Annotated in this window: 49 protein-coding genes and 1 pseudogene (1 of these 50 running past the window's edge); 17 read left to right on the top strand and 33 right to left on the bottom strand. The window is 43.9% G+C overall.

The features are described from left to right. The 7 genes and pseudogenes from ABFW99_RS02470 to ABFW99_RS02440 form a co-directional block, all read right to left on the bottom strand. Positions 1-333 carry the 5' end (the start) of an ABC transporter permease gene (locus ABFW99_RS02470; protein WP_349354257.1) on the bottom strand. 798 nt of this gene lie to the left of the window's left edge, so the window shows 333 of its 1,131 coding nt (coding positions 1-333); its start codon is at positions 331-333; its stop codon lies off the left edge, out of view. Next, a pseudogene (locus ABFW99_RS02465) lies at positions 330-1,345 on the bottom strand (ABC transporter permease). Before ABFW99_RS02465 ends, ABFW99_RS02470 begins: the two are co-directional and overlap by 4 nt. A gap of 89 nt (positions 1,346-1,434) precedes the next feature. Further along, positions 1,435-2,178, bottom strand: coding sequence for an ABC transporter ATP-binding protein (locus ABFW99_RS02460; RefSeq protein WP_349354260.1), 744 nt, complete (start codon positions 2,176-2,178; stop codon positions 1,435-1,437). After that, a complete protein-coding gene (locus ABFW99_RS02455) occupies positions 2,171-3,094 on the bottom strand; it encodes an ABC transporter ATP-binding protein (RefSeq protein WP_349354261.1) in 924 nt (307 codons plus the stop codon). Before ABFW99_RS02455 ends, ABFW99_RS02460 begins: the two co-directional genes overlap by 8 nt. A 22-nt stretch (positions 3,095-3,116) precedes the next feature. Continuing rightward, positions 3,117-4,016, bottom strand: coding sequence for an HlyD family secretion protein (locus ABFW99_RS02450; protein ID WP_349354262.1), 900 nt, complete (start codon positions 4,014-4,016; stop codon positions 3,117-3,119). Between the two features lie 22 nt (positions 4,017-4,038). Then, positions 4,039-5,304: a TolC family protein gene (locus ABFW99_RS02445; protein ID WP_349354263.1), complete on the bottom strand. Its 1,266-nt coding sequence runs from the start codon at positions 5,302-5,304 to the stop codon at positions 4,039-4,041. Continuing rightward, positions 5,301-5,918, bottom strand: a complete 618-nt coding sequence (locus tag ABFW99_RS02440; RefSeq protein WP_349354264.1) for a TetR/AcrR family transcriptional regulator — start codon at positions 5,916-5,918, stop codon at positions 5,301-5,303. Before ABFW99_RS02440 ends, ABFW99_RS02445 begins: the two co-directional genes overlap by 4 nt. Before the next feature lie 396 nt (positions 5,919-6,314). Between ABFW99_RS02440 and azu the strand changes: the two genes are divergently transcribed. Next, entirely contained in the window at positions 6,315-6,755 is a 441-nt protein-coding gene (gene azu, locus ABFW99_RS02435; protein WP_349354265.1) for an azurin, read from the top strand. Positions 6,756-6,844: 89 nt separating this feature from the next. Here the strand turns inward: azu and ABFW99_RS02430 are convergent, their stop codons facing one another. After that, positions 6,845-7,492 carry an SDR family oxidoreductase gene (locus ABFW99_RS02430; protein WP_349354266.1) on the bottom strand — a complete coding sequence of 216 codons (648 nt, stop codon included), beginning with the start codon at positions 7,490-7,492 and terminating at the stop codon, positions 6,845-6,847. A gap of 378 nt (positions 7,493-7,870) precedes the next feature. On the opposite strand from ABFW99_RS02430, the gene ABFW99_RS02425 reads away from it, so the two are divergent. Together ABFW99_RS02425 and ABFW99_RS02420 are read left to right on the top strand one after the other, a co-directional pair. Beyond that, positions 7,871-8,965 carry a 6-phosphofructokinase gene (locus ABFW99_RS02425; protein ID WP_349354267.1) on the top strand — a complete coding sequence of 365 codons (1,095 nt, stop codon included), beginning with the start codon at positions 7,871-7,873 and terminating at the stop codon, positions 8,963-8,965. Between the two features lie 179 nt (positions 8,966-9,144). Beyond that, positions 9,145-9,969 (top strand): class I SAM-dependent methyltransferase, encoded by an 825-nt coding sequence (locus ABFW99_RS02420; RefSeq protein WP_349354268.1) that lies wholly within the window; start codon positions 9,145-9,147, stop codon positions 9,967-9,969. Positions 9,970-10,120: 151 nt separating this feature from the next. Here ABFW99_RS02420 and ABFW99_RS02415 read toward each other — a convergent pair whose 3' ends face one another. The 10 genes from ABFW99_RS02415 to ABFW99_RS02370 all read right to left on the bottom strand — a co-directional run bounded on the left by ABFW99_RS02415 (position 10,121) and on the right by ABFW99_RS02370 (position 22,289). Next, positions 10,121-11,596: an FIMAH domain-containing protein gene (locus tag ABFW99_RS02415; protein ID WP_440707411.1), complete on the bottom strand. Its 1,476-nt coding sequence runs from the start codon at positions 11,594-11,596 to the stop codon at positions 10,121-10,123. Between the two features lie 37 nt (positions 11,597-11,633). Next, positions 11,634-14,066: a hypothetical protein gene (locus ABFW99_RS02410; RefSeq protein WP_349354271.1), complete on the bottom strand. Its 2,433-nt coding sequence runs from the start codon at positions 14,064-14,066 to the stop codon at positions 11,634-11,636. 2 nt (positions 14,067-14,068) lie between these two features. Beyond that, positions 14,069-14,554 carry a hypothetical protein gene (locus tag ABFW99_RS02405; protein ID WP_349354272.1) on the bottom strand — a complete coding sequence of 162 codons (486 nt, stop codon included), beginning with the start codon at positions 14,552-14,554 and terminating at the stop codon, positions 14,069-14,071. Between the two features lie 266 nt (positions 14,555-14,820). Beyond that, positions 14,821-16,533 carry an ATP-binding protein gene (locus ABFW99_RS02400; protein WP_349354273.1) on the bottom strand — a complete coding sequence of 571 codons (1,713 nt, stop codon included), beginning with the start codon at positions 16,531-16,533 and terminating at the stop codon, positions 14,821-14,823. A gap of 73 nt (positions 16,534-16,606) precedes the next feature. Further along, the gene (locus ABFW99_RS02395; protein ID WP_349354274.1) at positions 16,607-17,884 is read right to left on the bottom strand and encodes a hemolysin family protein; all 1,278 of its coding nucleotides are present in this window, start codon (positions 17,882-17,884) and stop codon (positions 16,607-16,609) included. Positions 17,885-17,973: 89 nt separating this feature from the next. Then, entirely contained in the window at positions 17,974-18,753 is a 780-nt protein-coding gene (locus ABFW99_RS02390; protein WP_349354275.1) for an enoyl-CoA hydratase/isomerase family protein, read from the bottom strand. 3 nt (positions 18,754-18,756) lie between these two features. After that, on the bottom strand, positions 18,757-19,641 hold the full coding sequence (locus tag ABFW99_RS02385; RefSeq protein ID WP_255134827.1) for a hypothetical protein: 885 nt from the start codon (positions 19,639-19,641) through the stop codon (positions 18,757-18,759). Further along, the gene (locus tag ABFW99_RS02380; protein WP_349354276.1) at positions 19,638-20,102 is read right to left on the bottom strand and encodes a hypothetical protein; all 465 of its coding nucleotides are present in this window, start codon (positions 20,100-20,102) and stop codon (positions 19,638-19,640) included. Before ABFW99_RS02380 ends, ABFW99_RS02385 begins: the two co-directional genes overlap by 4 nt. A gap of 15 nt (positions 20,103-20,117) precedes the next feature. Further along, a complete protein-coding gene (locus ABFW99_RS02375; protein ID WP_349354277.1) occupies positions 20,118-20,870 on the bottom strand; it encodes a PspA/IM30 family protein in 753 nt (250 codons plus the stop codon). A 75-nt stretch (positions 20,871-20,945) separates the two neighbouring features. Then, complete coding sequence (locus tag ABFW99_RS02370; RefSeq protein ID WP_349354278.1) at positions 20,946-22,289, bottom strand: thymidine phosphorylase; 1,344 nt, start codon at positions 22,287-22,289, stop codon at positions 20,946-20,948. Positions 22,290-22,339: 50 nt separating this feature from the next. On the opposite strand from ABFW99_RS02370, the gene ABFW99_RS02365 reads away from it, so the two are divergent. The 4 genes from ABFW99_RS02365 (at position 22,340) to ABFW99_RS02350 (ending at position 26,165) form a co-directional block, all read left to right on the top strand. Further along, on the top strand, positions 22,340-23,452 hold the full coding sequence (locus tag ABFW99_RS02365; protein ID WP_349354279.1) for a 4-phosphoerythronate dehydrogenase: 1,113 nt from the start codon (positions 22,340-22,342) through the stop codon (positions 23,450-23,452). Further along, positions 23,453-25,189, top strand: coding sequence for a T9SS type A sorting domain-containing protein (locus ABFW99_RS02360; protein ID WP_440707410.1), 1,737 nt, complete (start codon positions 23,453-23,455; stop codon positions 25,187-25,189). A 90-nt stretch (positions 25,190-25,279) separates the two neighbouring features. Beyond that, on the top strand, positions 25,280-25,762 hold the full coding sequence (locus tag ABFW99_RS02355) for a hypothetical protein (protein WP_349354281.1): 483 nt from the start codon (positions 25,280-25,282) through the stop codon (positions 25,760-25,762). Beyond that, on the top strand, positions 25,749-26,165 hold the full coding sequence (locus ABFW99_RS02350) for a hypothetical protein (RefSeq protein ID WP_349354282.1): 417 nt from the start codon (positions 25,749-25,751) through the stop codon (positions 26,163-26,165). The genes ABFW99_RS02355 and ABFW99_RS02350 overlap by 14 nt, the downstream gene beginning before the upstream one ends. A 138-nt stretch (positions 26,166-26,303) precedes the next feature. Here the strand turns inward: ABFW99_RS02350 and ABFW99_RS02345 are convergent, their stop codons facing one another. Further along, positions 26,304-27,128 carry a hypothetical protein gene (locus ABFW99_RS02345; protein WP_349354283.1) on the bottom strand — a complete coding sequence of 275 codons (825 nt, stop codon included), beginning with the start codon at positions 27,126-27,128 and terminating at the stop codon, positions 26,304-26,306. A 139-nt stretch (positions 27,129-27,267) separates the two neighbouring features. Between ABFW99_RS02345 and ABFW99_RS02340 the strand changes: the two genes are divergently transcribed. Continuing rightward, the gene (locus ABFW99_RS02340) at positions 27,268-28,638 is read left to right on the top strand and encodes a glycoside hydrolase family 3 N-terminal domain-containing protein (RefSeq protein WP_349354284.1); all 1,371 of its coding nucleotides are present in this window, start codon (positions 27,268-27,270) and stop codon (positions 28,636-28,638) included. 64 nt (positions 28,639-28,702) lie between these two features. On the opposite strand, the gene ABFW99_RS02335 is transcribed toward ABFW99_RS02340, so the two are convergent. Both ABFW99_RS02335 and ABFW99_RS02330 read right to left on the bottom strand, forming a co-directional pair. Next, complete coding sequence (locus tag ABFW99_RS02335; RefSeq protein ID WP_349354285.1) at positions 28,703-29,116, bottom strand: DUF6567 family protein; 414 nt, start codon at positions 29,114-29,116, stop codon at positions 28,703-28,705. A gap of 178 nt (positions 29,117-29,294) precedes the next feature. After that, a complete protein-coding gene (locus ABFW99_RS02330) occupies positions 29,295-29,789 on the bottom strand; it encodes an anthrone oxygenase family protein (RefSeq protein ID WP_349354286.1) in 495 nt (164 codons plus the stop codon). 234 nt (positions 29,790-30,023) lie between these two features. On the opposite strand from ABFW99_RS02330, the gene ABFW99_RS02325 reads away from it, so the two are divergent. Beyond that, positions 30,024-30,491 (top strand): aminoacyl-tRNA deacylase, encoded by a 468-nt coding sequence (locus ABFW99_RS02325; RefSeq protein WP_349354287.1) that lies wholly within the window; start codon positions 30,024-30,026, stop codon positions 30,489-30,491. Positions 30,492-30,538: 47 nt separating this feature from the next. Here the strand turns inward: ABFW99_RS02325 and ABFW99_RS02320 are convergent, their stop codons facing one another. Continuing rightward, positions 30,539-30,985 (bottom strand): hypothetical protein, encoded by a 447-nt coding sequence (locus ABFW99_RS02320; RefSeq protein ID WP_349354288.1) that lies wholly within the window; start codon positions 30,983-30,985, stop codon positions 30,539-30,541. Positions 30,986-31,126: 141 nt separating this feature from the next. Next, positions 31,127-32,398 carry an alpha/beta hydrolase gene (locus tag ABFW99_RS02315; protein WP_349354289.1) on the bottom strand — a complete coding sequence of 424 codons (1,272 nt, stop codon included), beginning with the start codon at positions 32,396-32,398 and terminating at the stop codon, positions 31,127-31,129. 339 nt (positions 32,399-32,737) lie between these two features. Between ABFW99_RS02315 and ABFW99_RS02310 the strand changes: the two genes are divergently transcribed. Then, on the top strand, positions 32,738-33,469 hold the full coding sequence (locus tag ABFW99_RS02310) for a hypothetical protein (protein WP_349354290.1): 732 nt from the start codon (positions 32,738-32,740) through the stop codon (positions 33,467-33,469). A 77-nt stretch (positions 33,470-33,546) separates the two neighbouring features. Here the strand turns inward: ABFW99_RS02310 and ABFW99_RS02305 are convergent, their stop codons facing one another. From ABFW99_RS02305 to ABFW99_RS02295, 3 genes are all read right to left on the bottom strand, one after another. Further along, positions 33,547-35,718, bottom strand: coding sequence for a TonB-dependent receptor (locus tag ABFW99_RS02305; RefSeq protein WP_349354291.1), 2,172 nt, complete (start codon positions 35,716-35,718; stop codon positions 33,547-33,549). Between the two features lie 98 nt (positions 35,719-35,816). Next, on the bottom strand, positions 35,817-36,209 hold the full coding sequence (locus tag ABFW99_RS02300; protein ID WP_440707409.1) for a DUF3592 domain-containing protein: 393 nt from the start codon (positions 36,207-36,209) through the stop codon (positions 35,817-35,819). A gap of 623 nt (positions 36,210-36,832) precedes the next feature. Next, entirely contained in the window at positions 36,833-37,591 is a 759-nt protein-coding gene (locus ABFW99_RS02295; RefSeq protein ID WP_349354293.1) for a TatD family hydrolase, read from the bottom strand. 305 nt (positions 37,592-37,896) lie between these two features. Between ABFW99_RS02295 and nagB the strand changes: the two genes are divergently transcribed. The 5 genes from nagB (at position 37,897) to ABFW99_RS02270 (ending at position 46,157) form a co-directional block, all read left to right on the top strand. Then, entirely contained in the window at positions 37,897-39,825 is a 1,929-nt protein-coding gene (nagB, locus tag ABFW99_RS02290) for a glucosamine-6-phosphate deaminase (protein ID WP_349354294.1), read from the top strand. A gap of 106 nt (positions 39,826-39,931) precedes the next feature. Next, on the top strand, positions 39,932-41,236 hold the full coding sequence (locus tag ABFW99_RS02285) for an MFS transporter (RefSeq protein ID WP_349354295.1): 1,305 nt from the start codon (positions 39,932-39,934) through the stop codon (positions 41,234-41,236). A gap of 136 nt (positions 41,237-41,372) precedes the next feature. Then, the gene (locus ABFW99_RS02280) at positions 41,373-42,332 is read left to right on the top strand and encodes a hypothetical protein (RefSeq protein ID WP_349354296.1); all 960 of its coding nucleotides are present in this window, start codon (positions 41,373-41,375) and stop codon (positions 42,330-42,332) included. A 42-nt stretch (positions 42,333-42,374) separates the two neighbouring features. Beyond that, positions 42,375-44,879 carry an N-acetylmuramoyl-L-alanine amidase gene (locus tag ABFW99_RS02275; protein ID WP_349354297.1) on the top strand — a complete coding sequence of 835 codons (2,505 nt, stop codon included), beginning with the start codon at positions 42,375-42,377 and terminating at the stop codon, positions 44,877-44,879. Between the two features lie 45 nt (positions 44,880-44,924). Continuing rightward, positions 44,925-46,157: a hypothetical protein gene (locus ABFW99_RS02270; RefSeq protein ID WP_349354298.1), complete on the top strand. Its 1,233-nt coding sequence runs from the start codon at positions 44,925-44,927 to the stop codon at positions 46,155-46,157. 6 nt (positions 46,158-46,163) lie between these two features. On the opposite strand, the gene ABFW99_RS02265 is transcribed toward ABFW99_RS02270, so the two are convergent. Both ABFW99_RS02265 and ABFW99_RS02260 read right to left on the bottom strand, forming a co-directional pair. Next, positions 46,164-48,023, bottom strand: coding sequence for an N-acetylmuramoyl-L-alanine amidase (locus tag ABFW99_RS02265; RefSeq protein WP_349354299.1), 1,860 nt, complete (start codon positions 48,021-48,023; stop codon positions 46,164-46,166). A 3-nt stretch (positions 48,024-48,026) separates the two neighbouring features. Further along, positions 48,027-49,268, bottom strand: a complete 1,242-nt coding sequence (locus ABFW99_RS02260; RefSeq protein WP_349354420.1) for an exo-beta-N-acetylmuramidase NamZ family protein — start codon at positions 49,266-49,268, stop codon at positions 48,027-48,029. Positions 49,269-49,381: 113 nt separating this feature from the next. Here ABFW99_RS02260 and ABFW99_RS02255 point away from each other — a divergent pair, with 113 nt between their 5' ends. Further along, complete coding sequence (locus tag ABFW99_RS02255; RefSeq protein WP_349354300.1) at positions 49,382-50,443, top strand: glycoside hydrolase family 3 protein; 1,062 nt, start codon at positions 49,382-49,384, stop codon at positions 50,441-50,443. 563 nt (positions 50,444-51,006) lie between these two features. Here ABFW99_RS02255 and ABFW99_RS02250 read toward each other — a convergent pair. Continuing rightward, entirely contained in the window at positions 51,007-51,861 is an 855-nt protein-coding gene (locus tag ABFW99_RS02250; RefSeq protein ID WP_349354301.1) for a BadF/BadG/BcrA/BcrD ATPase family protein, read from the bottom strand. A gap of 100 nt (positions 51,862-51,961) precedes the next feature. Between ABFW99_RS02250 and ABFW99_RS02245 the strand changes: the two genes are divergently transcribed. After that, the gene (locus ABFW99_RS02245; RefSeq protein ID WP_349354302.1) at positions 51,962-53,122 is read left to right on the top strand and encodes an acyltransferase family protein; all 1,161 of its coding nucleotides are present in this window, start codon (positions 51,962-51,964) and stop codon (positions 53,120-53,122) included. Positions 53,123-53,336: 214 nt separating this feature from the next. Here ABFW99_RS02245 and ABFW99_RS02240 read toward each other — a convergent pair whose 3' ends face one another. The 4 genes from ABFW99_RS02240 to ABFW99_RS02225 all read right to left on the bottom strand — a co-directional run bounded on the left by ABFW99_RS02240 (position 53,337) and on the right by ABFW99_RS02225 (position 57,530). After that, positions 53,337-55,772, bottom strand: a complete 2,436-nt coding sequence (locus tag ABFW99_RS02240; protein WP_349354303.1) for a phosphodiester glycosidase family protein — start codon at positions 55,770-55,772, stop codon at positions 53,337-53,339. Between the two features lie 257 nt (positions 55,773-56,029). Beyond that, the gene (locus tag ABFW99_RS02235; RefSeq protein WP_349354304.1) at positions 56,030-57,046 is read right to left on the bottom strand and encodes a metallophosphoesterase family protein; all 1,017 of its coding nucleotides are present in this window, start codon (positions 57,044-57,046) and stop codon (positions 56,030-56,032) included. Next, entirely contained in the window at positions 57,046-57,342 is a 297-nt protein-coding gene (locus tag ABFW99_RS02230; RefSeq protein WP_440707408.1) for a T9SS type A sorting domain-containing protein, read from the bottom strand. Before ABFW99_RS02230 ends, ABFW99_RS02235 begins: the two co-directional genes overlap by 1 nt. 35 nt (positions 57,343-57,377) lie before the next feature. After that, positions 57,378-57,530: a hypothetical protein gene (locus tag ABFW99_RS02225; RefSeq protein WP_440707407.1), complete on the bottom strand. Its 153-nt coding sequence runs from the start codon at positions 57,528-57,530 to the stop codon at positions 57,378-57,380. Positions 57,531-57,671 lie beyond the last annotated feature (141 nt).

The raw sequence follows: 57,671 nt of genomic DNA, 5'->3' as shown, positions 1-57,671 counted from the left end.
TCCGGTTGAGGCATCCTTTCCGAAATCAGAAGGAATGTGAATGATCATCTTAACCAGTCCGGCATTCATAGCATCAAGCGCTTCTTCCCGGTCAAAGGTTTCCAGCTTAAGGGTGAAGTAGCCCGAAGCCTGAAATTTCGCCGTTAACTCTCTGGAAAGTTCAGATTGATCCCTGTCAATCAGGGCAAAGTCAACCTCTTTCAGTTCATAGGTTGCAGCAAAGGAAAGAACCAGCAACTGAACCACCGGCATCACAAAAAGGATAGGCAACATCGCCTTGTTTCGGAAAATCTGCAGGAACTCTTTGCGAAGTAAAACCCGGATGATACTCATTGCAGCCTCACCTTGAACTTTTTCATACTCAGAGCCATAAAGAATACGGTGATTCCCCCAAGGATAAGCGTCTCTTTCCAGATAAATAAAAACTCGGATCCTTTCAGCATGATGTCTCTTACGATAATCAGAAACCATTTGGCGGGGATGATATGTGAAATCCACTGAAGCGGAAGGGGCATACTTGAAACGGGAAAAATGAAGCCCGACAGTAACACCGTTGGAAGCAGTAAGCCTGCCAGAGAAACCATCATCGCCGTTTGCTGATTATTGGCGGCCGATGAAATGAATACCCCCAGCGCCAGAGCTGTTAAAATGAATAAGATCGACTCCATAAAGAACAGGAAATACGAACCCTGAAACGGAACCTGAAAAACAAACCGGGCCAGCACCAAAATGGTGATTACATTCACCACCGAAAGCACCAGGTAGGGTAATACTTTACCAATAATTATGTGTCGGGGCTTAAGCGGAGAGACCAGCAATATTTCCATATTCCCCATCTCCTTTTCTCGGGTGATGGAGATGGAGGTCATGAGGGCGGAAATAAGCATCAGTATTACGGCTATCAACCCGGGCACGAACAGATTTACACTTCTCAGTTCGGGATTGTACATCATCCGGACCTGGGGGTTTAGTCCGGCTTTTCGTATATCTCCGTTATCATTTAACTCCCCCACATAATCCCGAATGATATTGGCCGTGTAAGATTGCACCAGGTTTGCAAGATTTGGGTCGGTGGCATCGGTAATCACCTGCACCTGAGCTTTTTGTTCCCCGACTAACTTCTCTTTGAAGTTCGGTTCAAAACTACTACTTCTTTAATATTACCCTCTCTGAACAGCCCTTCCACTTCCTCATAGCTTTGCAGATAGGCCCGAACTTCAAACGATGCCGAGGCTTCCAGTTTTTGGGTGAGGGTTCGGGTCACTTCATCTTTCGATAGATCCAGAATCCCGATCTCAGCGTTGGTTACTTCATTTCGGATTGCAAAACCAAACAGGATCAGCATGATGACAGGCATCCCGAACAGCACAGTTAGCGTACGCTTATCACGGTATATTTGCTTAAACTCCTTAATCACAAAGCCGGAAAATGCATTCATCCTTCCCCCCTCTTGGCACCGCGAGCCAGCTTTATAAACACATCCTCAATAGAACCTGATTCGAAATTAGCTTTTAGTTCGCGGGGTGAACCGATGGCATCCATCCGCCCGTCCACCATAATAGAGATACGATCGCAATACTCCGCCTCGTCCATATAATGGGTTGTCACAAAAACCGTAATTCCCTGATCCGAAACCTCGTATATCTTTTCCCAGAACTGTCGCCTCGTTACCGGATCCACTCCGCCGGTAGGCTCATCCAGAAACACAATACTGGGATTGTGGAGTATGGCTATGGAAAAAGCCAGTTTCTGCTTCCAGCCTAAGGGCAAGGAGCGGACCAGCTTATTCCGTACATCTTTCAGTCCAAGTGAGTTGATTACCGCATCAATTTTGCTGTTTAGTTCTTTATCAGGGATCCCGTAAATGCCCCCGTAAAACCGGATGTTTTCTTCGGAAGTTAGATCATCATACAGCGAAAACTTTTGGCTCATGTACCCGATGTTTTTCTTGATGGCTTCTGCCTGTCGGTAAACATCCTTGCCCGACACCCATGCATTGCCCGAAGTTGGAATAAGCAGTCCGGTAAGCATAAGCATGGCTGTCGTTTTTCCTGCTCCGTTGGCTCCCAAAAACCCGAATATCTCTCCCTGTTCCACTTCAAAAGTGATGTTATCAACCGCTGTGAAATCACCGAATTTCCGGGTCAGGTTTTTGGTTTGGATGGCCGGATCAGGCATGGGCTTCCTCACCTTTGGCTTGCATCAGCTCCATAAAGCTGTCCTCAATATTTGGCTTGATGGGCTTGATCTCAACCTGTTCTAATCCCCGGTCAAACAAATAGGTTTTTAGTGCCACCAAATTGGGTGAACCGGTTTTTTCGGTATAATGGACGTACTCACCAAAGGGCTGTACCGAATGTGCCTGAGAATATGATTTAAGAGCATTGAGTAACGCATAGGTGTTGGCTGCTTTGATTCCCAGCAACGTGCGTTCAAATGAATCTACGATAGCTTGTGGAGTATCAATTTGCAGAATCTCCCCCTCCTGAATCAGCGCCACTCTTTCGCACAAGTCCGCCTCGTCCATATAGGGTGTGGATACGATAATGGTGATTCCCTCTTTTTTCAGCATCTGCAGCATTTCCCAGAATTCTTTTCGGGAAACGGCATCCACTCCGGTAGTCGGCTCATCCAAAAGCAATAACTCCGGCTTATGAATGAGCGCACAACTCAATGCCAGTTTTTGCTTCATCCCGCCGGACAAATCTCCTGCCAACCGGGTTTTAAATTTTTCGAGCTGACTGTAAATAGGCTTTACCAGTTCATAATTCTCATCAATAGTAGTTCCAAAAACAGAGGCGAAGAATTTCAGATTCTCCTCCACCGTTAAATCCTGATACAGAGAAAACCGGCCGGGCATATACCCTAACTGTGGCCTGATTTGCTTGTAATCCTTCACTGCATTTCTATCCAGTACCATGGCAGATCCTTCATCGGGAACGAGCAAAGTGTTTATAATCCGGAACAGCGTAGTTTTGCCGGCACCATCCGGACCTATCACTCCAAATAACTCTCCTTGTTTCACCTCAAAAGAAACCTCCTTCAAAGCCCGGACTTTCCCAAACCACTTCGAAACCGATGATATGTTAACCACACTATTCAATCCTGACCTTTCTTCATTGAAAGTTGACTTCTCCCGGCATACCAATTTTCAACTTGCCATCCGGGTTTGGAACGGTAACCTCCACCGCATACACCTGCGTCACGCGTTCTTCTTTGGTTTGAATCATTCTTGGCGTGAACTCCGCTTCGGAGGCAATCCACCTTACCACACCCGTAAGCGATTCATTCTCCTCCGCATTTTTGTCAATGAATACCTCTGCCTGCTTACCCAGAATCACATTCGGTAATTGCGCACCCGATACATACACCCTTAAGATCATTTCCTCCAAATTGGCTATTTCATAAAGAGGCTTACCGGTTGTAACTAACTCCCCCCGCTCCGCAAAGCTTGAAAGCACCGTGCCTGATACCGGGTTTATAATCCGCGTCTTATTTATCTGATCTTCTACCTGAGCTATCCGGGCTTTCATTGTTTGCAGCTCTGCGTAAACCGATTGCTTTTGTACTTCCACTGAATTAATCTGTTTTTTCAGCACATTTACCTGTCCCTGTGCCTGATCGATCTGCTGCTGTGTAGCGGCATCGTTTTGTTTCAGGTTGGTGAAGCGTTGCAGATCTTTCTGAGCTGTATTCAGCTGCTCCCGATACACATCGGCTTGTGCCTCCAGTTTTGCAATATTTGTCCGGATGGAAGCCACTGAAGCTAACAGCTCATCTTTTCGAAGAGCCAGCTGAGTTGAATCTACCTGTCCTGCTTTTTGACCTTCTTCGAGTTTCATACCCTCCTGCACAGTGAAACTTTTAAGTATTCCTGTGGTTTCGACCGACACGGTAACTTCCTCCGCTTCAAACTGCCCATAGGCTTCTGACGTTTGCTCCTGACTGCATCCGACCACTAAAAAAAGCAAGGCCGCCATTGGAATAAGGGATGTGTATATTTTCTTCTGTTTCATAACCTTCCTGTCGTTAAAATTTCTATTCGCGATCTAATCCCAAAACGGTTTGGTATTCAGCCCTGGCCTGAACTAATTTGATTTCATTTGTAAGTAAAGAAAGCCGGGCCCGGTTGGCATTGGTTAGCTCGGTGATGTATTCTGTTGCCGTAATCACCCCATTCTCAAACTGATTGGAACTTTCAGCTACCACCTGCTCCCTGATTTCAATGATTTCTTTATCACGGATAATGTTCTCTTTAATGGCTTCGATTCGCTCCTCAATGCTGCTCAATTGGGTCTGAAGCTGAAGGGTAAATGACTCTTCGTTTTGCCTGATGGTTTTCTGCCGGATATTCAGCACTTCTTTCTGCTCATCAGCATTCAGGAAGTCCATCAAATTCCAGTTTAAACGCAGGCCTATCATGTAGTAATCATGGAAGTCATCGTTCAGGAAGTTTAGTCCGGGACGTCCAAAAGCAGCGGTTCCAAATGCCGAAATACGTGGGATTTTTCCGGTTTGAGCCAATTTCTTTTGCTGCTCCAATGCCTTTACAGAATTTTCAAAAAGGGCCATTTCCGGTCTTTCTACATCAGTTATTTCTCCTTCAGAAACCGGATCGGGAAGCGTCAGTTTAGTGGATGCATCCAGCTCTTCCCCTATCAACTCACCCAGCACGTGGTACCCTGATTTTATATTTGCCATGATGTTTGCCGAATCCTGCTTTGCTTTGATAAGTCCCGCTTCCAGGATCAACTGCTGACTTTTCAACAGAACCCCATTTTCTACTTTGGATCGAACACTTTTAAGACGTTCGTCTAATTCCGAGAACATCAATTTCGTAGCTTCCATCTGCTGTTTAGAAAGCAAAATCCCAAAGTACACCTGATCGATTTGAGCCCTTACCTGGTGAAGTTCTACTTTGGTTGAAAGTACCTGGTGCATTCCCCGGGTGCGTTCCAGATCTTTTCGAATGCCAACTGCACCACCGGAATAAATATTCTGGTTCACCTGAATAGCTGCTTCATACTGATCTTTACTAACCGGAGGCGGACCTCCTCCCGGTAATCCGAATTCGGTTACTTCCGATTGATAAGTTGCCTTGCTTTTGAAAGAAACCTGTGGGTAATACCCGGTGTTGGCTATACGGATATTCAGCTCTGCTATCTGTTCCTGAAGTGCCACATTCTTCGCCACGGGATAGTGTGCTTCAGCCTGTTGATAGCAGTAGTTCAGAGAAATAGAATCCTCCGGAGCATTTTGATACACAAAAGTAAATATCAGCAAAGAAGCGAGTAGCGTATTCATGGCTTTCTATAATTAATGGCATTCAGTATAAAATCAGTAAGAAACCATTTCCGGTCTTTAAGAAATTTGATGTACTCCTGTTCTTTCAGGTCAAAAACCGTTTTTACCATCATCTGGGCTATGAAGGGAAACAGAATCAACCCGACCATGCTGATTAGTAATTGCCGCGGCTCAACCGGATCCATATTGCCGGCTTCAACTTCTTTCTTTATCTGATCAGCAAAACTTTCAGGTGGTTGAATATTCCTTTCGCTCATAAATTTTCGAAATTCACCCGGATGATTATTCATTTCCTGTATGATAAACTGCACTACTTTAGGATTGTCTTGCAGGAAGTTGTAATAGGCATCAATCAGCCTGGGCACCTTCTTATCCAGAGTAAGCTCTGAACCTAAAAGTTCGAATATGGTGGGAAAAAAGTGTGCCAGTTGCTGTTGAAAAACCGCCCGAAATAATTTGTCTTTACTGCGATAGTAATAATGAAGCATCGACTTATTGATATTAGCCTCATCCGCAATTTGCTGCATGCGGGCGCCGGCATAGCCATCCTTTTGGAAAACGCGGGATGCAGCTTCAAAAATCAGTTCTTCTGTGTCCTTTTCTCTGTCAGTCATATCTGTATTTGATTGATTCTGCATCAAATCTACACCTGAAAAAGCACTTTATCAACCATGTGGTTAAACTTTACGGTTGAAGTATTTCCCGATTTTGTTATTCAATTAAAAACAGCCGGATAGAATTTTATTTCAGTGTCTAAATCTGATCAGGGGTAGAAATTCTAATCTCTTTTTGATGGGAAAGCCGCGCGAAAATTGCATTCATTTGTATTTCAGAAGTATTGACTGAATAGAACCAAAAAATGCTTCAATTGATTTAAGCAAAATCGGGATTAAACTATTCTCCTCACCTTCACAAAATATTCACAATGCATGGTTAGTTTTTGATCAACAAAATTAAAACAGGTCGGTAACCACACTTTGGTACCGCAACTAATAAAACAGACGAATACCATGAGAACTCTATTTTCTTTATTAGCAATTTTTGCTTTTGCATTTACTACAACGGTACAAGCTCAGGATAAGGTGGAAGTAACCATCGAGAGTAACGACCGAATGCAATTCGATTTAAGTGAAATCAAAGTAGAAGCAGGACAGACTGTTGTATTAACCCTGAAGCATGTTGGAAAACTTCCAAAAGCAGCTATGGGCCACAACTGGGTTCTGCTTAAGCAAGGCGTTGACATTCAGGCATTCGGATCAGCAGCTTCCAAAGCAGCTGGCAACGAGTACATCCCGGAAGGCACCGAAGATGTAATTGTACACACCAAACTGATTGGTGGCGGACAGGAAACTACCATCGAGTTTACAGCTCCGGAAGCCGGAACCTACGATTACATTTGCAGCTTCCCCGGCCACTACGCGCTTATGAAAGGTAAACTAATTGTAGAATAAGTAGTTATTCAGCATTTCTAAAACTACTCGTATTATACCCTAGACCCCGGATTTCTGATCGCTATCCGGGGTTTTTCTATCTGCTAACTTTAGCTCAGGTCGGAAATGGCTTGTTTGATTGACCTCTCACCCTGAAGCAGCTCCAGGCTTTTTCCTGAGCTTTGTTCCTCATCCAGCAATTCCACAATAACCGAGGCCACATCATCACGGGTTATGGTTTTGGTATCTATGTCCTCAATCCGCTCCTTCAATTCTACTTTACCTGTACCAGTCTCATTAGTCAGCCGGCCCGGCATCAGCACCGTGTAGTTGAGATCGGAATTTCTGAGATATTCATCGGCTTTGGCCTTGGCATCGTAGTAATGCTCCATGGTTTCCGACCATGTTTCCGGGTCACGATTGGCCTTGAGCGCACTCACCATAATGAATCGCTTAACACCCGATTCTTCTGCCTCATCAATGGCTTTGATGGCACCATCCCGGTCAATGACCTTAGTCTGAGATTTCGGGGTGTGTCCACCGGAACCGGCTGAAAACACCACCGCATCTATGTTCTCATAAGCATGGCTGAAATCTTCTTCCAGATCTGCCAGAACCGTGTCTATTCCATGCTCTTTAAACTGCTCAACTTGTTCCTCTTTCCGGACCATCGCCACCGGATTATGTCCGGCGTCATTCAATTGATGTACCAACCTGCTTCCTATTTGTCCGTTTGCTCCTATTACTAATACCTTCATTCTCTTTTTTTGAATTGAATGTCAGTAAGGTAAATGACTGTGAATCCCTTTTCGTTTCGGGCACGTTAGTCCGGTCCGCCCACCCCCTTTTTATTGTAGTCCTCATTTGTACTCGTTCCGAACGTCCACGTTCGGAACGCCTTTTGGAAGCTCCTGCTTCACGTATAGAAGACATTTCTGCTTCACCAGTAGCATTTTACGTTGTTCAACAACCTGCTTGTCACTCGTTGTTTTCCCAACAAAACGATGCAGATAAACTCCGCTTGTACAGGGGAAGCATTAGTCTGGCATGCCCCTTTTTTTATAGCTCTTCTACCTATTATTAATTCATCCAGAATCGTTTATTTTATTCGCTGAATCTCATCAAGAAAAATAATTATGAAGAAAGTCCTTGTCACAACCGGTGGCGGTGATTGCCCCGGGCTGAATGCCGTAATCCGGGCCATCGTAAAGCGCGCGGCTCAAACCAATGACTGGGAGGTTTATGGCAGCATTGAAGCCTTCAACGGAGCTCTGCGTACCCCAAAAGAAATCATCCGGCTGACTGATCAGGAAGTGGCCGGTATACACGCCAAAGGCGGAACCATGCTGAAGACCACCAACAAAGGCGGACCTTTTAACTGGCCGGTAAAGCAAGAAGACGGTTCATGGACTACAGAAGACCGCTCCGACGAGATGATCGATTATCTGAAAAGGGAAGGCTTTGAGGTTGTCATAAATATTGGTGGAGATGGTTCGCAGAAAATCAGTCACCAGTTGCAGGAAAAAGGCCTGAATGTAATCGGCGTTCCCAAAACCATCGATAATGACTTATCATCAACCGACTACACCTTCGGGTTCCAAACCGCTGTGGATATTGCCACTGATGCCGTGGATAAACTGGTTACCACCGCTTCAAGTCACCACCGGCTGATGATTCTGGAAGTAATGGGGCGCGGCGCCGGGTGGATTGCCCTGCATTCCGCTATTGCTGGTGGAGCTGAAGTTTGCCTGATCCCGGAAATTCCTTATGACGTCGGCAAGGTGCTGGAGCGAGTCAACAAACGGTATAAAGATGGACGTGGGTTTGCCATTATTGTGATTGCCGAAGGAGCCAAAGCCAAAGAGGGTTCTGTAGTTGCCCGTGAAAGCGATGAAGTTGGCTACCGCAACAAACGCCTTGGCGGAATTGCTTATCAATTGTCCGATCAGTTGAAATCGGCCGGATTTGAGCATGACATTCGTGAAATGGTACTCGGACATCTGCAGCGCGGAGGCAAACCCGAGGCCTTCGACCGCATCCTTGCCACCCAGTTTGGGGTGAAAGCCATGGAACTGGCAATTGATGGCGAGTACGGAAAAATGGTTTCCTTTATCGATCAGGAAATTGTGGCAGTCCCGCTATCCGAAGCCGCCAAAGGCAACAACCTCGTCGATCCGGACAGCTTTTTGGTACAGACCGCTAAAGGAGTTGGGATTAGTTTTGGGGATTAAGCTTTAACCAACACTAAAATCTAGCTCATCAATTTTCAAAAGAAGTTTGTGTTGGTACTAAGAAATTATAGGTAAAAATATTTTTTTAAAATAACTATCTATAAAATATTGGTATCTGGAAATACTATAAAACCGACTTATATTATCTTGTAATATCTAATCAAAACTTATTTCATTTTATGAATCCAAGAGAGGCTGTTATCCCATTCTTCAAACTTTTGTTTAAAGATCAGAAAAAAATTTTAAAAAGCTTACTTAACTACACAAAAGAAGCAGATAAACGCTTGAGTTTTAAAAATCAATACAAGCAAATAGGCCTTCCCTTTGTAGACCTTCAAGATTTAGTTGATATCAATGAAAGCATACAAAATTATACTTATTTAAACGGAAGTTCACGACCTATAGATATTGCTTTGTTAATGGCTTTATGTCGAAAATATGAAAATTGTAACTACCTTGAGATCGGTTCCTGGAGAGGTGAAAGCTTAGTCAATGTGGCAAAAGTTGCTTCAAAATGCACCTCTGTTTCTTTGTCTAAAGATGATATGTTATCAATGGGTATGAATAAAAAAGCAGCAGATTTACAGCGCTTGTTTTCAAGTGAAACTCCTAATGTGACCCATATTGAAGCCAATTCATTAGAATATGATTTCGACCAACTTAACCAAAAATTCGATGTGATTTTTGTTGACGGAGATCATACTTATAAAGGCGTTAAGTCCGATACTATGAATGCCTTCAAACTCCTACGTAATGAAGATTCAGTGATTGTATGGCATGACTGTGGCGGAGGTTTTGAGGGTTACCGATATGAGGTAATCTCGGCTATTATGGATGGCACACCACCTGAAAAAAGAAATAAGATATACCGCGTGAGCAATACCCTCTGCGGTATCTATACTAACCAGGACTTAACGTCTGAGTTTACTGATTCACCCCAAACACCCAACAAGGTTTTTTCAATCGATATTAAGATGAACTCATATAGCACTTCTTTAGACTAAAGTGGTACTATTTAGAGCGGCTTTTAACCAACTCTGAACTTCAGCTCATCAATCTTGGACAAAATCTCATCCCGATCCATTTTTTCTCGTTCCGAACGTCCCGTTCGGAACGCCTTATGGAAGCTCCGGCTTCCAGTATAAAATGATGCCTCTACTTCACCAATAGCATTTTACGCTGTTCCATGAGCTGTTTCCCGCTTTGTGTTTTTCCCACAAAACGATATAAATACACCCCACTGGCATATTGAGATGCATTCCAAAGAAATTGATACTTACCGGGTTTTTGAGAAGCATTCACCGGTTCGCTCACCAACTGTCCGAGAATATTAAAAATCTGAACCGTCACTTTGGTCTGCTCGGGAAGTTGGTAAGAAATCGTGGTCGCTGGGTTAAAAGGATTGGGATAATTCGCAAACAACTCGAAGTTCGCCGGGGCTGAACTGGTAAGCTTAAACTTCTTCTCTCCGATAACCTCCCCACTTTGAATAATATGAAAGACAAGCGTATGAACCTCTCCCACTTCAACCTGCTCACCCGCATCAAAATGAAAGGTAATTATTTGGCCTTCACCGGATGAAATATTATCTAAATGCAGTTTATCAGCTGAAAGAGATATCCAATCCGGTATTTCTACTGCTTGTACTAAAAGACCCTGCCCGCTTTCCTGACCATAATTTACTACTTCCAGCTGAAGCGTATTTCCTTTACTGGCAAAAGGAATGGTATAAGTTTGAGCTGCAGCCGGCAATGTTCCAATGATAGCTGTAATGATCAGGGCAAAAGCTTTCGATAAATTCATATCAGTCTCCCCGCCAGAATCCAGCTTATCCATCAAATACTCCGCATTAAAATACAGCAGTGCATACCCCTCTTCGGTGATGTGCTTACCTCGCTGTGCTTCAACCTGATTGATAAAAGCATTGAGCACATTCCGGGCCTGTTTGGGTTTGTCCCGCTCAAGGTGGCGACGAACATTGCGAAGTTTGACCTCAAGGCTGTTGCAGATGCCCTTGTTGGTGATCCAACCCAGTTCTTCGCAGGAGCGGTGTTGATAAGAATCCAGGCTATCCAGAAATATCGAAGTATCAAAATCCTCCGCCCACACTTTAGGTGAGATAGTAATTCCTTTATAGGATTCCTCTTTCCAATCCAGGAAAATTTCTTCATCAGTATACCCTTGAGCATATAAAGTATCTAAGAGCTCAAAAGTAATTGGAGGAGTAAAACCTTCAGTATAGAAGGGTACTATTGCCGGTAAACCATTTGAGAAAAGCTTGAAATTGATCTTTTCTTTAGGTTCTAATCCATTTTCAGGTGGAAGTTCAATAATTCTGGAGGCTGCAGCCCCAAATATCGCTCCATTAGTAGCAATACCATCAAGGTACCATTTTTTTAAACCTTGATACTTAATGAGATTCGGGTTCTTTTTAAATGCTGGATCACTTATAAAAATTGTAAATGCATCTAAAACTTGTTCGCTCTGTTCTGAGTTCCTAAGTAAATAGGAATATCCTAAAGATGTACCTAAAGTATCGACTTCGTCAACAGATACAGAAAAAACACCATAGGCCTTATCAGGGCGAGGAATTTGAGCCTCGATAACTGTTGAACAAAAATATAAAATCAAAAATAACCAGATTAAGTTTAAAATTTTACTATACATATCAATTACCTAACCATCTAAAGTGTGAATATCTAATTCCAACCTGATCTCTTTCAGGGTGCCGAAATGGATCCTGCTGACCCTCATTAATAAATCTCCAATTTCTGTTTCGCATGAGCCTTTGATAATTACTGAACCATACTGATTCAAAAACAAGGACAGTTCTTTCTCTTTCAATACCTGTTTCTGGGTTTAGAACAATAACAGTAGTATCACGGTGAGAAATATTTTCAATATCAACATCTCGTCCATAGCGGTGCGAGTCATGAGGGGGTAGCCAGGAGCGGTCTTCTACAAAATCAAATATTCCTCCCCATGGAAGACTCATATCATTTAGTCGCATATCCCCTGTATTATTCCAAGAGGCTACAGAAAAAGCATTTGAGGCACTTATCAGACTGTCAACCGCCATCTGACTAATTAGATAATGAGTGTCAGCGTTTTCATGTAGTGCAGCATCTCCCCCAGTTAGAGTATATGCTCCATTCCCACTGAAGTTTACTAAGTTTGGAACTCTAACTTCCAGTGTATCAAGTGCAAAAATATTTTCGTTTTCAGTTGATGATGCTCTAATCTCAAGCTCGGAGCTAATTTCCATCGCAGTGTATTCGATGTTTGCCATTCCTTGAAGATTTGAAGTTGTTATTAAGAAATCTGTATTCGATTCATTCGTTTCTGAATTCCTAAATGTTCCCAACCGATTGATAAGATTTTGGTGCGTTACATTTTCATGAGCATGTCCGCCTGTATTCGGGAGTATTCGTGCTGATATTTCAACCTGAAAGTCTTTAACAGATTGCCCGTTTTGGGTTACAGAGATTGCAAAGTTCTCAACATTTCGATTATTTGGATTTCTACCATCTCTTAAAGTTGGCCAAACCTGAGCTGAATCTGGTAACATTATTTCAATCTGTATAGATGGCTGAATGTTCACTGAAACATCTTCTCTTAATACTTTCCCTTCATATTCCGTACTAATTTCAATAACAACGTTGACTGTATCTGTAATAGCCGAATCAGCAATAAAACGGAAACCTTGCAACACATCTGTAAGAACATCTGATGTATCTGCATTATCCGCTGAGATCAAATCTCCGTACTGAGCGGAAGAATCAGCTAAAGAAACCTGGAATGGCTGGCCGGCTTGGAAATCGACAGTATCAGCCAGAGGGGTGATGTACTGAACAGATAATTCTGTAGTTTCACCAGGTGTTACCCTATCAGGTTCGGCCTTAGCGTATAAGCCGGAAATTTGCTTGATGGTGATAATACCACACCCATAATAAATATTCTGCCTTGTAGGATTTGAACCAACACAATCTTCTTCAGAAATGCCCGATGCCTCCGCTGTTGGAGTGGTGTTTGCGTGGAGTGTTTTGGAATGTTGAGAAGCACTTTTATTGTCGTTTTCATAGGGCTTCACTTTTCCAAAAATGATTCCCCCTCCAATATCTGCCGAAAACCGTGTTTTTATAACCGCTGAATCAGAGTCGAGACTGTCGATTGTTGTAACTAAAAAAGTATCAGGAGCAATAGTTGTGAGATTGCCGAACTCCCCTCCTTCAAAAATCTCAGATAATCTTACCTGATAGGGTTCGGGCTTGCGTACGGCTCCGTTAGCAAATTCGAACCCAATAGCGGCGTAAACTGAATCTCCCGGACTGACTATGATATTGTTTTGGTTTAGTTCTTCCTTAGAGGTACCCAAACTTACCTTTAAAGAAACTTCACCGCTATCATTCTCTGGTTCAAATAGGATATCGGCGTTCAGGGAAATGTCTTTCCGGTAATATGGGTTGACCCGAATACTTTTCTCATACTCTGTAGGATATACCTCGCTTCCCGTATTCTCATCAATTCCTCTTCCGCTAAAAAAATCAGCCCTTGGAAATAGCTTTGTGCCTATTTGAATAATATCCCCAGCGTCTACAAAACCTATTTCTACTGTAGTCTCTTCGGGTTCAGGATTATCATTTTGCAATTCGAATTTTATTTCAGATACATTTGCTCCAATAGATGCTATAGTGAATGAAAGGAAAGTAGTTTGGGAAGGAGCAATAATAAAACGATGTTCGGTAGCTAAATTCGTTAGCTGATCCTGCATATATTCAGCTAAATCTACAATAATATGATTACCAGAGTCGTCTGTTTTTAATCCATCTATCTCCTGAATTTTTGTTCTTTGAATAGGGCGGGAATCCCACCGAACCAAGTAATCAGTCCAGGTTTCTTCTGTGGTATAAACTGCACTCCCGGAAGTCTTATTACTACTATAATTACCGTGATTTAATTCTAAATTGGCATATGTTAATGAAGCTCCGTATGCCTTTATTCGCTGGCTTGTTTTTAGCAATATCTCCCGCCGAAAGTTACATTCTTTCGTTTTGAGTTCGTTATCAGGGTCGTTATTTGGGAAATAATCAACTTCGTACATGCCTAAAGTGGAATACAGAGATTGATATTGAGAAAAGTCAGTATCGGTCTCATCTCTTCCTTTTTCGTATGATTCGCCCCTAAAACGACACAATTCAGGTTACTTACATAGGTACTGTTAAAAAAATTATCAGAATATTCCTCTGAGAACTTTTGATACCAGTAGGTAGAATCTGTACCAAATCGGTTGGTGGTCAGGTAGGGAGCAATTAACTGATTATGATAAGTTTTTGAAGGCAGTTCATTAACAGTACCGTTAGGTTTAAAAAGGGTAACCAAAAGACTGTCACCCTCAAGTCGATAATTCGGAATACTTTGTCCGGAGTTTAGCCTAAAGGATAAGTTGCCGCTTCGTACTACCAGAAATCTGTTGAAATCTAATTGAATCAAAGAAGGGTTATCTAATGGCAGTAACTCCATTGTTTTAGCCCTTTCTTTGGTGGTTTCGCTTTTTATTGGAGAAATAATCACTTTTTCTTTTATAACCACCTGTGCACGTAGGTCTGATAGAATTATTAAAGCAACAAAAACTGTAAGTATGTACCTCATTCCCCTAAAAATTTAACGTATTTCTCGTAAAGAGAGATGTAACAGTGATTTGTTACAATTTTCTTTTGAATACAGATAAGAAACGACTCACAAGAGCTCAGCACATGCTATATATAGATAAGCGGTATTTTTGATTGTATAGCAAAAAAGCAGCCCAACGAACTTGGGCTGCTTAATCCAAAAAACTTTAGCTTCGGGAATTAAATCTACCCCACCCGAAACTTCAATTCATCAATTTTTGACAAAATCTCATCCCGGTTCATTTCTCTGTACCGTTCAGGTAGCAATTCCTTAGAGGTACACTCAATCACCGCACTCAGGGTCTGAAGCTCCACTTCCTCCGGATAGGTTGGCGGAAGGAAATCGGCCAGAGCTGCATCCAGAATTTCGGGTGTCACTTTCTTCTTGCCTTCGGCAGCGGCACGGAACTTGGCCCTGGTTAAAGCCGCCTCCATATCCGCTCCTGAAAAGGTTTTGAAGCCTTCTTCGATTACGGCGGGAATGTATACTTCGGTCATTTGCAGACCGGTTTTTTTGCGCATAGCTTCGAAGAGTTCTACCCGTTCTTCATTGGTATGAGGTGGGAACAGGGCAAGGTGCTCCTCCGCTCTTCCCTGTCGTTTGAGGTCAATAGGCATGAGGTCGGGTCGGGCTGTCATCAGGAACCAGACAATACGTCCGCGATTGGTGGTATCACTCATAAAGGTGGCAATCTGGGAGAATACCCGGCTGGAAACTCCGCTATCTCCGCTGGCATCACGGTCGCCAAGGTAAGCATCGGCTTCATCAATCATAACCGCTACAGGGGCCATCGCTTTAAGCAGAGAAAGGATCTTCTCCAGGTTTCCTTCAGTCACCCCCTGCCACTGGCTTCGGAAGTTCTTCAGCTTCACCATGGGGATGCCAACCTCGCTGGCAAAACAGGTTACCAAAAAGGTTTTACCGGTTCCTACCGGACCGCAAACCAAATACCCCATCGGCATCACATCCTGCCGGCCGGCTTTCAATGCTTTTACAGCCTGACGAAGATGTGATTTAACATGCTTATGACCTGCTACATTATCCAGACTATACTCGGTTTCCACAAACTCCAGCAGTCCATAAGCTTCGGCTTCAATCAGCTCTTTCTTGGTCTCAGAAAGCCCCTCAAAAGTAATCTTCTCTTTGTTTTCCCGGGCATGAGATAATACGCTGCGAATGTTCACAAAATTCAGCCCCGCCGTTTGCTGTGCAATGATGTCCGGTTTAACGGCAGAAATTTCTTTCCAATCATCATTCTTTGTCTCAAACTCAATGAACTGTTTTCGTTCTTGCTCACCCGGAATGTTGATCTTTATGTCGGTTGTGTATGGGTTTTGAACGAGAGTCTTATTCAGGTCGGCCAGATTCTCAGTTATCATCACCGTGGTAAAATCGGAAGCCAGAAACATAGGGTCATGCGCCCATCGTGATAAATACACCATGGATGTCCGGTCTTCATTCCCGATGGAAGCCGCATCGCTCATCGGCACAATGGTTTCGGCATAATCGATAATCAGCGCCACGCTTTTCTTTTGATCAAGGCGGAGGCGGAAATATTGCTCAAGCAGCGACATCACCCGTACAGGGTCCTTCGGCATCTTCTTGGCAAATTCGGTGCCCACCAGGCTATCCCGCCCGGCTATGGCCTGATTGAAATCGGCCTGCGATTCCTTGTCCCGAAAATAAATACCGGATGCACGATCGTAGAAGATCACGAAATCACGTGCCCCGAAAAATTCATCCGATAGAAACGATTTCAGTCGATTAAACTCGGTTCCCTCATCTGTTTTCAGTGGTACCAAATCGTGCACATTACCATGCAGTATAAACTGGTTGATGGTTCTGCTCAGATATTTCCGGGCAAATTCCTGCGACCATTTTGGGTAGTGATCAAACATATTCTTTAAGTTTCAAAGTGAATAAGTAACAAAGTTACATAGTGCAAAGCTTCTTTGTGTCTATGTAACTTTGTTACTCAATTAAAATGAGCTTAACCGTTTCAATGCGGCTGGGTGTGGCTTTACTGATAATGAATTTTTTGCCCTCAATCACCACTTCCTCATTTACTTTTGGAATACGCCCTAAATGATTGATAATGAATCCCGCTACGGTATCATACTCAGAAGGTTCCAGCGGAAGTTCAATTTCTTCAAATTTTTCCATCAGCTCATGAATTTCCACATTCCCGCTTACCACATAGGTGTTTTCGGAAAGTTTCTTCATGATTTCATCCTCCACATCATACTCGTCCTGAATATCCCCCACTACCTCTTCCAGCAAGTCCTCGATGGTTACCATACCGGCGGTTCCTCCGTATTCATCCAAAACAATAGCCACCGACATATTTGACTGGCGGAACTCAGTAAGCAGATCCTTCGATTTCTTACTCGACGGCACCAGCTTAACGGGCCTGATAATTTCGTTGAGGCTTTTCGGATTATGAAAGAAATCGTGCGCAAATACAACGCCAATCACATCGTCAATAGATTCCCGGTAAACCGGCAGTTTGGAATGACCCGATTGTATAAAAAGTGCAGTTACCTCTTCAATTGGTGTCTCTTTTTCAACCGCCTCAATCTCGATACGGGGTATCATGGAGTCTTTTACCCTTTTATTGGAAAGCTCCAGGACATTGTGCAGTATCTCGGAGTCATCCTCGTCAATATCTTCACTCCCCCCGCTGTCCCTCAGTTCCTTAAAAATCATTTCCACATCCTGCCGGCGGTAATAGCTTTCCACCACCTCGGCATCGCTCACCAGCCATCGGATCAGGATATTGGATGAGCCTTTCGAAATCTCAATGAGCGGGCGAAACAAGTAATACGCAAAGCGAAGCGGGATGGAGATTATGGCAATCATATTATCGGCCAGTGCCCGGAAAATGGCCTTTGGTAAAATCTCGCCGAACAACATAATAACCACAGATGCGATGATGGTCTGAATTATCAAGACCTGAATTTCGGAAGGAACCACACCAAACCAGGCTTCTCCATATACCTGAATCGGCTCTACTAGAAAGATGGCCATGAACGTAGCATAAAGTACATTCACAATGTTATTCCCTACCAGCGTTGTAGTCAGAAAAGTCTCCGGCTTTCGGGTAAAAAACTCTATGGAATTGGAAAGAAAGTTATTCTTCCGTGAGGCCACTTCCAGCTTAAGCTTATTGGCCGTAACAAAGGCGATTTCCGATCCTGAGAAAAAGCCACTTAAAAGTACGGTTATGACAATCAGGGCAAACTCAATCATAGCTTACCCCTGTTTTTATTAGGTGTGAAGAGAAAAAGAAATGTGCTACCCGATGGAGGTTCGTCTTTCATTCAACAATCAGTTCGTTTCTATTTACCGGAGAAGTTAGGTTTTCTCTTTTCAAGAAAAGCGCCGGTACCTTCCTTAAAATCAGTCGTACCACATAATTCTCCAAACAGCCGGGCTTCTGTTTCAAAACCTTGGCCGGAACCAGCTCCCTGAACGGCCTGAATAGCGTTTTTAATGGCTAAAGGCCCCTGTTTCATGATTTTGCTCAGCATCGATTTGGCCTCATCAACGGCGGAATGTTCGGTAACCTGATTTACCAGACCAATGTTAAAAGCTTCATCCGCTTTTACCTGTCGGCCGGTCATAATCAGTTCCAGTGCTTTTCCGCGACCCACAAGCTGAGTCAGTCGTTGTGTACCACCATAACCGGGAATCAATCCCAGGCTAACTTCCGGCAAACCAAAGGCGGCTTTCTCAAACGCAATTCTCAGATGACAAGCCATCGCCAGTTCACATCCGCCCCCAAGAGCATATCCGTTTACAGCTGCGATCACCGGAATAGTCAGGTCTTCGATCTTTTGAAAAATATCCTGACCTTTTTTAGATACTTTTTCTCCGGAAACCGGATCCAGAGCACTTAATTCTTTGATATCAGCACCGGCTACAAAAGCCTTTTCTCCTGCCCCGGTAATCACCAGCGACTTCACCTGATAATTCTCTTTGATGGCATCAATGGCTTCATCGAGCTCATCCAACACCTGATTGTTCAGAGCGTTGAGTTTGTCGGGGCGGTTAATGGTAAGCGTACAAATGCCTGATTCATCGACTTCAACAAGAAGCGTTTCGTAAACCTGGTCCATATTTTATTCTTTGACTTTCTTAGCGGGTTTTATTTCCGTTTGTACCTCATCTGAGAGTTCATCCAAAATGGAATCAAAATCCAGATCGTTCTCCCATTCGGTAGTGTACTCGGGTAAAATATCCTGATCTAAGTCGTCAATCAATTGTGAAGTTTCCTCCACTTCGGTGAGCAGGTTATCAAGCTGGAAGCCAATTTCTTCCGGGTTACTCATGGTCATAGACTGCTCATAGATATACCTGACGGCATCTTCGATGGTTTCCAGATGCGTTTCACACACCAGGTATTTCTCTTTGGCCACGTTAAATTTCTTGAGTCGCTTTTGCATGATAGCAACACGGCGGGCTTTTGTGCGCTTGAGCTTCTCCGATTCCAGTGTCTTGATTTCCTCAATTTGCCGTATTACTTCTTCTTTCAGGCTGCTCTCCAGAGACGTATTCAGATATACTTCATACCGTTTAATCAAATCAAGCAGAGTCAGGTAATTTCCGAGCAGCTCATCAATCTTCTTTCCGATGTTATCCAGCAAACCCTGCGAACTATACGGTAACTTCTCAAAGTTTTCCTGCACCAGTTTAGCCAGGTGCTTCAGTACCAGAAATCGTTTTTGCGACTTATTGTCCAGCGACTGAAACAGCTCTTTTTCGTTATTGGCTGCATGGCGCTCTTTGATCTTCTTCAGCTCCAGCTTTTTACGGAAGCGGGGCAGTTTAGGGACAATTCCCAGGTACATGAGTTCCAGGCCGAACACAGAAGTGAGTAAAAGGCTGGAAAAATCTCCCAGGCCGGTCATAAAAAAAGCCGTAAGTGTGGAAACCAGCAGCACCCCTAAGTTAATGGGGTTCATGAAGGCTTCCCGGGTATAATTGATATTCAGTTCGTCACTCATGATTCAGGTTCTGATGAATTATCTTTGCTATCTGAAGACGGCTTTTTGTTACCAATGGTTTTCTCGGTACGGATTTCATCGGCATGTTTTTCGATCTCATTATAGAGCATGCCCATTTCGGCCTTCACTTGCTTCAGGGTCTGCTTGGCTTTCTGCTTCTTCAGCTCTTCGTCAAGCTCTTCTTTCTTGATTTTACTGCCGGCTGTGGTGTCTTCATCTTCCAGGCTGTCCATGGCAACATCAAGGCGGGCTTCCACATTGGTGACTTTCTCACGTACTTTACCAAGAAACTCATCTACGGTTTCCAGCAGATTATCGGCATTCATATTGTTGACGGCCTGAGATATCTTCCCTTTCTGCTCGGCTCGTTTCAGCCGTTGTTTCGCCTCTTTAATACGCCGATAATGCTCTTTGTATTCTTCTTTGAGGCGTTCCCGTTCTTGTTCGCTTTTGCTGCTCATGGCGATTTCCTATAACTATGAACTGCTTTTTTCTTTGTTGCCCACCGTTTTGGAGCTGTCTTTTTCCTTGGCCGGTTCTTCTTCATCCATATTGATGGACCCACTCTTCTCGCCCATTTCCATCTTAAACTGTTCTACTAAGGACTTGGCACGCAGTTTTTCAGCATTCGCTTCGATTTCCATAGTTTCGGTATCAATACTATCGAGTGCGATTTCCATACGGGCTTCGTTCTTGGCCGACTGCTCGTTGATTCGGTTAATCATCTCATCATGGGTAGCATCAATTCCGCCCACTTCAAACTGTTCCAGCGTATCCGCAATCTTGGCTTGCCATTCGGAGCGCTCGCTTGCCCGCAATGCTTCTTTGGCTTCCTGAATCTTGCGATCTTTTTCACGCATGAATACTTTTTTCACCTTAATCGCTTTCTCGTAGGCTTTCTCAGCAAAAGCAAGCTGATCTTTGGTGTGTGCATAATTTTCTTTTGCTTTCTCTAACTGAAGCGCATACCCCTCGGCAATATCATCACGATCGGCCTGGATTGCAGACTTCACTTTTGCCGTCAAATCCTGAATCGCCTTTTCGTTACGATTCATTTCTTTTTGGAGCATCAGCAGGTTGGCTTTTACCGTTGCTATATTTTCGTTCATCTGGGGAATTTGATCATTCAGATCCCGGATGTTTTGCTCAAGGATGAGTTTTGGGTCTTCCATTGAGCTTATTAAGCCACCAAACATGGATTTGATTGCGCGGATAAATCGTTGAAACATAGTACTTTCCTTTATTTTTGAATGCCCTGTTAAACTACAAACTAAATTAACCGATTATTAGTGTATTTCAAGCAGTTAAAGCTCAAATGCCCTGCTGCCTTTTTTGTCTATTGTATGACTCACCAAATGCACTGCTTCGGGTTTAGTTTCGGCAATAGTAACTGCCCCGAATAATTGCTCGCTTGCAGCGTCTATTGCTGATGGCTTGTTCGTAAGTCCGGTCAAAATTGTTTCACCTTTTGAGATTTTGTCTCCAACTTTCTTTTGAAGCACAATTCCGGCCTGTGGATCTACGTCATCTTCTTTGGTTTTACGGCCGGCACCGAGTTCTACCGAAGCCATCCCTATTTCAAAGGAATCCATAGCTGATACATAGCCCTCCTGTTTCGCCTTAATCTCAAACTCGAATTGGGCTTTGGGGTATTTTTGGGGTGATTTAATCATTTCCACATCACCATGCTGTTCTTCTACAATATCCAGCCATTTTTGAAAGGCCGTTCCGTTTTCAATTTGCTCTTTACTGAGCTCAATTCCTTCAGAAACATCCCCGGCTTTCCCACCGAGGTAAATCATAGTTCCCGCAAGTAAATGGGTAATTTCCATGATATCATCCGGGCCGTTGCCATGCATAGCGTCAATACATTCTTCCACTTCCAGCCAGTTGCCAATTTTATATCCCAGCGGCTGATTCATATTCGTCACATAAGCGATGGTTTCCTTTTCAAACTGAGTGCCAATTCCAACCAATGCTTCCCCAAGCTTGATAGCCTCTTCGGTTGTTTTCATAAAAGCGCCGGAACCTACTTTCACATCCAATACCAGAGCGTCGATTCCTTCAGCAAGTTTCTTACTCATAATGCTCCCTGCAATCAGTGGAATAGATTCTACGGTTGCCGTTACATCACGAAGAGCATACAATCTCTTATCAGCCGGAGCTATTTCTTTGGTTTGGCCGGCCAGTACCAAGTCGTGCTTCCCGATAATTTCTTTGTACCGGGCAAGATCCATATCCACTGTAAAGCCGGGTATAGACTCCAGCTTGTCCAAAGTTCCACCTGTATGCCCAAGTCCTCGACCCGATATCATAGGCACAGGAACTCCGGCGGCAGCTACAATGGGAGCTAAAATGAGTGAAAGTTTATCACCAACCCCACCGGTGGAATGCTTGTCTACCTTCTTTCCCGAAACATGAGAAAGGTCTACGATTTCCCCGGAATGCAACATGGCTTCGGTAAAAGCAGCTGATTCCTCGTCGTTCATCCCTTTTAAAAAAGCCGCCATCAGAAAGGCACTTATCTGATAATCGGGAATCTTATCAGCCGTATACAATTTAATGAGATGCTGAATCTCCTCTTTCTCGAGGGTTTTTCCATCCCGTTTTTTGCGAATAAGTGAAACTATATTGTATTTTGAATCCATATCGCAGTATAGGCTTAATCAAACTTTTTTTCTCACTCAATCAGCATTTTTTGATACACGTTTCAGCCGACCAAAATCTGTATAAAATCAAGGAGCTCATCCCACCCCAAACAGAGCTCTCTCTGTACGACCCTTCAAAGGGAATTCCGGATCTTACACAGGCTGATGCTATGCTGTTAAGAACCGTAACCCATTTAACGGCAGAAACTTTCCCGAATCCTCCATCCGGGCTGAAATTTATCGGGACTGGATCCTCGGGTACCGACCATCTGGATAATGAACACCTTGAACAAAAGGGAATTACCCTGGCCAGCTCCAATGGGTGTAATGCCCGGGCGGTAGCCGAATACGTGCTGACAGCCATACTACTTTGGAGAGAAGCAAAGCAACCTGATCAGGCCTTTGGGAAAGTCGGGGTGATTGGTGTCGGAAAAGCCGGGTCAGCGGTTACCAAGCTGCTTTCCGGGTTCGAAATTGACTGTGTGATTTATGATCCGCCCCGGCAGGAAAGAGATCCTGATTTTAATTCTGCTTCTCTGGATGAAGTTTTGGGTTGTGATATTCTCACCTTTCATATACCCCTCAGTAGAAAAGGACCTCATGCTACCTACCACTGGCTAGACGAAGAGAAGTTAGCCGGCAGGTCTTACGATTTAATAATCAACGCTGCGCGTGGCGGAGTTATAGATGAGCTTGCCCTCATGAAATATTATGTGGAAGGGAAAATAGGTGACTATATTCTGGATGTGTGGGAAAGAGAACCCGACTTTAATACCGAAGTTGCCAAACATGCCTTTATTGCTACGCCGCATATAGCCGGATATTCTGAGCAGGCAAAAGTAAATGCCACCAAAATGATCTGTGATCAGCTGGCTGATTTTTTTGAGCTGGGCGCCGGTTCAGCTGATTATGAAATACCGGAACGGATTGAAGACCTGGCACACATTCAATACGACCTAACCAAGTTAATTACCCGCCTAAACCCCATTCTGGGTTATGATAAGGCTTTAAGGGATTTATCAGGCCGGCCGGATAAAGGAGTTCTTTTTCGGAATCTGAGGAATGAGTGGCCGCTTCGGTATGAGTATGCATCTCTCAAAATTCGTAAAGAGTTACTTAGGGAGTTCAAAGAAATTCATATGTTAGGGGTTCACCCCATTTAAATGACTCCAAATGGTGTTTATATGCGGCCATGTACCAGCAAAACACTTCTTCTTTCCCTTTTATGGATATCCTTTACAGGATTAGAGGTTCTTTCAGGACAGCCTGTACAATATTCGGTTGAAGATTCTGTGATAGCTAAGGTAGCTGATAATTTTTACGGTATTCAATACCACTCCAACACCTACGACTCTCCCATACTTCAGGAAAAATTATCTGAAATTCCCATTAAAAAAGTCCGTATTTGGGCAAGGCCTAATCAGGTCCGGCCAAACCTCGAAGAATGGGACTGGTCGGGGCTGGATTCCAAAATAGATGAAGTTGTCAATGCCGGATATGAGCCCATATTGTGCATTTTTCAAGCTGAAGACTGGTACACCGGCACCCCTGAAAATCCCTGGTGGAATGATTCGACAGCGGTAGAACAATGGCTTACACTATCTGAGGATCTCGCGGTCCGTTATGCTGAAAAGGTTGAATATATTATCCTGTTCGATGAGCTGAACTACCTGCATCCGGACAACCCCTATTATATCTCCTTTTCCCAAGCTGCGGATTTATATATCCAAACAGCTGCTAAAATTAAAGCTGCAGATTCAAGCTATAAAGTTGGCGGGCCTTCCGGGTTCAACGGATGGGAAAACGGGCATTGGGCTAACTACGTGTTCAATCAAACCGAACACGACACCTTACTCGACTTCATATCCTCAAATATTTTTCTTTCCTGGGATAAAGATGATTCCGACCAATCCATCATCAACAAAACCATTTGGTATGAAGAAGCTCCGCTTAAAATAAGAGGAATGCTGAACTCAGCACAAGACCCCGAACTGATATTGGATGCATATAACGCATCGGCCCTGTGGACCATTGATGGAACCAAAAACGGTGAGTTATGGACCGACCCCAGAAATGTGAATGCTTTCGGTGGAGTGTATCAGGCTCTTGCCCAACTTCACAGTGCAAAAGGTGGTTTTGACATCGCATTGAAATGGGAGACCATTGGCGGATATGGCATCTTCGACTGGTACCCCAACTTTAACGAACTTCCCACCTACTACAGCTGGGAGCTTATGGCCAAGCGCGGTGCCCTCAAACCCGGATCAAAGCTAATCAAAATTACAACTACTGAAACTCCCATTCAGGATTTACCCCACCACTCAGGTATGAATATAAATGGCTATCAGGTGCAACCATTTGCGGTACGGAATTCCAATGGTGACATCTCTGTAATTCTGATCAACAAAACCGATAGCCTCCATGATGCTAAAGTCTCTGCTCCGGGCAACATGCAAAGCTATCAGTACTATCAATTCCACCAATCCAGAATACAAAATGCTATTGTACCAATAGACTCGGGAAAAGCAGATAGCGACTTACTTCTGGAGCTCCAACCCTTAAGCGTCAACATAATCAGTTATTCCAGGAACAGATTGGTTACAACTACTGAAAGAGAAACATTTAGCTCTGAACCCGATCATTTTACTCTTTTACAGAACTATCCCAACCCTTTTAACCCGACTACTTCCATTGCCTTCAGGCTTTCCGAAGCAGGTTATGTTGAACTCATCGTTTATAATGCACGCGGACAAAAAGTGAAGGAATATTATGGAAAACGGCTGGCTGCAGGAGAACATTCTTTGTTGTTTGACGGAAGCAACCTTTCATCCGGTATTTATTTCTATCAACTTAGTGTTGGCGGGCAATCCAAAGTCAGGAAGTTGGCATTGATTAAATAGAGCTCACCTGCATTCTCAAACTATCAGTAGTATTTTTTCGGAAATTGTTGCATAATCGGATTACCGATTCTTACAAAACCATGTAAGCCGATGAATAACAAGATCTGGCTATCTATATTTATCTGTCTGCTATTTCAGGGATGCAAAACCTGGCACACCCTGGAATATGAGACTATTAATCAGCCCATTCAGGTTGGTCCGCACGCAGCTATTACCAATGTCGATACCTTGGGAGTCATAAGTGGTTATTACCTGTTCCATTCCGAAGATGCTGTTTATTCAGAAGCTGAAAACATTGGCATAACTTTAGGCGGTGATGAGTATATCGAAGAGAATATTTCCTCTACTATATACCGTTCACTCGATGATAACCCCGATCACTTTATTGCCAACGGTGTTTTTCAGGTAGAAGTGGAACAGGGCATGACTTTTTGGGGATTTCTGAGAACAGTTATTGCCAGTTCTATAACAGGTGAGGAATCAACCGGCGGGGAGTTTGCAACGCAAACGATTCGTCATTCCGGAGTTGTATACAAGATAAAACCAAAATCATCCCTGGATGAAAACAAGTAGCTATAAAGCCGTTTCTTTGATAGTGCTTTTGCACACCGTGGTTCTGATATCCGGGTGTTCGGTAGGGGCAAAAATCGCAGTTAGTGCTTTTGATGTTCAGTACCCTGTTTCCCAAACCAGCAGTTTTTACGATAGCCAGAATCAGCTTAAAACTGAGGCAGACTATGAACCGGTAAAAGACTTCAACTTTACATTCACAAAATGGGGTGTATCCTCCATGATCGAGATCAGGAACAGTGAAGATATTTCCAACCGGCTCAATAACATCATTGAAAAAAATGGAGGGGATGCTATTGTTGACCTTCAAATTTCAGTCAACAATCCTGCCGGTAAAAACGGATTGCTTTGGTTTACAAAACGCTTACTACCACAGCTTCTGTGCTTTTTACTTTTCTGGCAATAGCCGATCCCCAACCTGAATTTACCGCCATAGCTGTAAGTTCAACGGGAATTGCTTTATTCACTCCAGCTGCGGCAGATATTAAAGTGGCAGGAACCGTAGTCAGGATTTCCGATTCAGACCAAGGTTAAGCCGGCTTACCTATTCTCCATGCGAAAGGAACTTAATGTCAATTTCCTTCTCTTTGGTAAATACGCCACCCCAATCCGGATGATTAATCAGTTCTTTCAGCTTAACCGTTTCCCCGTTCACATCAGCTATGGGATGAACAAGACGAAGACCGTGACTATAATCCTCATAATCTTCATTGTGAACTGTTGATACCGGCTGGATAGGATCATCCACTGCATAATGCCATCCGTAAATAGCTACCCTGCCGGTTCGCTCTGCCAATCGGTTTGTAACCACTAAGTCTTTTTTGTGTCCGGCAATCAACAGTCCCCTTTTTATTTCCTCAAGCTGTTCTTCTATCATCTCATTGTGCCGGCGGTAGTAATTGTTGCTTCTCATCTGTTCTCCAGGCTCCATAGGAATGGGGTTAAGCTTTGTATGAGCCTGCGCATAAACAGAATCCACCATCACCGCTGTGGGCAGGTACATATTCGTAGCCCTGGCAACCTCCCGAGCAGAAGGCATGGAAAGCGGTACTCGGATGAAGTCATCGTTGGTGCCTATCGATATATAATCGCAGGTCACCCAGATCGTTGCGGTTTCATTTTCAGCAGTTCTGAATTGTACCGGAATCAAATCACGCTGAAATGATGGAACACTCCCTTCTAAGATCCTGCTTATAGCCTTTTTCTGACGGGTTAGATAATCGTAGGAAGCTGTTTCTTTGAGGAAGTCACTCCCGGTTATAGATTGTGAGATGGAAGGGTGAGGTAAATTCAAATCCGGTGCTTGCAACGCGTCCTGAGCACACACGGAAGTGCTTAGCATCAGCAATAAAATCAATGTGTATTTCATGGGGTAAGTCTTACATGATTAGCTATCAATATACTTCCGTGTATAAGATTTTTACAAAAAAAGAAGCTCGCCTGTTTTTTAAATATAAATCAAATGCTTAGGCTTGGCACTTCATTTTCACTCTTACAAGCCATTGCCCTTGAGACAAATAGCTACTTTAGGTTTACTTACTTTATTAATCCATCTCCCCCTGCTTTCCCAAGCCCAGACCCTTCAGGAAAAAATCGGACAGATGATTATGGTTGGGGTTGAAACCAGCCAGGAACATCAGGATTCTTTAAAATATGATATCGAACACCGAAACCTGGGCGGAGTGTTGATGTTCGCCTATAACCTCCGTTTCCCAAGCCAGATACGCAGCCAAAATTCGAGACTTCAGAGACTGGCAGACACCCCGCTTTTTTTGGCTACAGATCAGGAAGGCGGTATCGTTGCCCGACTTGATGAGCAGAACGGCTATCAACGTACTTTTTCGGCTCATAAACTGGGCACCGAGTTCAACTCGGAAGATTCTACCCGAAAACAAGCTGCACTTATGGCCGGGTGGATGAACACTGCCGGACTGAATATGAACCTCGCGCCGGTTGTGGATGTAAACGTAGATCCAAACAGTCCGGCTATTGGCGGACTGGATCGCAGTTATTCCAGTGATGAAAGTGTGGTATACCAGCATGCTTCCTGGTTTGCAGATGAATTTCATAAACAAAATATTGCCACTTCACTCAAGCATTTTCCCGGTCATGGAAGTGCTGTTTCAGATTCGCATGAAGGCTTTACCGACATCACCGATACCTGGGAAGACCGTGAACTCGACCCTTTCCGTTTCCTTATTGAAGATGGATACAGTGATGCGGTTATGACAGGGCATCTATTTAATCAGAACTGGGATGAGAATTACCCGGCTTCCCTTTCTTCTTATGCAGTCACCGATATTCTGAGAGACAGCCTTGGATTTGACGGCGTGGTGATTTCCGATGAACTTTTTATGGGTGCGGTTCAGGAAAATTATGGCATGGACGAGGCCATTGTTCAGGTGGTTAACTCGGATACGGATATTCTCCTGTTCAACACTAATTTATATAATGACAAATCCCTGCCGGCATATATCATTTCACTTATTTCAGAAAAGGTAGAGGCCGGTATTATTGATGAAGCTACCATCACCGCTTCTTACAACCGAATTATGGCTCTGAAGAATAGCCGCATCCCTACCAGCAACGAATTTGATTTTCAACCCAACGAACTTCCCGATCAGGTTGAAATTGCCAATTACCCGAACCCATTTAATCCTTCTACCACTATCCGGATTGCATTAGATCAGGCCAGTCAGGTACGGGTTCAAGTCTATAACTCTATTGGTCAGCAGGTACAAACCCTTGCACAGACACGACTCGCATCAGGAATCCATAGTTTTACTTTTGATGGTAGAAGCCTTAGTTCAGGCATGTATCTCGTAGTGGTTAGCACACCGGAAACCCGTCAGGTTCATAAAATGATGCTGATTAAATAAGCAGATAAAAAAAGTCCACCAAGCTTTCGCCGACGGACTGAAATACCTGTCAAATGTGGTTTGATTAATCAAACTCGATTACATCGGCTGTGATGGTAACTTTTGCTTTGGTGTACAGAACCAGGTTGGTCGTAGCGGCATCATATTGAATGTTTACCAAAGCGAGTTTTCTGCCTTCAACCGGAGAATTCGCCGCTTCAAAGTTTGCCCACAGATCCTCACGGGCATCTTTATATAGCATTTTTCCATCTCCTAATGGGATAAGTCCAATAGCATTTGTTGCCATACCCCAGGAATAGCTAGCCCCGAGAATATAGGACGATTCGGAAGAGCCGTTTATGTTTTTGGCAACGATGGAGTAGTTTCCTTCGCTCAATTCAACTTGTGTGTTATTACTCGCTACAAACATCCCTGAGTTACCACACCCGGTTAATATTAACACAGAGCCAAGCAGTATAATTAATGTATATGATTTCATCTTGATGGGTTTATAAATTAGAGTTCAGTTTCTAAGAAAGCCAGTTGATCTAACACTTACCCCAAAAAGTTAAAGAGTGATTAAATCATTCCTTCTCTCCTGACTGCTTCCACGGATTATTACCGATTAAGTTCAGGCCTATTTAAAATTAGATACGTAACTATTTATAACTGGATACTTACAGCAAGAAAAGCAAAAGAATAAGCAACAGGGCTGTAATATTGGAGAAAGCAGTTCGGATAACATTCCATTTCACCCACTTTTCTTCAAAATCAGTTCGGGCGGTTTGCAGTTCATCATCAACCATATCATCTACATCTAGTGTCTGCAAAACATCATTCAATGGAATATTAATCCGCACGGTTGGTAACTGAACGCCTAGAAAATAGGTAAGAATGGCAAGAGACATAAATACCCAACCTGTAGTATCTAACTCCCCTACTCCCAAAACGGCCGTTACAACCAAAGCAATGATTGAACCTACCCAGAAGATCATAAACAGTGCCTGACCGTTTTGAATGACCCGGTCAATAGCCTGAAAAGCACGAATAAATTCACCGTCATTTAGGTTTTTAATTCCCGGCATTACCACGATAGAAAAAGCCATTAAAAAACCGCCAACCACTGAACAAAAAAAGGTGGCAAGAATCAGTGCAATCTGAAAAATTTCCATAGTTAGAGTCCCCGAACATGTAGATGTGTTAATTACCAATACTCGTTAAGGAATGTAGCTAAGCCCAAAACATAAATCCAGTCTGCAGGCAGGGTTAAGAAATTCTCATCCCCGGGATTCATCTCCCCGTTAACACATTATGCCACAGAGGGTTGAACCTTATTTTGAATGATAGCAACACTATTTTAGTTTTATGGATATACGTTTCGATCTAAAAATAAAACCGGAGGTTTTATGCCATTGAACAAGCTGATTGATTACCTGGATGAAAACAACAAAAAGTATATAGTTGTTAAGCACTCCCCTGTTTTCACCGCACCGGAAGTAGCCGCTTCCGCTCACATCCCCGGTAAGAATATGGCCAAAACCGTAATGGTGAAAGTGGATGGATCCATGATGATGGTCGTACTCCCCTCCACTCATAACGTTGATTTTGATTCCATCAAAGAAGCCGTTGGAGCGAATGAGGTTGAACTGGCCTCGGAGGAAGAATTTGAGGAGTTGTTTCCTGACTGTGAGCTTGGTGCCATGCCTCCATTCGGCAATCTTTATGATTTAGAAACTTTGGTTGCAGAATCTCTTACAGAGGATGAAGAAATTGCCTTTAACGCCGGAACCCATAAAGAGCTCGTAAAAATGAACTACCGTGATTTTGAAGAGCTGGTTGAACCTAAAATTCTGCCTGTTGGAATTCGGGCATAGCAAACAGTTCTGTCTATCCATACCGGTTACCAAAAATACCCGTATCGCTAATCAGGGGTATTCGTCCACGTGATGTCGTCTTTGGAAACCACCAGGTCAAAGTAATCGGAATCTGAAACCAGTGTGGAAATATCGAGGGGGCCGCCTACTTCCATCATCGGTTCTCCCCAAAGACCTACTTCCGTTGGCGTAACGCTGTACACGTGATAGACTCCGTTCGCATTTCGGGCATGTAAACCATCTTCCGAAATCTCATCGGCCGGGAATGCGATTTTGTGGAAAGTAAAACCATCAAAACTTCCGCCTCCGCCACCAAGCATCGGGGGTTTTTGGACGTAACTTTGTACCGAAGCTGAAATAGCTATTAAATCCTGCCGAACGGCATCGTTATTTAAAGAATTTGAGGCATCCCCGAAAACCGTAATGGCGATAACCGTTGCGATACCCACTAATACCGTTACCAATATTACCAGGAGTAGTTGTTGCTGTCCCATAAGCCTAACGTAGATTGATTTTGCTTCATAATATTGAAGTATGGGATATAACGGAATTAGAAATTACTCATCTAACTCTCGCTCAACGGTTTTGGTAAACAGAGGATATAATTAGAAACCTACCTTTATTCGGTACACACGTTACTTTGCCAGTAAGTATATCAATCCGTCAGATAATGTATGGCGCCAATTCAAGTGACTATGTCCGCCTTTGTATTGATTATAGTGAACATCATATCCCTTGAGCATTAGAATATCCCGGAATTGCCGGTTCATGCCTACCCGGCCCAAACCAAGATCGTATAAACCTACATCGAGATAGAACCGAACAGAATGCTCTTGAGCAAGTCTGTAATCTGTAAGTAGTTTTCCTTCGAATTCAGGATAAATAGGCCAGTTTTCATTCTCATTCAGCGTATAATAATAAGAACCCGATTGAGAGAGAACCCCGTCAATAAGATCAGGATGCTTTAAAGCAGTACGGGCTGCTGTATAACCAGCTCTGCTGGGCCCTGATATTACAACTTTAGCAGAATCAGTAATATAAAAGTTTTCACGAGCCCATGTTATTACCTCCAATGCTAAAAAATCAGCGAATTCATCACTAAGCATATCCTTAGAACGGTTTCCCTGATTTAAAACAAAAACTGATACAGTCGTTTCAATTTCATTTCTGGCAATCAGGTTATCAAGTATTGTTGGCATAGGAGTCCATCCTTTCCAAATTTCTACATTATTTTCATCACCCAAATAGTTCTGGCCATCAAGTTGGATAACTAGATTGTTCTTGAGGGCTTTGGTGTAGCCCGATGGCAGGTATACTACAAGCCTGCGTTCTTCCCCCATAAATTTGCTAAAAAGCCTTTTTTCGAGAAGCTCGCCTTTTGAAAAACCTGTTCCCTCTTTGACATATGGAGACAATGGTGCTTCCGGTCCAATAATAGCCCCATCGTGTACATGCTCCATAGATGTCCGGTAGGTGTCAGTTTCGCCTGACAACTTTTTTCTTTTAAATTCATTGATACCATAGCTGAACCACGCATCATTGGGAATACTTTGAGTACAGTAGTAATAAGAACTATCGCCAATCTTTCTGAACCTTAACCCATAAAAATCCGGGCCGCCGGATTGCATAAAATATTCCGTATCCTCACTGCCCTTGGCAAAGTAAGTAACAATAACTTCATCCGAATTCTTAGCATTTGGCTCAATGATATGCCGTTCTGAAAGCGAGTTATAAAATCTGGCTAATGTTTCTTCATCCTTCTGGTATTCAAGCCATAATTCAAAGAGAGTATCTGTAGGATATTCTTGTTGGGCTATACGTTTTACATCTTCACTTATATCTTGAGCAGTAGCAATGGTTGTTATTAGAAAAATGAGGGGTAATAATGGTAACAGTATTTTTTTCAAACCGTCTTTTGTAAAGTTGATGTTTCTTTTAATAATTTACATTTGCACGCTTACAATTGATATTACTATTTGTTTAAAAAAATTAAAGGGATGAGCCTGTAATTGTTCAAAATATTTTCATTTACCATACGGTGAAGATTTCAAAAATCAACTTTACAATATCATCCCACTTAGCAAAATAACCTCCGCAATTCTTGGCATTGAGTAATTATATTTTGTTTCTTCTTCCATCAATTTTTCATGATCAGAGACTAAATGCGCTTATTTGTTCAATTTACCCTACTCTTCGTCACCCTTCTCTTATTCAACTCCTGTTCCCTTTCAAAACTCTCTGAACTATTGGACGAAGCCACTGAAACAGAAAGGCTTAACCAAACGCTCATTTATGACTTTTTTATAAGTTATGAGCTGACCGAAAAGAATTGGAATTCACAAGCTTTGCTCAATTATGCTCCACAAATTCACGTTGGACAAGCAAAGCAAATAACCGTTGATTCTGAGATTGTAGGCCAGGAAGAGTATATCACCTACAAGTTCAATGAACAGGGAAATCTTATGCAGATTATTTACCAGGTAGACCGTGGTGGAAATGACTTTTCACGCTATTATTATGATTTATACTATCAGGATGGGCGTTTGTCATATATTTACATCGGAGACAAAAGGAAAATTGAATTCACCTACAGCGAACTAAACAGGCTAACTGCCATCACCCGGAATAAAAACGAAGCCATATTTGAGTATCATTTTGAATATCAGCCGGGTCAACACAGAGCAGATATTAAACTGGAAGTTATTAAGGATGGAGAAAAGAGAGCCAGTTCACGCCCCTATTTTGTAGAATGGGATGACGAGCTGCGATTACGAGCTTTTTCTATTGATACCTATCAAACACATGACATTGTCTATTCAGAACAAGGCACACCGGTAGCCATGCAATTTGATGCAACAAAACAATCTGATGTAGACCTGAGTTGGGAGTATATCTACGATGACAAAGGCAACTGGATAGAAAAAACGTTTAAAGAGAACTGGTACAAGCGGGAAATTCAGTATATAACCAGAGAATAAGAAGCCCGAACGGCGTCTGTTCTATCTGCTCTTTCTCCAGTAGAAAATCTGGCTGAATAATTCTGAAACCTTATGTTCTACCAATTTATCTTCACCCCGCCATTTATTACAAATCCATCTACCGGGGCGTAGATATCCCTGAAATCAGGATTTTCGAGGGTGCCGGTATAAATGGTATCAAAAGCTGTCTGACGGGTATCGAGGAAGTTCTCAAAATTCAGAAACAGGGAAAAGTGTTCATTCAGCCGTTTTTCAGTCATAAGCCCGGTAATCCAGTAAGCATCTCCGGTGCTTCCGTCCCCAAGCTTTTGAGGACTGTAGTAATAAGCTTCCAACCCGATCCAGAAGTTTCCGTGTTTTTCGTACATGAGTACGTTATTAAGGCGGTGTTCAGCTACCAGCGGAAACTCCGTAACCTGCCCGTTATAGTGCTGCTCCACATTAGCATGTGTATAGCCCACAAACAGTTTGAGGTTGCCATAACTCCACTTCATGTTCACCTCTACCCCTTCGGTATCCACAAAACCGTTGGGTTGAGTAAATTCAAAACCTGACCCTGTGGATGAAAGCACGAGCGGGTCGTTAATACGGGTATAGAACACCAGAATATTGGTCGACAAAATCAGCTTTTCAGTAATCGGTAGCCGGTAATTCACATCCAGGTTACCCCCGGCTGATCGCTCGGCATCCAGGTTATCGGTATCAAGAGGTTGTATATTTTGAAATTGCTGCCGCTCGGCATCTTCAGAAAAAACGGTTGGGATCATATATCCGAGCCCGCCACCCAGCCGGAAAGTAAGCTGTGCCGAAGGTTCATACATCAGAGACAGGCGGGGAAGCGGAAAAACGCCGTAGTTGTTCTGGTAATCTAAACGGAATCCGGCCTCGACCGACCATTTTTCGCTTATCGGCGAGGTATTCTGCAGAAATGCCCCCAATGTGGTATTAGTGAAATCGAGCGGATTTCCGTTCCCCCCTTTTGACTGATCAAAATGATCGGTCCAGAGATTCAGCCCTCCTGTCCACTCTGTCTGCTTATTGATCAAACTCAGGTTTGCCTCGCTAAAGGTGGAAAATTGAGTTCCGGCAAATGTATAATCCGGTATTTCAATAGATCGATCGTACAGGCTGCTGCTGTTTTTCAAAGTCAGCACCATTTGATCACTGAACTCACGTTCCAGTTGAAACTGCGTTGATAACCGGTCGGTTTCATTTCGCTCAAAGTAAAGATCGCTGTTCCGGTCTCCTTCCACATAATCGATACTTCCGCCAAGGCGCTCTTCCGTTACCAGATTCACCCCAAAATTAAGCGTGGTATTTCCGAGGTAAGCAAACAGTTTTGGGTTAAAGGTAAAGCGATCAAATTCAGGGATAGCAGTCAAACCGTTATCGGCCGGATCGTAGGCCGTTCCTTTATTGTATGAGGTAAAAACGGTAGTTCCCAGCCGTCCGTATTTTTGTGAATAAAAGGCACTCGCATCCAGCCCTAAAGCTGAAGTACTGTTTAGCATAAAACTCAGCTCAGGTTCTTCTTCCGGAGATTTGGTGATTAGGTTAACCAACCCGGCAATAGCTCCTCCCCCATATAAGGTAGAAGATGCTCCTTTAATCACTTCCACCTGTTTCAGATCAAGAGGGGCGATTTGCATCAGGCTCAGCCCTCCCGAGAAACCGGAATACAAGGGAAGTCCGTCCCGTAGCAACTGGGTGTATTTTCCATCCAGCCCCTGTATGCGGATACTGGAATTATAACTGGTGGCCGAAGTCTGTTGAGTTTGAATGCCGGTACTTTCATTCAGCAACATGCGGATGTCGCCGGGTTTCATATTCCCCTTTTCTGAAAGTTCTTCACCTGCAATAAACTCTACGCGGGTAGGGCTGTCTTCAATAGTACGGCTGCTTCGGGTAGAATTAACGACAATTTCATCCAGTTCGCCGTGAGCATGATGAAGCTCCAAAATCTCACCCTGCTCTTGTGCCGAAAGCGGAAATGCTCGCTGCAGCCTAAGCGTCTCGTAACCCACATAGCTGATCGAAATTTGTTGGGTTCCTGAAGGAATATTTCGAACGGTCACCGATCCGTCTGAACCTGTACTCCCTCCATTATTCAAAGCCGGAAAATAAACCGTGACCCCGATCAGCGGGTCTTTACTTTCATGATTGATAATGCGGGCAGAAAAAGTATGTTGGGCAAGCAAGGCCGGTGTAATACATAGGAATGCACAGAAGATGAATAGCCTTTGGAACATGATGAGTAATAGTCAGAGTTTTTTGTTTTCTGAAAAATAAGAACTCTGAATATCGGATGGCAGCAATGTTACTTACTTTCACATACTTCTTTTGCCCATTAACTCATTACGGCTACCACTATTCCAATTAAGACAGCAAACAAGGCAAGAATCAAATCACTGTACCGCTTATTACCTTTTCGGTGCCCCGGAATCAGTACGGATTCGGAAGGTTCATCCGGATTATAGTACACATCAACCGGGCTATCTGCGGAATTGTTATCAGCAAATTCAGTGGTCTCCGGGTACATCAGGGTATAAAAAGCAACAGCAGTACCGGTATACACTTTATTCCGGACAGAATATTCATACTGTACCGACAGCTTTTCGGCGTCTTTCATCTGACCGTCAATATTTCGTTTACCCCATAATTCAACGCTCAATAATTCCCCGTTTACCACAGGCCAGCCTTCGCTTTGCTTAGCTCTTCTGAGATTTCTGACGGCATACATTGACAAATATATTCCGAAAAGAGTAAATGCTATTCCAACAATTAAAGGCAGGTTCATCGCAATATGATCTGGCGCAAAATAAAGGGCACGCCGGGTTAGAAGTTCACGGAAATAGCAAAATTAAATTCACCCAATCAAGTTCATATCGCATTCGTCCACAACCATTTAATCTCATGGTTCTCGTTCCGAAGCTCCAGCTTCGGAACGCATCTGGTAAGCTCTGCTTACATGGTGCTGGGATCACAGCATTATTGATTGGAGTACTAAAACAGGAATAAGATTGTACAGCCCGTCTGTCTTGTGGCTAACCCTCGTGCCTGTTTACCTAAGTTGGACCGGGTGGTCCTGTCAGGCATTCCCAACCGGGTGGTTGGGAACGAGGTCTAAACCCATGATTTAGATATCAAATTCAATAATAATTGATGATATTTGAAAGCAGTATAACATAATACTATGCGACATGGGCTATCTTATGAGACGTCGGATAAGATCCTGTAATCATACTTAAAATTCCCCGAGTGCATTATTTGGTTATTGTACGACGAATTTGTCGCATAACTACGCCGTTCAATATGACGTAAGTTGTCTTAAGATAAAACCTTACCCGTCATTTTCAACTTCTTTTAAATCCCGAACAACTGCCTTGCCGTCTCCGTGGTACGGGCATCTATTTCTTCCGGGCTTACATCAAATATTTCAGCGAGCTTTTGGGCGGTGTATCTCATAAAGGCCGGTTCGTTGCGTTTCCCGCGCTTTGGGGTGGGCGACAGATACGGAGCATCGGTTTCCAGCACCATCTTGTCCAGCGGAAGTTGAGCTACGGTTTTGTCCACTCCTCCATTCTTAAAGGTGACCACTCCCCCTATCCCCAAATGAAAGCCAAAACCAATGGCTCGTTTCCCTTCTTCTACCGTTCCGTTAAAACAGTGCCATATACCAGTCAGGCTTCCATCCTGTTCCTCTTCCAGGATATCCAGCACATCATCGGTACTTTCCCGGTTGTGAATGATGATTGGCTTTTGCACCTCTTTGGCTACTTTGCAATGAATACGCAGGCTTTTCTTCTGTTCTTCCACATGATCGGTGCTCCAGTAATAGTCCAGGCCGGTCTCTCCCACTCCGTAGATATTTTCTTTTAAACAAAGCCCGAATAGTTGTTCTTCAAAATCATCCGATAGACTTTCCACATCGCAGGGATGGATCCCGGCCATCTTGTAGAAATCAATTTCCCGGTGACTCAGCTTCTCCATCTGCTTAAGCGAATCGAAGTCGATGGCCGGCATCAGGATCGCTTTCACTCCGGCTTCCACTGCCCGCTGGTTTACGGCTTCTCGATCTTCATCAAATTTAGGAAGGTATATATGGGAATGAGTGTCTATCACGTAGTTGGTTCCGGTTTAATTAAAAATGCCACTAAAGATCCTGAATCAAGTTCAGGATGACAACCAAAGATCCGGATCTATTTCGAGCCATAGATTAGCCCGGTTCAATATCCTTTAAACCACAAGGCGCCTCATCTATACATAAGGGACACATTATGTTAACAAATTGTTGCTTTAGGTAAAACTGCCCTACATCGTATTGAATTAATCATTTTAAGCCTTATTTTGCGGGTTCTATCTTTTTCAGACCTGCTTTCTGTATGCGGGCTTTGCATCGAAATCAACATCTAATCAATTATTGTTTTATGTCTTCCACTCCACTCATTCGCCCTGAGTTTGAAAAGTATGAGAAAGTGCCTACCAAAGTTTTTGATACGGCCAAAATTGCTTCCAAATATGCCGCCGATGAAATTGCTTCGCTGATACGCGACAAGGCTTCCAAAGGGGAACAAGCCGTCCTGGGTCTTGCAACCGGTTCCACCCCTACCCAGCTGTACGATGAGCTCGTCCGGATGCACCAAGAAGAAGGGCTGAGTTTTGAGAATGTGGTCACCTTTAACCTGGACGAATACTACCCGATGGAGCCGGACTCCATTCACAGCTATGTGCATTTCATGCATGAGTATCTCTTCGACCACGTGGACATCAAAGAAGAAAACATCCACATCCCCGATGGCACTTTGGATCGGGAAGACGTATATGAATTTTGCCAGAAGTACGAAGAGAAAATTGACGCACTTGGTGGGTTAGATATCCAGATTCTGGGTATCGGCCGAACCGGACACGTTGGCTTTAATGAACCCGGTTCATCCATCAACTCCAAAACCCGACTGATTGCGTTAGACAGCCTGACCGTATTGGATGCCGCCAGCGGTTTCTTTGGTGTAGAGAATGTTCCCCGCCGTGCCATCACCATGGGTGTTGGAACCATTATGAAGGCTGACCGTATTTTCCTGATGGCCTGGGGTGAAGGGAAAGCCAATATTATACAAAAGGCTATTGAGGGGGACATCACCAGCCAGATTCCCGCTACCTTTTTACAGAAACACGAAAATGTTGAGTTTATTCTGGATGATGCTTCATCAGCTGAACTCACCCGAACCAAAACTCCGTGGCTGGTTGGTCCGATTGACTGGACGGATGAACTTCTGAGAAAAGCTGTAGTTTGGTTAAGCCTTTTCCTGGAAAAACCCATACTCAAGCTCACGGATGAAGATTACAGCGAGCATGGCATGAATGATGTGCTGATTGATATCGGGCGCGCTTACAATGTAAACATCCGTATTTTTAACGAGATTCAGCATACCATTACCGGATGGCCCGGCGGTAAACCCAATGAGGACGACACCTACCGCCCGGAACGGAAATCACCCTCCAAAAAGCGCGTGCTTATTTTTAGTCCCCACCCCGATGATGATGTAATTTCAATGGGCGGTACTTTTATCCGTTTGGTAGATCAGGGACATGAAGTCCATGTTGCCTATCAAACATCCGGTAACATCGCTGTTTTTGATGATGAAGCTATTCGTTTCGCCGATTTCGTAACCGACTATCACGAAAGCTTCGGACTTGAGAATGAGGAATCTGCTGATCTTTTCAAAGAGGTGCGGGCATCTATCAAGAATAAGAAACCCGGTGAAGTCGATTCTGAAGAAGTGAAAACCATCAAAGGGATGATTCGTCGCGGGGAAGCTAAAGCAGCCTGCCGGTATGTGGGAATCCCCGATGAGAATATGCACTTCCTGGACCTGCCATTTTATGAAACCGGGAAAGTCCGTAAAAAGCCCATTGGCCCGGAAGACATCGAGATCACTAAAGATATTATCAAGCAGGTGAAGCCTCATCAGATTTATGCAGCCGGAGACTTATCTGATCCGCATGGTACGCACCGCGTGTGTCTGGATGCCGTTTTCAGTGCCTTGCGCGAATTGAAAGATGAGCCATGGATGAAAGACTGCTGGACTTGGTTATACCGCGGAGCCTGGCAGGAATGGGATATTGAGGATATTGAGATGGCCGTTCCTCTCAGCCCTGAAGAAACCGATCGTAAGCGTAAGGCCATCTTCAAGCATCAGTCGCAGAAAGACCGTCCGCTGTTCCCAGGAACCGACAAACGGGAATTCTGGCAGCGAGCCGACGACCGTACCCGCGGCACCGCTGAACTTTATGACAATTTGGGGCTGGCCGAGTACGAAGCTATGGAAGCCTTTGTACGCTGGAAAGAGCTGGATTGACATTTTTAAACATTTAAAAGCGAAAGGGATATTTCTTTCGCTTTTTTTTTACCTATAATTCCAGCTTCGACATTTTGAAGCTTAACCATGAAATCAACACCGGCATATGAACTTAATAGCTAAGCTAAAAGAGAATCCATGGTTTTGGATTCCATCGCTCTACTACGCACAGGGGCTCCCCTACATCATGGTGGTAGAAGTTTCGGTCATTATGTATCAAAATCTGGACATCTCAAATGCTGAGATCGGTTTATACACCAGTTTGCTATACCTGCCCTGGATCATTAAGCCCTTTTGGAGTCCACTGGTGGAGAATACCAAAACCAAGCGCTGGTGGACCATCGGAATGCAGTTTGTGATGGGAGCGGCCTTCGCTGGTGTGGCTCTTGTACTGCTCACCCCTTCTTTCTTTGCTTTCAGCCTTATCGTGCTTTACTTGCTGGCCCTGGCTTCCGCAACGCATGATATAGCCGCGGATGGGTTTTACATGATCGCCCTTAATGAAGAAAAACAATCCTTTTTTGTGGGGATTCGGTCTACCTTTTATCGGATAGCTATCATCAGTGGTAAAGGAGCATTGGTTATTTTGGCCGGTTACCTGATTGAAAACGGAACCGATGTAGATTATGCCTGGGCAGTTACCTTTGGCATCCTGGCCGTGGTTATGACGGTTTTCGCTCTCTATCACACCCTTTCTATCCCCAAACCGGCAGATGATATTGCCGAAGAATATGACAGCCCCAAAGAACAGCTGGCTGCCTTTTTCAAAGTGTTCATTGATTTCTTTAAGAAGAAGCAAATTTGGATAGCTCTTGCTTTTATCCTGTTTTACCGATTTGCGGAAGGTCAGCTCGTGAAAATGGGCCCTCCGTTCTTTCTTGATGATATTGCAGCCGGCGGACTTGGCCTTTCCACTTCTGATTTAGGTTTTATCTACGGTACCATTGGAGTAATTGCCCTTACCATTGGTGGTATTATTGGCGGAGTGGTTATTTCCCGAAAAGGACTGAAGTATTGGCTATGGCCGATGCTTATTGCTATGAACGTACCCAACCTGGTGTACGTGATTTTGGCCTATTACCAACCGGAATCCTATACCTTGATTAGTGCCTTCGTGGCTATCGAACAATTTGGATATGGATTTGGCTTTGCTGCTTTCCTGATGTTTCTGATTTATATAGCCCGCGGCGAGAATAAAACGGCCCACTACGCGTTCGGAACCGGCTTTATGGCCCTTGGTATGCTGATCCCCGGATCCATTAGTGGTTTTATGCAAGAGTGGCTGGGTTATCTTGATTTCTTTATCTGGGTGATGATTGCCACTATCCCGATTTTTATTGTAACAAAGTTTGTAGATATCGATCCTGACTTTGGAAAGAAAAAGGACAAGCAGGAAGCAGAAAATAATTAACAATCCTACCCTGTTTATAAAAAGACAGTTTTACAAAGAATAAAATCTGTAAGGTGCTATCCGTTAGCATCTTACAGTATTTTCAATCATTTTTACCAATATCATTATGACCTGTAAATCGTTTAACATTCAAACTATGAACTCTTCTTTTTACCGCATCATCACCACCCTCGTGCTGACGCTTACATTATCAGCAACTGCCTTTGCTCAACCTTCCCCTGAGGGCGAGCCTCAAAGATTAATCAGTGTGGAGGGAGCTGATTACATGAATCCGGTTTGGTCGCCTGACGGAACCAAGATTGCTTTTACTTCTTCCCGGCAGCAGGGACTTTGGATAGCGGATGCGGACGGTTCTGACATAGAGCAGATTACCAATGAATCAGCCGGATATGGTTTTTCCTGGTCATCTGATTCCGAGTCTATATTGACCCGTGTTTCAGAATTTCAGAATAAAAGAAGAAAACTTGCCGTAAAAATTTATCACACCAATGGTAACGAACCAACACTGCTGACTGAATTCAGAGATCAGATGCCATCCATCCCAAAATGGGCTAATTACGACCGGCAGGTGGTGCTTATTTCCGATAATGACATTGAATCGTTCGATTCAGGCAAAGAAGTTTCAACACAGCAAAAAGCATCGGTCACCAAACCATTTTATGTACTGAAATCGAATCAAATTGCCACCGGTAAAGTACCGGAAAACAGCACCGAGAACATCTCTCCTTTTGAGGACGCTCAATACCTGAACCTGGAAGTATCCCCGGACGGAAGAAAGCTGGCTTTTGAAGTGTATGGCGGCAATTTGTTTGTGATGAATATTGACGGCACCAACCTGATGGATCTGGGTAAAGCCAACCGCGCAAAATGGTCGCCAGACAGCCAGTACCTGGTGGCAATGGTAGCCGAAGATGACGGACACAACTACACAAAATCAGACCTGTACGCTCTTAGCATAGACGGGGAAGAGCGGATTAACCTGACATCATCAACAGATATCATTGCTATGAATCCTGACTGGTCTCCACAGGGTAACCGAATTGCCTTCGACAGCCCGGATGATGGAAATATTTACATCCTAAACATCGCCAACTAACCTATTTGCAGAATCAATCAGCAACCATCTATACACGGCATTATGAAGTATTTTCTATCCCTTTTTGCATTTACAGTACTGATCAGCACAGCTCCGGTTAAAGCCCAGACCGTAACCGGACTCGAGGGCTTTTCCATTTTTCTTGATCCCGGCCACAGCCAAACCGAAAATATGGGGCTTTACAACTATTCGGAGGCCCAGAAAGTGCTTCGGGTAGGACTGGCACTGCGTGAAATGCTACTCACCCAAACCGATATTGATACCGTGTACATTAGCCGGACTAATGATTCTCAAAGTGTTGATTTATCTCAGAGAGACGACCTGGCCAATGCTACCGGTGCTGATTTCTTTCATTCCATTCACAGTAATGCCGGTTCAAATACCACTAACAATACTTTGTTCTTACATGGCGGATGGCGCTCGAACGGACAGACCGTGGAGAAAACTCCGAATGGTGGAAAAGAAATGGGCGACATCATGGAGATTGAGCTCACCGATGCCATGCGAATACCCACCATCGGCAACTGGGCCGATCGTAATTTCTATCAGGGCAGTTCTGTTGATAATCATGATAATCAGTTCCCTTACCTCTTTGTAAACAGAACAACCAACATGGCTTCTGTATTGAGTGAGGCCGGATTTCATACCAATCCAACCCAGCAAAAACGAAATTTAAATGCAGACTGGAAACGACTGGAAGCACAATCCTTTTTCTGGTCTATTCTGGAATACCTGGATGTGGAGCGACCTCCGGTAGGTATTGCAACCGGCTACATCACCAATGCCGATGGCGGGCTCCCCATCAACGGTGCAGAAATCTCAATCGGAGATTCTACCTATACCACCGATACTTTTGAATCCCTGTTCAACAATTACGCTGCAAACCCCGGTGATCTTCAAAATGGGTTTTACTATATGGAAGGACTGGAAAACGGACCGGCACAAATCATCGTAGAGGCTGAAGGCTTTTACACCGATACCGTTGATACCAATATCATTTCAACGGATTTCACCTTTACCGATGTAGCTATGGTTTCCAATATTCCTCCCAATGTAGCCTCTACATCTATTGGTGAAGATGGTGAAATTAACCCAGGAGAAACTCTTGTATTAAATTTCAGCCGTTCTATGGACAGAACCGCTGTTGAAAATGCATTGACTTTAGCTCCTGAAGCCGACTATACCCTTACTTGGAATTCAGATAAAAAGCTGAGCATTTCCACGAACAGCTTTGACTTTGAAAGCAGTTACACTCTTAAAATTGATTCCACAGCAACTGATAATTCATCTTATGCTCACACCCTTGACGGTGATGCCGATGGCACACAGGGTGATTCCTATAGCGTAACATTCGAAACCGGTCCGGTCGATATCATTCCTCCGGCTATTTCCGATATCCGCCCTACCAATACCCAATTTAACGAGCTGAGGCCTATCATCAGTGCTACTTTTGATGAGCACTTAGACACTACCCTCTTTGATGAAGCAACGGTAGAAGTGAGTAAAAGTGATTATGTGGTTCCCGGCGAAACGGTGTACTATACCATCGGAGACCGCAGTGTACTTAACTTTTTCCCCTCCGAGCGACTGGATAAGTCCCGAAATTACACTTTCACCTTTTCCAAATCCATCAGCGATACCGCCGGAAACAGCCTGGGTTCGGATATAGTACGCACCTTCCCTACCGGAGATCAGGACATCGCAGATGAAACCTCAGTTGATGATTTCGAAGATGGAATATCAGCCTGGTGGGAGCCCTCACAAAGTGGTAGCACCGACGGCTATATTGCTGAAGAAACCAGTGTGGAAATCAGTACGGCTGAAGTCAACCTTCTTACAAACAGCAGCCAATCTATGCGGGTGAATTACGGCTGGGATACTACCAGTACCTCAAACCTGATTCGTCAGTATCGTGGTGGAACTACCACTCCCAAGTTTGCCAACGACCTCATTCTTCAAACCTATGTATTCGGTGATGGAAACGGAAACAAATTCAGATTTATGCTTCGTGATGGAAACGGAGAGCTTGAAGGAAGTTCCTGGTACACCGTTGACTGGCTTGGCTGGAAATTGGTTTCATGGGATCTAAGTCAGGATAGTGTGGTTGCCTGGGTAAACGGTAACGGAACGCTGAATGGCAATCTGTACCTGGACAGTTTCCAAATGACCTACACTGAGGGGCAGCCCACAACCGGCTTTATTGTATTTGATGATCTAAGAGCGGTTGAAATGGGACTTGCTACTTCTACCGAGCCGAACGATGAGCTTATTTCAGATGTACCTAACCAAATTGAGCTAAAGCAAAACTACCCGAACCCGTTTAATCCTTCCACTAACATCAGCTTTGGATTGCCGCAACAGAGTGAAGTTGATCTGAAGATTTACGACATGCTGGGACGGGAAGTAGCCACTGTTTATTCCGGTGTTAAGTCAAAAGGATTTCATACCATTCAGTTTGATGCCTCAAGGCTATCAAGTGGAGTATATATCTATCGATTGGTAACGAAATCAGGAACGGTTTCCAAGAAAATGACTCTTCTGAAATAATTCGCCGCGTTTCCACAGATAAGTCTGCATATTAAGGACTCCTTTATGATTATCATTAAAGCAGTTATGCGAACGTTTTGTTTATTCCTACTTGTAGCTGCTTTCTCATCACCTGCTGCAGCGCAAGCGTTGTTTGAGGATGGCCACTACATCGATACAAATGGAATTAAACATGCAGGGCTTATCAGTATTAATTCCATAACTGATACCCAACCCTACCTCCTGTTTAAAACAGGATACAGGGCCGATCCCGATACCATCGCCTTCAGTGATGTCAGTGAAATCAGAGTATCAGACTTTAAATTAATCAGAAAAGACACAGAAACATTAGTAATCGAAGAAACTACTAATGATTCTTCCTTCATAGAACAAAGTTTGTTACTTCGGGTTGAGGTTGCAGGCGACGCAACTTTGTATAGTACACAATCTGATGACAGATATACCTTCTATTTCTCTTTAACCGGGCAAAAACCAGTACAGCTTATCTACGCTCTGTATATCAGAAGCGATGGCAGGTTAGTACGAGACAATACTTTCCGGAATCAACTTGCTAATAGTCTGCACTGTGATGACCACCCTGACTTTTCTTCTCTCAGATATAATAAAGCACAGCTAATAAAGGCTTTTTCAGATTATAATGAATGTATTAATTCAGAATTTAAGAGGTATACCGGAATTCCAACCCTGTCTTCCAGGTACTTGAATATTGGGCTTGGTTTAGGGTCCTCGAAGTATTTTGTGGAAAGTACCAATAATATTTTTGGTACTGAGATCGCCAGGTTCACAGGAACTGCTCCATACCTAGAAGCTGAAGTCGAATATTTAATTCCATCTTTAAAGAATCGCATTGGTTTCTTTTTTTCGGCCGGCTATCTAAACATTAGCGATAAAGATGAGAGAGTAATATTTGGAACACCATTACAGATAGACCTTGAGTATCAGGTAATTCAAAGCACCCTTGGAGTCAGAGGATACTGGCCAATCAATAATGCTTTCAAACTATTTGGAGAGCTAGGCCTTGGCAAAGACTTTGAAACCCAAAAAGGTATTTCAATAGACTACTCAGTCAATGACCGTGGATACCAGGATTTCGAAAACACACGACTAACCGGGCATGTAACCGGCGGTATTGGTATTGCCTTCTTTAACCGATACATCATACAAGGCAAATTCAAACACCTGAATTCTCAGATTTCCAGTGAGTCATCCGATCAGCGTGTTAAGCAGTCTATTTTCATGATCGGCTTTAAATATCTTCTAAAGAGCTACTATAAATAACCTGTTCTACTTTTCAGGCATATCCGATACTGTTTCAAGGTATCCGTGCTGCAGGTAAAACTCTTCCAGCCCCTTCACTATTTGTTCAGCTATCTTTTGCTGAAAGTCCGGATCGGTCAGTAATATTTCTTCTTCCGGGTTGGAAATAAAAGCCGTTTCAACCAACACATTCGGAAACTCGATGGGGGCGTTCAGGGAGAAATTAAAACTACCGGTCAGTCCGTAATCTTTAAAGCCAAGCTCCATCATTTTATCATACATAATAGCAGCGAGCGGTTTAAATGCAATATGTTTATAAAAAGAGCCAGTGCCTCTGATATCAAGCGGATCACTGCCATACCCGATGGAATTGGTGTGAATACTTACCAGCAGGTCGGCATCTTCTTCAAGAGTGATTTCCTTTCTCTCACTCATGTATACGTAGCTATCATCGGTTCGGGGCAGCACAACCTTAGCTCCTCTTTCCTCCAAAAGCTCTTTCACCAAATAGGATAGTTGAAGTGTTACGTCTTTCTCGAGGTTTCCGGCCGCACCTAAAGAACCCCTGTTATCTCCGCCATGACCTGCATCAACAGAAATAGTTCTGCCATCCAACGGGCTATTGAAGTTGGTTACAACCGGAGGCCTTTTTACTTCCACATTCAGCTGAGACCCCCAGCCGTAGCCCACGGTATATCCCCAGTTTTGGCTATGATTAAGCTCAATCTCCAGTCGGAATCGATCATCTTCAATCTGATTCCAGGTTACATTTCTGATGCCCTGAGAGCTCCGGTGCTTAATCTTCCAGTTGGTGTTGGATGTGGCTCCGAATACATCCACGATAATTACATTAGGATCAAGCTCCTGATAGGTAATATATGGTAGCTTTTCCGAAAGCGTCAACGTAATCATGTCTGATTTATCTCGTCCCGACACCCTGATATTCCCGGTCAGAGATTTTGATGGAGATGCATACTCGCTTTTGAGTTCAACAAATCGAACCGGTATCCAGGCACTCAGGCTTTTTGACAGATGAACCCGATAATTATCTGCTTTACGGCCTGTGATATTGAGTTTCACTCCCGGTTCAAGCAAGCCATAGCGGGCCCCACCGAGGCGGTCGGTACCCATGCCAATGTTCAGGTAGGCATTTTCATCCAACACTTCCGCAACTCTTGGGAAGCCGTTAAAACTGACGGTGTATTCACTTTTTTTCTTTTCGTAACCGAACAATCCTTTTTTCATCTTAAAGGTGATGTGCTTGTCTCTTACCTTATCACCGGGTTTTACGGTGTAGCTTCCTTTGTAAAGGCCTTCGATACCGGCTATTTCTTCGGGTACCTCCTTCATCGGGATGTCGTCTTTGAAGTAGTCAATATTGAAAACCACTTCTTTTCCGGGCGTCCCTAAAAACTGCACGTCCAGGGTTTCACCGGTTAACAGCCAAAGCTCGCTGGATGGTTTCATCATCCGGTCGGAAATTACATTCCCTTTGGTATCAATAGGTTCCGGAGCTTCCGGGCGCACCAGGTACATGATTTTAGTTAATTCCTCACCATTAAGTTCAACCCTGAACTCTATTTCTGTGGTATCAGTACGGTGCTCAATCATATCGATAAATGCACCGGTTTTGTACACTTTAACCGGCCTGCCATTAATAAAAGCATTTGCAGCGGGGTTGGTGTTAGCCGCAACGCGATATCTGGAATAGCTGTAGGTAACCGTATCGGTTTCCGGAATTACAATGTTCAGATAAAGAGAGTCGCTGATGGCTTCAGTGATATCGGCTTGAACCGAATCTACCCGGACAGAATCGACCTGGGCAGACAGGCTTTGAGGAATACATTGTACAACCAGAAATGCAGCTAATAGACTTAAATACTTCATGAATTACTTGTATAGATAATATTTTTTTGATTTTTCTGTGAAGGAGGCAACATCTTTGGAGAGGTAATCCGAGATATCTGAAACCTTATAATTCTGGCTGAACCGCTTCCGGATTTGATCGGTTCCGGTCACTTTCTCAAACATACTCCACCGGTTTTTACCCATTTCAAAGACGTCCTTATCCGGGTACATTTCCTTGTGAACCTGCATAAACCAGAACTGCAGCTTCATCAAATGTGCCTGTGTGTAGTCGCTGAAATGAATTTGAATCCCATGTAAGGTTTTCCCCTGATCCCTTCCGTAAAAAGGCTTGAAGACAATCGGCCGGAACACCACTCCCGGAATATCCAGAGCATTCATACGGTCAGCAAGTTCCCCTTCATCAATCCACTCGGCGGCAAATACCTGGAATGGAAGCGTATATCCAACTCCTTCCGAAAACACGCCCAACTCACCCATTATACCGGTAGCCACATAAAAGTAAGCTGAGTATTCATGGGGGATGTGTGGTGAGGTTGGCACCCATGGCAATCCGGTTTCATCAAAAGTCATAGACCGGTTCCAGCCTTCCATTTCCACCACGGTCAGGTCGCATTGCTTTCCATCAGCCAGCCAACCTTCGTTGTTGATCATTTTAGCTACTTCGGCCGGGGTAAGTCCGTAGATGTATGGAACCGGAAACTGACTCACAAATGAAAAGTATCCTTCCTCTACAATGTTTCCTTCTACTTTTTCGCCCCCCAATGGATTGGGGCGGTCCAGCACCACAAATTCAATATCGTGCTCGGCTGCAGCTTCCATAGCCAGCCCCATGGTGCTGATATACGTATAAGAACGAACGCCGATATCCTGAATGTCGTAAACCAGCACGTCCACATTTTCCAGCATTTCAGGAGTTGGTTTGCGGGTAGCGCCGTATAATGAAAAGACGGTTACGCCGGTTGCCTCGTCCACATAGGTATCTACCTTATCACCGGCAGCGAACTCCCCTCTCACCCCATGCTCGGGGCCGTACAAAGCCGTCAGCTCAACATCCGGGGCATTGTAAATCAGGTCGACCGTAGATACCAGCTCGGAATTGACTCCGGTGGCATTGGTGATAACCCCTACCCTTTTTCCTTTCAATAAATCGAAGTTGTTCTTAACTAATACTTCAATTCCCGTTTTAACTTTGTTTGTATGCTGAGTGAAACCGGCTGCAGTAGCCAAAACACTCACCAGCAAAAGGAGCAGCACTTTTTTCATCATAATAAAAAGAGATCTTTTTTCATTTTAAGCTGTTGAAGTTATACATTCTCAACCTGAACTTCAGGAACGAATGATTACTACTTGTAAAAAATAGAAACCCCTTCAAATATATGCCCTCCAACAACCTAAGCACCGTAAGCAAACTAAGTCTGAAAGAAAAAATTGGACAGCTTTTTTTAATGGGATTTCGGGGAAATGATATCTCTGAACACTCAGAGGTGCTTCACATGATTAATGAACATAAGCCGGGCGGAGTTATTCTGTTTGACAAAGATATGGTTCACGACCAACCGGTTCATAATATCAAGTCACCGGAGCAGGTTAGCAAGTTGACCAAAGCTTTGCAGGAAGCTTCTGAAACGCCCCTTTTGATTGGCATTGATCAGGAGGGCGGACTTATAAACCGGCTTAAACCGGAGTACGGATTTCCGGAAACGATTTCTCATCAGAAGCTGGGGGAGAAAGATGAAACTGATTTTACTGAATCGCATTCCCGGCATATAGCCGGCATACTTTCCGGTGCCGGTATCAACCTGAACTTTGCCCCGGTGTTGGATTTAAGCTCCAACCCCGACAGCTCTATCATAGCCAAACGGGAACGTTCTTTTGGAAGCTCACCGGAGAAAGTAACACGGCATGCAAAGGCCTATATCCGGGGCCATCAGCAGGAAAAGATTCAAAGCTGTTGCAAGCATTTTCCAGGCCATGGAAGTGCTGAAGGCGATACCCATGCCGGTTTTGTGGATGTGACAGATACATGGGATGATCGTGAACTGGAGCCTTACAAAACGCTGATTGATGAAGGACTTTGCTCTATGATAATGACGGCGCATATCTTCAACTCTAAGCTTGATGAAGAAATGCCGGCAACTCTTTCAAGTTATGTTTTGAATGATCTTTTGAGAAAAAAGCTCAACTTTAGCGGGGTCATTATTTCTGATGATATGCAGATGAGGGCCATATCCGATCATTATTCCTTGAAAGAATCACTGGAAAAAGGATTAAAAGCCGGACTGGATATTTTTTGTTTTGGCAACAACCTGCTTAAAGAACAGGTGCAACCTGAAGATTGTATTTCTGCCGTGGAGCAACTTGTTGAAGAAGGAAAAATATCTGAACAGAGAATTGATGAATCTGTTTTACGGATTTTGAAGATGAAGGAAAGGCTCTAAGTTTAAAGCTAAAACCTGTCTCAGCCGGAGCAACCTTTCAGCGTCCGAAGGTCCTGGAAGCGTTGAGGGAAGGCATGGTTGGAGGCAAAACAAACAATAACCTTTATCAACCAGGGGACACTTGAAGCTTCTTTTTTAGAATTAATAGCACCGTCCTTCAGGGCGGTGATAATTAAATCAAACAGAACAACCCAAGTCTCAAATCCAAAAAAAGCAAATATGTACATCGCAGGGTTGGGCTATTTGCGTGTAAGGCTTGTAGCCAAAGCTTTGAACACCTCTTTCATTTGACATGCACCGGGGCAAAGCTTGTTATTCCTATCTTTCTGCCCCGCCCTGAAGGGCGGAGCTATTGCCGATGACTTCTCCTCGATCATCTGTCTTATGCCACTCAAAAAAACAAAGTTTAGAAAGGCAAAGCCTTCACAGCCGGAGCAACCTTTCAGCGTCCAAAGGTCCTGGAAGCGTTGCAGGAAGGTATGATTGGGGAGAAGAAACAATAAGCTACGCCAACCAGCGAACGCTCCAAGGTCATGCAGAGGCCTGGAGGTTCTTTATACTTCTCAGGAATTGGATTCTGCCAAGTGGTTTTCCACCAGTTGTTCAATCGGTTTTCGGACGATGATGCTTAGTTTTAGTCCCCTCTCAGATAACACCCTTTCAAGGGTTTCCCGGTGGATAGCAGCAATGGATCCTACAAAGCCAATGTCTCTTCCCGCTAAATCCCCGAAATAAGCCAGCTGCTTATCCGCAAAATCCTCAAAACCGCTCCGTACAATATTCTTGATGAAATCATGATCGGCAAAATTACCCAACAGATGTGAGAAGGATGCCACAAACCGGTTTCCATTCGGCTTTTTATACACCATTTCCAGGATATTGTCCAGCCTCATATCGTGGCGTTGTTCAAGTTCACTTCTCAGGTCTTCGGGCATGATGTTGTAGTAGTAACTTCTCAAAATCCGCTTTCCAAAATAACCGCCGGAGCCTTCATCGCCCAGAGTGAATCCTAAAGAAGGGATATTGTCAACGATCTTCTTCCCATCATAAATGCAGGAATTAGATCCCGTTCCCAGTATGCAAGCCACACCCGGCTTATCCCAAAAACAAGCCTTGGCAGCCGCCAAAAGATCCGTATCCACCTTAATTTCAGCTTTACTGAAACAAGCAGCGATTCCTTTCCTGACAACTTCCTTGCTCTTCTCAGTCCCGCAGCCGGCTCCGTAAAAATAGATTTTGTCGATGGGCTTATTCTCAAGAACCTGAGCCAGCCCTTCATCAATAGCGGTGATAAGTTGCTCAAGCGACATAAAATAGGGATTCAACCCATCGGTGTGGAAATACTCTTTATGCCCTTCCTCATCTACTAAAATCCATTCCGTTTTGGTGGAGCCGCTATCTGCTATCAGTATGTTCATTCATCTATTTTTATTGATTGGAGCGAAGATACTTAACACATTATTGCATTACCACTTTGGTTACTTTTTTTATACTATTGGCGTTCACAAAATACTCTCTATGACTACTCTAAGCGGAATTTCTTCAGGTAAACGGCTTGTCTCTCTCGACTTTTTCAGAGGGGCTACCGTAGCCGCCATGATTTTGGTAAACAATCCCGGATCATGGTCTCACATCTATGGACCTTTAAAACATGCCGCCTGGCATGGCTGGACTCCCACTGACCTTATTTTTCCCTTTTTCTTATTTATTGTCGGCGTTTCCATTGTGCTGGCTTTCACCAAAGCCCGGGCCAAAGGTGCTGATGATTCTGACTTACTGAGAAAGACACTCATCCGCGCTGCCAAGATTTTCGGGCTCGGACTTGCCCTTTCTGCTTTCCCGTACCTCACATTCAGCCCCGACTTCGGACTTCACCAAAACCTGATTGATATTCGAATCCCCGGGGTTCTGCAGCGAATTGCCATTTGTTATGCTGCAGGAGCTTTCCTTTTTCTATACACTAAACCCAGAACGCAAATGCTTACGCTGGGCGGACTTTTAATCGGCTACTGGATTTTGATGATGGCCATACCGGTTCCCGGTTACGGAGCAGGTGCCATTGATACGGCAGAAGGAAATCTTGCTGCATACATCGACCAGCTATTGCTTTCCGGCCATATGTGGAAGGCTAACTGGGATCCTGAAGGGCTGCTGAGCACCCTTCCCGCTATCGGAACTACACTAATAGGTATCTGGACCGGAAGAATGCTGATGAGCGATAAGGAATCCGAATCTTCCCGAACCTTACAGTTCTTCGTTTGGGGCTTTATTCTCATTATTCTTGGATACACCTGGAGCTGGATTTTCCCAATTAACAAGAACATATGGACCAGTTCTTATACTTTATTTACCGGCGGACAGGCCATGTGTATTTTCGGGCTTTGCTACTGGTTTATTGATGTGAAAGGGAAGCAACGATTTACCGATTGGGGGGTTGCTTATGGGATCAATGCTATTACCGTTTTCTTCCTCAGTGGTGTTATTGCCCGGACATTTAATATGATCCGGTTCGCCTATGGTGGCGAAAGCTATACTTTAAAAGGCTGGATCTACGAAGTGGTACTCAGTTCTATAGCTTCCCCGATAAATGCATCCCTGCTTTATGCAGTCATGTGGATTGTCCTCTTTTACCTGCTTGCTGCCTGGATGAAAAAGAAAAGCATCATCATCAAGGTTTAGTTTAAACTCATTAGCAAAGTAATAAGCGACCTTAGGTAGCAAAAACCATAGCAAGTTAAGGGAAGAACCGATATCAACGCGTCCTTCTCCTTATGGAAGGAGAAGACTGATGAGGTCGGAAGGCCTGACGGACACCTTTATGCTCAATAACTAGTTCGGTCAACTTCTTCAGCAATGACGTAATAGTTTTACTTCTTCTTATCTCGAAATCATATTACTTAATCAGCATCATTTTGCGGGAAATACTTGTCTCATTGGTAGAAAGCCGGTAGAGATATAATCCGGAGGAAAGTTGTCCGGCATCAAAACTCACGGTGTGGTTTCCTGCACTCATCTTTTTGTCTACCAGAGAGGTAACCTTTCTCCCAAGTACATCATAGACGTCCAGACTCACTTTACCTGCATTCGGAATGCGAAATGAAATCTTGGTGGTAGGATTAAATGGGTTGGGGTAATTCTGGTTCAGCGATATCTCATTCGGAACTTCAGAATCCCCGGTTCCTTCATTAGACACCACCGTTCGGTTAGGATATACTACTTCGAGATTATCCAGGAAAATGGCCCCGGTGTATCTTTCGCCACTTTGCTGATCAGATGCCAGCTTGATGCCTATCTTTTTAATGATGATTGGATAATAGAAACTGCTGAATGGATCAACCGGGGTAATATCACTCGTGAGTGCCGGGTAGATGTCAAATTCGGTGTTCTCTGCCCATTTCTTAACCCGCACGGTAAATAATTCACCGTTGTTATCTGCCAGTTCCAGTTCAATCAAATGCTTTTTGCCATCAGTCCTGGCATCAAGATTGATGGAATCAGGTACACCAAAAACCGGGATATCCGTTTCAAGGTAAGCCCATATATTCGGATCATTGTCATATACAAATTCATACCCCAAACGAATAGCATGCGCCCCCTCAGTAAATGTACTGTCAACCAGAGTAAGCGTGGAAGTTTGCAGGTCTATATTTTCTCCGCAAAGCGACCAGTCTTCAATATCCTCAAACCCGCTGATGGTTTGAATTCCTCCTCCAATTTGAACCTCAACCTCCGTCGTATCAGAAATGCCATCATAGGTTCCGATTACCGAGGTGGTTCCTTCTGTTTTACCGATAAACGTTCCGTCAATAACCTCTCCTACTTCTTCACTACCCACTTGCCAGCTGATGTTGGAATTACTTACCCCCCGTTTTTGTCCGTCAAAATCGAAGGACTCATTAAAAAAACTGAACTCATACAAACTGTCAGTAACCGCATATTTTGGGAAAAGGGCGAACTCGGTAATTCCTTTCACAATAACCATCGCCGTGTCTTTCATTCCCTCATAATCGACATACACATAACCGGTATCCGGAGCATCACCGGCTGTAAAGTTACCCTCACTGTCGATAGTGGCGTTAAAGTTCTCACTTAAAGTATAGCTCAGTTTCTGGGGATCAAGTTCAACAGGATAATAATTCTGATCGCTTCCGCGGGCTGTAAATGTGAAGGTATTGCCCCTGTATAATTTTTTAAATGTGGGGTCGAGCTTTAAATGCTCCAGTACTCCCGTTTTCTGCTTTGATGAAACCACCATCAGTGCATTTGCTACCGCGCGTTCTCCGCTTCCGTCTGAGGGATCATTTACTACTTCATTATGAACAACCATGGTGGTAGAACCACCTCCATCAAGATTTAAAGCATTTTGAACCCCAAATCTTTTCATGAACTCCCCCATTTCGGTCAGGGTCATACCGGCACTGGTACTTTGCCGACCATCAACCGTCAGTAAATACAATTTCGTTGAATTAGCATTAAAACCTACGGCTGTACGGGGATGTCGCTCCGGCCAGTCGCCCTCATTATTCCCATCATTCAGAAATTTACCCCGCCCTCCAACAACTTCTTTGATATCCTCAAAACCGGGCATCAGTTGGTGATGTACAACTACAGTATCTCCGGCTTCAAAGCTATCCAGTATAGTCTTGGAAGCTCCATGACCCGATAGCACAAATGTAGAATCTGTAAGGAGCACATCACCGGCATTTGACTTTTCCTTTACCACCGCTTTTACTTCCCCATTAACCACCCATTCATCCAGAGCGGTTAGAATAAGCTCGGTTCCAAACTCATTGGTTCCCGTCGAAGCTCCGAAATAGTGATTATAATAGACAAGTGCATCCGCAGTTCTGCTCTGATTTACGCCCGTGATATCATACTCACTCCCACCATGGGATAGTGTACCGGTGTAAGTTGTAGGGTTGATAAACACCTTCTTCTCTTTGGTATATCCAAATACATCTCTGCTAATGGGCCTTTTTATAATCTCCCCCTTAATCACCTGTGCATTGGTTGGGTTCCCTCCTCCATAAAAATCACCATTTACCGCAGCAATAACCTGATGGCCTTCATAGGATTTCCGTTCCGTCATGGAACTGGTTCGTTCATATCCTCCAAACGTATCCTGAGCTTTAACTGTCTCAAGTTTCGTTTCCGGACGGGTCAGGTCTACTTCAACCACATCAAAAGTCCATGGAACCGATGGGGCTTCAATAGAATAGTGATACATGCCATCCCCGATTTTCTGAACACTCAGGGTATCATATTTAATCTGAGCAAATCCGGTGAAGGAACAAAGGAGGAGAATCAGAGATAGTATCGTTTTCTTCATAACATTATTGTTAGGTTTAGCTGTGTGATAGAGAATAAAAAATCAGGTCACATTATTAACCGTTAACCTGTGTACGGAATTAGAATAACTTCCAAATAAGTAAAACACGAAGGCTTAGTCATTCCCGCCGAGGCGGGAATCTAGTTGTCACCTTAAAATCGAGTCTCCTTTACCTCATCAACAAGTAGATTTCGGGCACACGCCGCGAAATGACCTTTCATTGTCAATATCAGTTTAGCCCTCGCCTCACGTTTATATTACTTCTCAATCTCAGCACGATAAAGGCTGTCCTGCCTTTGCTCCAGTTGTTGCCTGGTCTGTATTCTTTCTCTTTCCACAGTATCATCAGGTTCCAGCTGGTGTTCCCAATCGTACTCCACAGGATACCATTTCAGTATATCCTTTTTACCAAGTTCGAAAACGGTATATCCGGGTTTAAATCCTAACCAATTCCCTCCCCACCAGGCTGCAGAAGCAGACTGAGATGTCGTATACCATACATCATTAAATCTAAAATCCTCGTTGATATGCGTATGTCCCTGCAGAAATGCTTTTACATTATGCCGCTCTAAAACATGGCGCAGATCAATATTATCCTGCAGGATAAAAGGACTCATGGCCATCATCTCAAAATCGCTGTTGATTTGCCCTTTATGAGAAAAAGCAGGCATATGCGAAACCAGAATAGCGGGCATGTCTTTGTGGTCGCCAAGGTCGTGGCGGAGCCAGTCCAGTTGTTCTTCCCCGATCATGGGTTTATAGGCCGGCCCGTTTTCCCCTTCAAACTCAAAAATGGAATTTAACACCACAAAGTGCCACCCTTTGTGATTGAAGCTATAGTAATCTTTCTCCATCCCCAGCTCTTCCATAATCATTTTTCGGCCGATGCCGGGATGATCTTTCGGCACTTTCCGCCGGGATGAAAGCCCAAGAACATCGTGATTTCCCAGACAGTGATAGTAAGGCACATTCAGCTGTTTAGTAATACTTCGATACAGCCTAATGGACTCCTCATAAGTCTCAAGTTCCGTGTACAAACCGTCGAACACCATATCCCCGCCCATTAAAACCAAATCAGGCGATGGATCAAGCGCATTAATGGATTCGATACATTTTTTATATCCCTCATGTCCTTGTCTTCTTGAAGTAACATGCTGGTCGGTCAGGTGTACAATTCGAAAGCTTTCTTCATCAGAATGTGTTCCGTTGAACAAAGTGCCCATTCCCAGGGCACCAAGTCCTACGTTTTTTAAGAAAGATCTGCGTGTAGTCATTATTTAATCAGCGTCATTTTTCTTGTCAGGGAAACATCACCCATATTGAGCTGATAAATGTAGATGCCCGATGACAATTCCGAGGCATCAAAGTTTATTGTATGCTCTCCGGCCGTCATATTTCGGCTGACCAACTCGGTCACCTGCCTGCCCAGCATATCATATACTTTTAGCGAAGTAAAACCGCTGTTCGGCAAATCGAAAGAAATTCTGGTTGTCGGGTTAAACGGGTTCGGATAGTTTTGAGACAGGGAAATTTGCTCCGGGGTCTCCTCCACTTCCTCGTTCGAAACCACTATTCCGCCTTCGGCAGCTTCGGTTGGCTCACTTTCTACGTTGTTTCTGCTAACAGCAGTAACAAAATACCAATGACTTTCTTCGGAGGAGGAGTAACATCGGTATATGACGTCTCACCGGTTACCGCAATCAGGTTATATGGACTTTCCATCTCCTCCATGCTATTTGGTGAAGAACCCGTATCCACCCTATACACCGCATATTTGATCAGCGTATGAAGCGGCGCACGAAAAACGCGAGAGTGTTCACGATAAATGCGAAAACCTAGATGTTCAAAGCTGCACGAGTGGTTAAATAACGGCCGCATACCGAACCAAGTAAGTTACAT

This window comes from Gracilimonas sp. BCB1, assembly GCF_040117685.2.
Taxonomy (GTDB): Bacteria; Bacteroidota; Rhodothermia; order Balneolales; family Balneolaceae; genus Gracilimonas.
The sequence above is the reverse complement of the archived record's forward strand: the minus strand, read 5'-3'. Positions and strand labels throughout refer to the sequence as shown.

What these genes read in the sequence shown, in the direction of transcription:
- ABFW99_RS02460 (WP_349354260.1), bottom strand. Translation starts at nt 2,178, where the DNA reads ATGCCTGATCCGGCCATCCAAACCAAAAACCTGACCCGGAAATTCGGT.
- ABFW99_RS02450 (WP_349354262.1), bottom strand. Translation starts at nt 4,016, where the DNA reads ATGAAACAGAAGAAAATATACACATCCCTTATTCCAATGGCGGCCTTG.
- ABFW99_RS02445 (WP_349354263.1), bottom strand. Translation starts at nt 5,304, where the DNA reads ATGAATACGCTACTCGCTTCTTTGCTGATATTTACTTTTGTGTATCAA.
- ABFW99_RS02440 (WP_349354264.1), bottom strand. Translation starts at nt 5,918, where the DNA reads ATGACTGACAGAGAAAAGGACACAGAAGAACTGATTTTTGAAGCTGCA.
- azu (WP_349354265.1), top strand. Translation starts at nt 6,315, where the DNA reads ATGAGAACTCTATTTTCTTTATTAGCAATTTTTGCTTTTGCATTTACT.
- ABFW99_RS02430 (WP_349354266.1), bottom strand. Translation starts at nt 7,492, where the DNA reads ATGAAGGTATTAGTAATAGGAGCAAACGGACAAATAGGAAGCAGGTTG.
- ABFW99_RS02425 (WP_349354267.1), top strand. Translation starts at nt 7,871, where the DNA reads ATGAAGAAAGTCCTTGTCACAACCGGTGGCGGTGATTGCCCCGGGCTG.
- ABFW99_RS02420 (WP_349354268.1), top strand. Translation starts at nt 9,145, where the DNA reads ATGAATCCAAGAGAGGCTGTTATCCCATTCTTCAAACTTTTGTTTAAA.
- ABFW99_RS02410 (WP_349354271.1), bottom strand. Translation starts at nt 14,066, where the DNA reads ATGTACGAAGTTGATTATTTCCCAAATAACGACCCTGATAACGAACTC.
- ABFW99_RS02400 (WP_349354273.1), bottom strand. Translation starts at nt 16,533, where the DNA reads ATGTTTGATCACTACCCAAAATGGTCGCAGGAATTTGCCCGGAAATAT.
- ABFW99_RS02395 (WP_349354274.1), bottom strand. Translation starts at nt 17,884, where the DNA reads ATGATTGAGTTTGCCCTGATTGTCATAACCGTACTTTTAAGTGGCTTT.
- ABFW99_RS02390 (WP_349354275.1), bottom strand. Translation starts at nt 18,753, where the DNA reads ATGGACCAGGTTTACGAAACGCTTCTTGTTGAAGTCGATGAATCAGGC.
- ABFW99_RS02385 (WP_255134827.1), bottom strand. Translation starts at nt 19,641, where the DNA reads ATGAGTGACGAACTGAATATCAATTATACCCGGGAAGCCTTCATGAAC.
- ABFW99_RS02380 (WP_349354276.1), bottom strand. Translation starts at nt 20,102, where the DNA reads ATGAGCAGCAAAAGCGAACAAGAACGGGAACGCCTCAAAGAAGAATAC.
- ABFW99_RS02375 (WP_349354277.1), bottom strand. Translation starts at nt 20,870, where the DNA reads ATGTTTCAACGATTTATCCGCGCAATCAAATCCATGTTTGGTGGCTTA.
- ABFW99_RS02370 (WP_349354278.1), bottom strand. Translation starts at nt 22,289, where the DNA reads ATGGATTCAAAATACAATATAGTTTCACTTATTCGCAAAAAACGGGAT.
- ABFW99_RS02360 (WP_440707410.1), top strand. Translation starts at nt 23,453, where the DNA reads ATGACTCCAAATGGTGTTTATATGCGGCCATGTACCAGCAAAACACTT.
- ABFW99_RS02355 (WP_349354281.1), top strand. Translation starts at nt 25,280, where the DNA reads ATGAATAACAAGATCTGGCTATCTATATTTATCTGTCTGCTATTTCAG.
- ABFW99_RS02350 (WP_349354282.1), top strand. Translation starts at nt 25,749, where the DNA reads ATGAAAACAAGTAGCTATAAAGCCGTTTCTTTGATAGTGCTTTTGCAC.
- ABFW99_RS02345 (WP_349354283.1), bottom strand. Translation starts at nt 27,128, where the DNA reads ATGAAATACACATTGATTTTATTGCTGATGCTAAGCACTTCCGTGTGT.
- ABFW99_RS02335 (WP_349354285.1), bottom strand. Translation starts at nt 29,116, where the DNA reads ATGAAATCATATACATTAATTATACTGCTTGGCTCTGTGTTAATATTA.
- ABFW99_RS02330 (WP_349354286.1), bottom strand. Translation starts at nt 29,789, where the DNA reads ATGGAAATTTTTCAGATTGCACTGATTCTTGCCACCTTTTTTTGTTCA.
- ABFW99_RS02325 (WP_349354287.1), top strand. Translation starts at nt 30,024, where the DNA reads ATGCCATTGAACAAGCTGATTGATTACCTGGATGAAAACAACAAAAAG.
- ABFW99_RS02320 (WP_349354288.1), bottom strand. Translation starts at nt 30,985, where the DNA reads ATGGGACAGCAACAACTACTCCTGGTAATATTGGTAACGGTATTAGTG.
- ABFW99_RS02305 (WP_349354291.1), bottom strand. Translation starts at nt 35,718, where the DNA reads ATGTTCCAAAGGCTATTCATCTTCTGTGCATTCCTATGTATTACACCG.
- ABFW99_RS02300 (WP_440707409.1), bottom strand. Translation starts at nt 36,209, where the DNA reads ATGTATGCCGTCAGAAATCTCAGAAGAGCTAAGCAAAGCGAAGGCTGG.
- nagB (WP_349354294.1), top strand. Translation starts at nt 37,897, where the DNA reads ATGTCTTCCACTCCACTCATTCGCCCTGAGTTTGAAAAGTATGAGAAA.
- ABFW99_RS02285 (WP_349354295.1), top strand. Translation starts at nt 39,932, where the DNA reads ATGAACTTAATAGCTAAGCTAAAAGAGAATCCATGGTTTTGGATTCCA.
- ABFW99_RS02280 (WP_349354296.1), top strand. Translation starts at nt 41,373, where the DNA reads ATGAACTCTTCTTTTTACCGCATCATCACCACCCTCGTGCTGACGCTT.
- ABFW99_RS02275 (WP_349354297.1), top strand. Translation starts at nt 42,375, where the DNA reads ATGAAGTATTTTCTATCCCTTTTTGCATTTACAGTACTGATCAGCACA.
- ABFW99_RS02270 (WP_349354298.1), top strand. Translation starts at nt 44,925, where the DNA reads ATGATTATCATTAAAGCAGTTATGCGAACGTTTTGTTTATTCCTACTT.
- ABFW99_RS02265 (WP_349354299.1), bottom strand. Translation starts at nt 48,023, where the DNA reads ATGAAGTATTTAAGTCTATTAGCTGCATTTCTGGTTGTACAATGTATT.
- ABFW99_RS02260 (WP_349354420.1), bottom strand. Translation starts at nt 49,268, where the DNA reads ATGAAAAAAGTGCTGCTCCTTTTGCTGGTGAGTGTTTTGGCTACTGCA.
- ABFW99_RS02255 (WP_349354300.1), top strand. Translation starts at nt 49,382, where the DNA reads ATGCCCTCCAACAACCTAAGCACCGTAAGCAAACTAAGTCTGAAAGAA.
- ABFW99_RS02250 (WP_349354301.1), bottom strand. Translation starts at nt 51,861, where the DNA reads ATGAACATACTGATAGCAGATAGCGGCTCCACCAAAACGGAATGGATT.
- ABFW99_RS02245 (WP_349354302.1), top strand. Translation starts at nt 51,962, where the DNA reads ATGACTACTCTAAGCGGAATTTCTTCAGGTAAACGGCTTGTCTCTCTC.
- ABFW99_RS02240 (WP_349354303.1), bottom strand. Translation starts at nt 55,772, where the DNA reads ATGAAGAAAACGATACTATCTCTGATTCTCCTCCTTTGTTCCTTCACC.
- ABFW99_RS02235 (WP_349354304.1), bottom strand. Translation starts at nt 57,046, where the DNA reads ATGACTACACGCAGATCTTTCTTAAAAAACGTAGGACTTGGTGCCCTG.